54 protein-coding genes and 3 tRNA genes (1 of these 57 running past the window's edge) are annotated in these 57671 nt (G+C 38.8%); 29 read left to right on the plus strand and 28 right to left on the minus strand.

What is annotated here, in order from left to right; all coding sequences use genetic code 11:
- Nucleotides 1-84: 84 nt before the first annotated feature.
- From CXF74_RS01475 to CXF74_RS01485, 3 genes are read right to left on the minus strand one after another with little or no spacing between them, the layout of a single operon-like run.
- Complete coding sequence (locus tag CXF74_RS01475; protein WP_101080629.1) at nt 85-441, minus strand: hypothetical protein; 357 nt, start codon at nt 439-441, stop codon at nt 85-87.
- Entirely contained in the window at nt 434-1618 is a 1185-nt protein-coding gene (locus CXF74_RS01480; protein WP_101080630.1) for a site-specific integrase, read from the minus strand. Before CXF74_RS01480 ends, CXF74_RS01475 begins: the two co-directional genes overlap by 8 nt.
- Before the next feature lie 7 nt (nt 1619-1625).
- Nucleotides 1626-1838 carry a hypothetical protein gene (locus CXF74_RS01485; protein WP_101080631.1) on the minus strand — a complete coding sequence of 71 codons (213 nt, stop codon included), beginning with the start codon at nt 1836-1838 and terminating at the stop codon, nt 1626-1628.
- A gap of 147 nt (nt 1839-1985) precedes the next feature.
- Between CXF74_RS01485 and CXF74_RS01490 the strand changes: the two genes are divergently transcribed.
- Nucleotides 1986-2204, plus strand: a complete 219-nt coding sequence (locus tag CXF74_RS01490; RefSeq protein ID WP_269800754.1) for a helix-turn-helix domain-containing protein — start codon at nt 1986-1988, stop codon at nt 2202-2204.
- A gap of 145 nt (nt 2205-2349) precedes the next feature.
- Here the strand turns inward: CXF74_RS01490 and CXF74_RS01495 are convergent.
- From CXF74_RS01495 to murB, 5 genes are all read right to left on the minus strand, one after another.
- Nucleotides 2350-2424 (minus strand) — tRNA-Gly (locus tag CXF74_RS01495).
- An 80-nt stretch (nt 2425-2504) separates the two neighbouring features.
- Nucleotides 2505-2588, minus strand: a tRNA-Tyr gene (locus tag CXF74_RS01500).
- Between the two features lie 10 nt (nt 2589-2598).
- Nucleotides 2599-2674, minus strand: a tRNA-Thr gene (locus CXF74_RS01505).
- Nucleotides 2675-2808: 134 nt separating this feature from the next.
- Nucleotides 2809-3774, minus strand: a complete 966-nt coding sequence (gene birA, locus CXF74_RS01510; protein ID WP_101080633.1) for a bifunctional biotin--[acetyl-CoA-carboxylase] ligase/biotin operon repressor BirA — start codon at nt 3772-3774, stop codon at nt 2809-2811.
- A complete protein-coding gene (gene murB, locus CXF74_RS01515) occupies nt 3767-4822 on the minus strand; it encodes a UDP-N-acetylmuramate dehydrogenase (protein ID WP_198552745.1) in 1056 nt (351 codons plus the stop codon). Before murB ends, birA begins: the two co-directional genes overlap by 8 nt.
- A 99-nt stretch (nt 4823-4921) precedes the next feature.
- On the opposite strand from murB, the gene CXF74_RS01520 reads away from it, so the two are divergent.
- Nucleotides 4922-5344, plus strand: coding sequence for a GNAT family N-acetyltransferase (locus CXF74_RS01520; RefSeq protein ID WP_157822307.1), 423 nt, complete (start codon nt 4922-4924; stop codon nt 5342-5344).
- Here CXF74_RS01520 and msrB read toward each other — a convergent pair.
- The gene (gene msrB, locus CXF74_RS01525; protein ID WP_101080635.1) at nt 5324-5779 is read right to left on the minus strand and encodes a peptide-methionine (R)-S-oxide reductase MsrB; all 456 of its coding nucleotides are present in this window, start codon (nt 5777-5779) and stop codon (nt 5324-5326) included. The two genes, CXF74_RS01520 and msrB, sit on opposite strands and share 21 nt — an antisense overlap.
- Before the next feature lie 338 nt (nt 5780-6117).
- Between msrB and leuA the strand changes: the two genes are divergently transcribed.
- Together leuA and CXF74_RS01535 are read left to right on the plus strand one after the other, a co-directional pair.
- On the plus strand, nt 6118-7677 hold the full coding sequence (gene leuA, locus CXF74_RS01530) for a 2-isopropylmalate synthase (RefSeq protein WP_101080636.1): 1560 nt from the start codon (nt 6118-6120) through the stop codon (nt 7675-7677).
- A 177-nt stretch (nt 7678-7854) separates the two neighbouring features.
- Nucleotides 7855-8484, plus strand: a complete 630-nt coding sequence (locus tag CXF74_RS01535; RefSeq protein WP_101080637.1) for an MBL fold metallo-hydrolase — start codon at nt 7855-7857, stop codon at nt 8482-8484.
- A gap of 87 nt (nt 8485-8571) precedes the next feature.
- Here CXF74_RS01535 and CXF74_RS01540 read toward each other — a convergent pair whose 3' ends face one another.
- Complete coding sequence (locus CXF74_RS01540; protein WP_101080638.1) at nt 8572-9783, minus strand: DUF945 family protein; 1212 nt, start codon at nt 9781-9783, stop codon at nt 8572-8574.
- A gap of 159 nt (nt 9784-9942) precedes the next feature.
- Between CXF74_RS01540 and nhaA the strand changes: the two genes are divergently transcribed.
- Nucleotides 9943-11241 carry a Na+/H+ antiporter NhaA gene (nhaA, locus tag CXF74_RS01545; RefSeq protein WP_101080639.1) on the plus strand — a complete coding sequence of 433 codons (1299 nt, stop codon included), beginning with the start codon at nt 9943-9945 and terminating at the stop codon, nt 11239-11241.
- A 193-nt stretch (nt 11242-11434) separates the two neighbouring features.
- Here the strand turns inward: nhaA and prlC are convergent, their stop codons facing one another.
- Nucleotides 11435-13486 carry an oligopeptidase A gene (gene prlC, locus CXF74_RS01550; RefSeq protein ID WP_101080640.1) on the minus strand — a complete coding sequence of 684 codons (2052 nt, stop codon included), beginning with the start codon at nt 13484-13486 and terminating at the stop codon, nt 11435-11437.
- Between the two features lie 195 nt (nt 13487-13681).
- Here prlC and CXF74_RS01555 point away from each other — a divergent pair, with 195 nt between their 5' ends.
- Nucleotides 13682-15664 carry a sensor histidine kinase gene (locus CXF74_RS01555; RefSeq protein ID WP_101080641.1) on the plus strand — a complete coding sequence of 661 codons (1983 nt, stop codon included), beginning with the start codon at nt 13682-13684 and terminating at the stop codon, nt 15662-15664.
- Nucleotides 15665-15720: 56 nt separating this feature from the next.
- On the opposite strand, the gene yihA is transcribed toward CXF74_RS01555, so the two are convergent.
- Nucleotides 15721-16413: a ribosome biogenesis GTP-binding protein YihA/YsxC gene (gene yihA, locus CXF74_RS01560; protein ID WP_101080642.1), complete on the minus strand. Its 693-nt coding sequence runs from the start codon at nt 16411-16413 to the stop codon at nt 15721-15723.
- A 120-nt stretch (nt 16414-16533) separates the two neighbouring features.
- On the opposite strand from yihA, the gene CXF74_RS01565 reads away from it, so the two are divergent.
- The 5 genes from CXF74_RS01565 to CXF74_RS01585 all read left to right on the plus strand — a co-directional run bounded on the left by CXF74_RS01565 (nt 16534) and on the right by CXF74_RS01585 (nt 20858).
- Nucleotides 16534-17136, plus strand: coding sequence for a c-type cytochrome (locus CXF74_RS01565; RefSeq protein WP_101080643.1), 603 nt, complete (start codon nt 16534-16536; stop codon nt 17134-17136).
- A 190-nt stretch (nt 17137-17326) separates the two neighbouring features.
- Nucleotides 17327-17881 (plus strand): Der GTPase-activating protein YihI, encoded by a 555-nt coding sequence (yihI, locus tag CXF74_RS01570; RefSeq protein ID WP_101080644.1) that lies wholly within the window; start codon nt 17327-17329, stop codon nt 17879-17881.
- A gap of 12 nt (nt 17882-17893) precedes the next feature.
- A complete protein-coding gene (locus tag CXF74_RS01575; protein ID WP_101080645.1) occupies nt 17894-18373 on the plus strand; it encodes a DUF2489 domain-containing protein in 480 nt (159 codons plus the stop codon).
- 16 nt (nt 18374-18389) lie between these two features.
- On the plus strand, nt 18390-19757 hold the full coding sequence (gene hemN, locus CXF74_RS01580; RefSeq protein WP_101080646.1) for an oxygen-independent coproporphyrinogen III oxidase: 1368 nt from the start codon (nt 18390-18392) through the stop codon (nt 19755-19757).
- Nucleotides 19758-20858, plus strand: coding sequence for an anhydro-N-acetylmuramic acid kinase (locus CXF74_RS01585; protein WP_101080647.1), 1101 nt, complete (start codon nt 19758-19760; stop codon nt 20856-20858).
- On the opposite strand, the gene CXF74_RS23050 is transcribed toward CXF74_RS01585, so the two are convergent.
- A complete protein-coding gene (locus tag CXF74_RS23050; RefSeq protein ID WP_101080648.1) occupies nt 20830-21084 on the minus strand; it encodes a DUF3624 domain-containing protein in 255 nt (84 codons plus the stop codon). The genes CXF74_RS01585 and CXF74_RS23050 overlap by 29 nt on opposite strands.
- On the opposite strand from CXF74_RS23050, the gene CXF74_RS01595 reads away from it, so the two are divergent.
- The 6 genes from CXF74_RS01595 (at nt 21083) to CXF74_RS01620 (ending at nt 27018) form a co-directional block, all read left to right on the plus strand.
- Complete coding sequence (locus CXF74_RS01595) at nt 21083-21754, plus strand: DUF4124 domain-containing protein (protein ID WP_101080649.1); 672 nt, start codon at nt 21083-21085, stop codon at nt 21752-21754. The genes CXF74_RS23050 and CXF74_RS01595 overlap by 2 nt on opposite strands.
- A 132-nt stretch (nt 21755-21886) precedes the next feature.
- Entirely contained in the window at nt 21887-22816 is a 930-nt protein-coding gene (hutG, locus tag CXF74_RS01600) for a formimidoylglutamase (protein ID WP_101080650.1), read from the plus strand.
- Nucleotides 22817-23087: 271 nt separating this feature from the next.
- Nucleotides 23088-23930: a deoxyribonuclease IV gene (nfo, locus tag CXF74_RS01605; protein ID WP_101080651.1), complete on the plus strand. Its 843-nt coding sequence runs from the start codon at nt 23088-23090 to the stop codon at nt 23928-23930.
- A 71-nt stretch (nt 23931-24001) separates the two neighbouring features.
- Nucleotides 24002-26161, plus strand: coding sequence for a RelA/SpoT family protein (locus CXF74_RS01610; protein ID WP_101080652.1), 2160 nt, complete (start codon nt 24002-24004; stop codon nt 26159-26161).
- On the plus strand, nt 26162-26584 hold the full coding sequence (locus CXF74_RS01615) for an META domain-containing protein (protein WP_101080653.1): 423 nt from the start codon (nt 26162-26164) through the stop codon (nt 26582-26584).
- A 122-nt stretch (nt 26585-26706) separates the two neighbouring features.
- Entirely contained in the window at nt 26707-27018 is a 312-nt protein-coding gene (locus CXF74_RS01620) for a cupin domain-containing protein (RefSeq protein ID WP_101080654.1), read from the plus strand.
- Nucleotides 27019-27044: 26 nt separating this feature from the next.
- Here CXF74_RS01620 and CXF74_RS01625 read toward each other — a convergent pair whose 3' ends face one another.
- Nucleotides 27045-28715, minus strand: coding sequence for a DUF2813 domain-containing protein (locus CXF74_RS01625; RefSeq protein ID WP_101080655.1), 1671 nt, complete (start codon nt 28713-28715; stop codon nt 27045-27047).
- Nucleotides 28716-29278: 563 nt separating this feature from the next.
- Here CXF74_RS01625 and CXF74_RS01630 point away from each other — a divergent pair.
- Nucleotides 29279-29632: a hypothetical protein gene (locus tag CXF74_RS01630; protein WP_101080656.1), complete on the plus strand. Its 354-nt coding sequence runs from the start codon at nt 29279-29281 to the stop codon at nt 29630-29632.
- Nucleotides 29633-29696: 64 nt separating this feature from the next.
- On the plus strand, nt 29697-30713 hold the full coding sequence (locus CXF74_RS01635) for a metal-dependent hydrolase (protein WP_101080657.1): 1017 nt from the start codon (nt 29697-29699) through the stop codon (nt 30711-30713).
- Between the two features lie 15 nt (nt 30714-30728).
- Here the strand turns inward: CXF74_RS01635 and recQ are convergent, their stop codons facing one another.
- Genes recQ through plsB form a run of 6 tightly spaced genes read right to left on the minus strand, consistent with a single transcriptional unit; the run spans nt 30729 to nt 37752 of the window.
- Nucleotides 30729-32543 carry a DNA helicase RecQ gene (recQ, locus tag CXF74_RS01640; RefSeq protein WP_101080658.1) on the minus strand — a complete coding sequence of 605 codons (1815 nt, stop codon included), beginning with the start codon at nt 32541-32543 and terminating at the stop codon, nt 30729-30731.
- Between the two features lie 38 nt (nt 32544-32581).
- On the minus strand, nt 32582-33103 hold the full coding sequence (gene hemG / locus CXF74_RS01645; protein ID WP_101080659.1) for a menaquinone-dependent protoporphyrinogen IX dehydrogenase: 522 nt from the start codon (nt 33101-33103) through the stop codon (nt 32582-32584).
- On the minus strand, nt 33104-34561 hold the full coding sequence (locus CXF74_RS01650) for a TrkH family potassium uptake protein (protein ID WP_101080660.1): 1458 nt from the start codon (nt 34559-34561) through the stop codon (nt 33104-33106).
- 11 nt (nt 34562-34572) lie between these two features.
- The gene (locus tag CXF74_RS01655; RefSeq protein ID WP_101080661.1) at nt 34573-35199 is read right to left on the minus strand and encodes a YigZ family protein; all 627 of its coding nucleotides are present in this window, start codon (nt 35197-35199) and stop codon (nt 34573-34575) included.
- On the minus strand, nt 35196-35594 hold the full coding sequence (locus CXF74_RS01660) for a rhodanese-like domain-containing protein (RefSeq protein WP_101080662.1): 399 nt from the start codon (nt 35592-35594) through the stop codon (nt 35196-35198). Before CXF74_RS01660 ends, CXF74_RS01655 begins: the two co-directional genes overlap by 4 nt.
- A 34-nt stretch (nt 35595-35628) precedes the next feature.
- Nucleotides 35629-37752 (minus strand): glycerol-3-phosphate 1-O-acyltransferase PlsB, encoded by a 2124-nt coding sequence (gene plsB / locus CXF74_RS01665; RefSeq protein ID WP_101080663.1) that lies wholly within the window; start codon nt 37750-37752, stop codon nt 35629-35631.
- A 289-nt stretch (nt 37753-38041) separates the two neighbouring features.
- Between plsB and CXF74_RS01670 the strand changes: the two genes are divergently transcribed.
- From CXF74_RS01670 to CXF74_RS01690, 5 genes are read left to right on the plus strand one after another with little or no spacing between them, the layout of a single operon-like run.
- The gene (locus CXF74_RS01670) at nt 38042-38407 is read left to right on the plus strand and encodes a diacylglycerol kinase (RefSeq protein ID WP_442965907.1); all 366 of its coding nucleotides are present in this window, start codon (nt 38042-38044) and stop codon (nt 38405-38407) included.
- 22 nt (nt 38408-38429) lie between these two features.
- Nucleotides 38430-39830, plus strand: a complete 1401-nt coding sequence (gene dnaB, locus CXF74_RS01675) for a replicative DNA helicase (RefSeq protein WP_101080664.1) — start codon at nt 38430-38432, stop codon at nt 39828-39830.
- Entirely contained in the window at nt 39823-40908 is a 1086-nt protein-coding gene (gene alr / locus CXF74_RS01680; protein ID WP_101080665.1) for an alanine racemase, read from the plus strand. Before dnaB ends, alr begins: the two co-directional genes overlap by 8 nt.
- Complete coding sequence (gene menC, locus CXF74_RS01685) at nt 40898-41908, plus strand: o-succinylbenzoate synthase (RefSeq protein ID WP_101080666.1); 1011 nt, start codon at nt 40898-40900, stop codon at nt 41906-41908. The genes alr and menC overlap by 11 nt, the downstream gene beginning before the upstream one ends.
- The gene (locus CXF74_RS01690; protein ID WP_101080667.1) at nt 41893-43272 is read left to right on the plus strand and encodes an AMP-binding protein; all 1380 of its coding nucleotides are present in this window, start codon (nt 41893-41895) and stop codon (nt 43270-43272) included. Before menC ends, CXF74_RS01690 begins: the two co-directional genes overlap by 16 nt.
- On the opposite strand, the gene CXF74_RS01695 is transcribed toward CXF74_RS01690, so the two are convergent.
- On the minus strand, nt 43234-45504 hold the full coding sequence (locus CXF74_RS01695; protein WP_101080668.1) for a sensor domain-containing diguanylate cyclase: 2271 nt from the start codon (nt 45502-45504) through the stop codon (nt 43234-43236). The genes CXF74_RS01690 and CXF74_RS01695 overlap by 39 nt on opposite strands.
- A gap of 133 nt (nt 45505-45637) precedes the next feature.
- Between CXF74_RS01695 and lpxL the strand changes: the two genes are divergently transcribed.
- Nucleotides 45638-46558, plus strand: a complete 921-nt coding sequence (gene lpxL / locus CXF74_RS01700) for an LpxL/LpxP family Kdo(2)-lipid IV(A) lauroyl/palmitoleoyl acyltransferase (protein ID WP_101080669.1) — start codon at nt 45638-45640, stop codon at nt 46556-46558.
- A 182-nt stretch (nt 46559-46740) separates the two neighbouring features.
- Here lpxL and glnE read toward each other — a convergent pair whose 3' ends face one another.
- Nucleotides 46741-49578, minus strand: a complete 2838-nt coding sequence (gene glnE, locus CXF74_RS01705) for a bifunctional [glutamate--ammonia ligase]-adenylyl-L-tyrosine phosphorylase/[glutamate--ammonia-ligase] adenylyltransferase (protein WP_101080670.1) — start codon at nt 49576-49578, stop codon at nt 46741-46743.
- A 216-nt stretch (nt 49579-49794) separates the two neighbouring features.
- Here glnE and CXF74_RS01710 point away from each other — a divergent pair, with 216 nt between their 5' ends.
- The 4 genes from CXF74_RS01710 to CXF74_RS01725 all read left to right on the plus strand — a co-directional run bounded on the left by CXF74_RS01710 (nt 49795) and on the right by CXF74_RS01725 (nt 52221).
- A complete protein-coding gene (locus tag CXF74_RS01710; RefSeq protein ID WP_101080671.1) occupies nt 49795-50208 on the plus strand; it encodes a YjfI family protein in 414 nt (137 codons plus the stop codon).
- A gap of 190 nt (nt 50209-50398) precedes the next feature.
- Nucleotides 50399-51082, plus strand: coding sequence for a PspA/IM30 family protein (locus CXF74_RS01715; protein WP_101080672.1), 684 nt, complete (start codon nt 50399-50401; stop codon nt 51080-51082).
- 84 nt (nt 51083-51166) lie between these two features.
- Entirely contained in the window at nt 51167-51811 is a 645-nt protein-coding gene (locus CXF74_RS01720) for a hypothetical protein (protein WP_101080673.1), read from the plus strand.
- A 71-nt stretch (nt 51812-51882) separates the two neighbouring features.
- The gene (locus tag CXF74_RS01725; RefSeq protein WP_101080674.1) at nt 51883-52221 is read left to right on the plus strand and encodes a hypothetical protein; all 339 of its coding nucleotides are present in this window, start codon (nt 51883-51885) and stop codon (nt 52219-52221) included.
- Between the two features lie 65 nt (nt 52222-52286).
- On the opposite strand, the gene CXF74_RS01730 is transcribed toward CXF74_RS01725, so the two are convergent.
- The 6 genes from CXF74_RS01730 to CXF74_RS01755 form a co-directional block, all read right to left on the minus strand.
- Nucleotides 52287-53624 carry a hypothetical protein gene (locus CXF74_RS01730; RefSeq protein ID WP_101080675.1) on the minus strand — a complete coding sequence of 446 codons (1338 nt, stop codon included), beginning with the start codon at nt 53622-53624 and terminating at the stop codon, nt 52287-52289.
- Between the two features lie 214 nt (nt 53625-53838).
- Complete coding sequence (gene trpS, locus CXF74_RS01735; RefSeq protein ID WP_101080676.1) at nt 53839-54840, minus strand: tryptophan--tRNA ligase; 1002 nt, start codon at nt 54838-54840, stop codon at nt 53839-53841.
- A gap of 18 nt (nt 54841-54858) precedes the next feature.
- Nucleotides 54859-55521, minus strand: a complete 663-nt coding sequence (locus CXF74_RS01740; protein WP_101080677.1) for a phosphoglycolate phosphatase — start codon at nt 55519-55521, stop codon at nt 54859-54861.
- Nucleotides 55521-56189 carry a ribulose-phosphate 3-epimerase gene (rpe, locus tag CXF74_RS01745; protein ID WP_101080678.1) on the minus strand — a complete coding sequence of 223 codons (669 nt, stop codon included), beginning with the start codon at nt 56187-56189 and terminating at the stop codon, nt 55521-55523. The genes CXF74_RS01740 and rpe overlap by 1 nt, the downstream gene beginning before the upstream one ends.
- Nucleotides 56190-56257: 68 nt before the next feature.
- Entirely contained in the window at nt 56258-57085 is an 828-nt protein-coding gene (locus CXF74_RS01750) for a Dam family site-specific DNA-(adenine-N6)-methyltransferase (RefSeq protein ID WP_101080679.1), read from the minus strand.
- Nucleotides 57078-57671: the 3' portion of an AAA family ATPase gene (locus CXF74_RS01755; RefSeq protein ID WP_101080680.1), read on the minus strand. The gene runs 1116 nt beyond the window's last position; the window shows 594 of its 1710 coding nt (coding positions 1117-1710); its start codon lies off the right edge, out of view — the gene reads right to left on this strand; the stop codon is at nt 57078-57080. Before CXF74_RS01755 ends, CXF74_RS01750 begins: the two co-directional genes overlap by 8 nt.

Below are 57671 nucleotides of genomic sequence, written 5' to 3' on the forward strand. Positions count from 1 at the left end.
TAACATGTGACTACGGGTAAGGGTGGGTAAAAAAGCCAGCCGTCACTTTTTGTGGCCGCTGGCTTTTTATCACTTTTAAACAGACTATATGTAGTTAGTATCTTGCTTCAAACTATTCAAGCGCATCAACAATCGGTTTTGTAAGTTACTTATTGGACAACAAAACTCACATTGGTTTAATTCTACTAATTGCTCAAGTAACCACTGCTCAATCATCTGAATATTAGTTAAATACTCGTATCCACAAAGCAAAGCAACCGCCCTTTCCTTGTGTTGGATATTCAAATTCTGACAAATAATCTGCGCAACTTCATAGGTCGATTTTAATAGTGCCTTAGTCAGTGTTACTTTTTGTATTTGCAACTCAGATAAACGAGCTTCACGCTGTGAAATTTCATTATCAATCTGTTGCACAATAGGGTGATCTTGAACACTAAGCATTTTCTTCTCCCTGCGTTTCAATATAACGATCAAATGCACTACCATCTTGACGAGTTAAGTTAGGTACATAACGCGAATACACGCGGAAAAGCATCGTTGTAGTGCTATGCCCCATCTGTTGCGCTATCCACTCAGGAGATTCGCCAGCTGCAAGTAATAAGGTGGCAAAGGTGTGGCGTGTTTGGTATGGATTACGATACTTCAGATTCAAGCGTTGAAGCATTGGTTCCCAAATTACACGACTAATCGTTTGATAGTTAAACTGCTTACCATCAGCCTTACAAAATACAAATTCACTTTTACTTTTAGTAACTTGCATTTGCACCTTTAATGCAGAGACAACTCGGTCTGTTAGTTTAATAACTCGATTAGACCCATCGGTTTTCGCATCTGTCATTTCACCTTTCACAAGGCTTTGATCGATATAGATCTGCTTCTTATCTAAATCGACTTTATCCCAATGTAAGCCATCAATTTCACCTGTACGTAAGCCAGTGAAAAAACGAACAATGTAATAGGGCTTGAAGCCTTCTGGTGCAGTTTTGATTAAGCGCTCGACCTCATCTAACGAAAATGGGTTTACCTCTGTGCGAGGTACTTTTAGCGCTTTGATATTTTTCCAAGGTGTCGTAAACTCATAACGATCAGCGGCTTCGTTAAGCAGCATTCTTAGTGGTGTCATAATATGATTGATACGAGAAGCGGATAGTGTTTTCTTTGTTCGAGTCTGGACTTTGGCGAGAGCAGCTCGAAACGTTAAGATGTCTTGTTTTTTGATGGCGCTGATCTTCATTTTCCCGAATGCAGGGAGAATGTGAGAATCTAAAATACCTTCAATCGATTGCTTATGGCTTTTACGCCACTCAATCGCTTTTTCACGAAACCATATCTCAGAAAACTCTTTTACGGTTGGTGAATCTGCACTGCTAAAATGGTGAGATGCTGTTTGTTTGCGTTGATTTAGCTCTTCAAATTTCTGTACTTTATTGCTATTTGGAAAATATTTAGCATATTGAAAATTTCCTAACAATATCTCTGCTTCAATTGTTTTTAACAATCGCATTAAGCGCTTGCGGTTGACACTTGTATCATTTAATTGTGTTTGCTCACGACAACGCTGATTCATGTATCGAAAATCTGCTACAAGCTTTCCATTTCTTTGATTAATTGATCCCATAGTTACCTCACATCCCAATAGTTAATGAATTTGATGAAATACCATTTAGCATCTCTTCTTCAATTCTTTCCCAAAGGTACAAAATTTTTCTGCCACCAAATGGTCGGATGTAATGAACGCCTTCGAACAAGACTGAATCTTTCAACTGTTCTCGAATTGTTCTTTGATCATATTTAATTCGTTCTGATAACTCTGAAGTTGTCATATATGTAATATCCATTGTACAATCTCCTAATAGTTTAATTTGTATATTACAGACTCTAAAAGTCTGCTACAGAACAAATGTAGCACAAAAAAAGACCTTTACAACCTTTTTAAGTCTACAGGAGACTTTTAATTACTGGAGAAGACTTTGCTTAAATGCCATTTGTCAAAAATTATGGGAGAACGACGCTTGAAAATGAGCGATGTTTCTCGTGATACTGGGATTAACCCAGGCACTATTAGAAGAATATTTAATGAAACAGCGACAAGAGTAGAATTAAATGTTGTTGAAACTTTATGTGAGTATTTAAAAATTGAGGTTGGAGATCTTTACGAACTTCCAAAGAAAGATTTAGAAAGTAAGACAGAGGAAAAAGTTTGAAGGCGCTAATAGATTATTAACCCTGTTAGCATTAAAAATTAGTTTGGGCACCAGATGGTCACCGTTTGGTCACCGAGCTGTTTTTATTGGGGAGCAGAAACGAAAAAATCAACCATAAGAGGTTGATTTAATGTAGATGAAGACTTGGAGCGGGCATCGGGAATCGAACCCGAATTATCAGCTTGGAAGGCTGGAGTAATAGCCATTATACGATGCCCGCATTAAGGTCATCTTAGATAGCAAAAAACAAAGCAGTTGCTTTGTTTCGTACTGACTCACTGTGGCGAGTGAGTTAAAATATGGTGGAGGGGGGTGGATTCGAACCACCGAAGCTTTCGCGACAGATTTACAATCTGTTCCCTTTGGCCACTCGGGAACCCCTCCTAAACTTAAATGGTGCCGACTACCGGAATCGAACTGGTGACCTACTGATTACAAGTCAGTTGCTCTACCAACTGAGCTAAGTCGGCGCCGTCTAAGTGCGGTGAATAATAGAGAAGTTCGGGAAACCTTGCAAGCCTTTATTGCCCTTTATTTGCATCTTTTTGTTTGAATGCTCAAAAAGAAAACAAAGCGATTAAATTTTGTCTCATTGTTGTTTAAATCATGCCAAACGTAATGAAACTTCGCCACCGATAAAGGTTTCTATGTTGCCATCACACTCTAATAACAAAGCACCCGTTTCATCAATACCTCGACAAATACCCGCTTTATTTTTATCTGCGAGTAACACATTAACCGGTTTGTTTAAAAAACAGTCTAAATCGAACCATCTTTTTAAGTGAGGCTGTAATCCATTTTTTTCATATTCTGGTAATAATTGTTGTAGCTCAGAAATTAAAGCCGCGCTTAATCGATTTCGATCTACTTTTTCATGACTTAAACTACTCAAATCAATCCATGGCTGATCAATCAACTTAGCTTGCTCGGGTGGCATCCGCACATTGATGCCAATTCCGATAACAGTATGACAAGCTTCAGTCGCTTGTGCGTTAAGCTCAATGAGAATGCCCGCCAGTTTTTTCCCCTGACAATAAATATCGTTAGGCCATTTTAATGCAACCCCTTGAACACCTATTTTTTCTAATGCATTAACAGTCGCAATACCCACCAGCAAACTCAGACCGGATAATTTATCGATACCCGCGTCAAACCGCCAGTAATATGAAAAGTACAAATGTGAAGCAAAAGGTGAAACCCAAGTACGCCCACGACGCCCTCTTCCTGCTAACTGATATTCTGCGATACAGGTTTGGCCATTTTTAATATTGGGAATTTTATCTAATAGCCACTGATTCGTTGAATCAAGTATCTGCTCAACCTTAACTAAAGAGTTATTACTTAAACTACGAATAAGTTTTTCATCTAATAATTCAATCGGGTTAGCGCTTTGATAACCACGGCCAGGCACTTTATAAATGTCTAAACCTATCTCTTGTAATGCTTTTATGTAGTTATTAACCGAGGTACGTGAAACTCCTAATAACTCGCCTATCTTTTCACCGGAATGAAATTCACCATCGGCCAGTAGATTTAGTAGCGTATTACCTTGTTCGTTTAATTCAGACATTTTTTAATACCTCAGACAAGTTTGTCTCCCCTACTGCACCGATAAAACGCACTTCATGCTGTAACTCAACCGCAAACTGTTGCTGAACAGTATCACGGACAAAACCCGCTAACTTAACTACGTCTAACGCGGTTGCATCACCTTGGTTTATTAATACTAAGGCTTGCTGCTGATGTACTGAAGCACCGCCTATTTGGTGGCCTTTCAAACTTGCTTGGTCAATCAACCAACCAGCAGCCAATTTCACTTTGCCATCGGCTTGTGGATAATTTGGCATTTTTGGGTGCAACGCTAACAAAGTATCAGCAAGATCTTGATTGACGACTGGGTTTTTAAAGAAGCTACCTGCATTGCCTAATTTAGCGGGATCCGGTAGTTTTTCACTGCGAATTTGGCAGACTGATTGGTATATTTGTTTAGCGGTTATCTGTTCGTCTGTTTTTAAGTTATTTAACGCGCCATAGCGACTCTGAGGTTGCCATTTTTTACTTAACTTGAGAGTCACCTGCGTGATCAATGCATTTTTAAAAGCGGGTGTTTTAAAAATACTATCTCGATAGCCAAACAAACATTGTTCAGCACTTAATGTATGTAATTGACCACTGTCTAAATCGATATATTCCACTGATTCACAAGCATCTTTAAATTCAGTTCCGTAAGCGCCAATATTTTGTACGGGAGCAGCGCCAACAACACCAGGGATTAATGCTAGGTTTTCTAATCCATCAATACCTTGTTCAATACAATCGGTCACTAGCTTATGCCAATTCTCACCTGCACCCACGGTTAATAGGTAACTACTTTCTGATTCAGTAACTTCAACCCCTGATAATTCTACTTTGATTATCAAGCCTGCAAAGTTTTCACAAAAGAGAATATTGCTACCGCCGCCTAAAATAAGAATGGGTTTGTTATTTTCTATGGCCTGCTTAATATGCACTAACAGCTCTGGAAACTGTGTACGATTTTTAAGGTGGAACAATTGTTCTGTTTTTGCTTCAATTGCAAAACTATTAAATGGCTTGAGTGAGCAGTTAGTTTCTATCATTATTAGGCCTTCTGAAGATGAATATATCCATGATACCTCAAGATGCAAAGCATCTTTAGGTATCATGGATATGGAGCTTACCACAAGATTAGGGATGTCATGTTAGATTCAAATTGCCAGTTTATTGAATTAGAAAAAGTTAAAACCCCTTTGGTTAATCAGTTTTATAAACGCGTCTATAAAAAGGGCATTGCAGGAAAAAATGAGAGAGTGTTTGTCTTAAAACATGAGCAGCAGATTATTTGCAGTGCAAAACTAAAATCAATTGAAGAGGATGTAGTATTGACGGGAGTGGCGTGTGATCCTGATTATCAGCATCAAGGATATGCATCGTTATTGATTAATAAGCTATTAAAAACAACAAACCAACCTGTCTACTGTTTTCCTTATGTACATCTTGAAGCGTTTTATTTACGCTTGGGTTTTGTTTTTTTATCAATAGAACAAGCACCTGAAGCGATTCAAGTGCGTTTCAATCGTTACCAACAACATCGAGATCTGTTATTGATGGTCTACAAATGATGCTAACAGTGCTTCATAACCTTCTTCGGCCATCTCTTCAACCGAGATAAAGCGCAATGAAGCAGAGTTGATACAGTAACGTAGACCGCCCGTTTCTTGAGGTCCATCTTCAAAAACATGACCAAGATGAGAGTCGGCGTTGCTACTACGTACTTCGGTACGTGTTGCAAATAATTGGTTATCCACTTTTTCGTTAATTAACTCGCCTTCTAAAGGTTTAGTAAAGCTTGGCCAGCCACAATGTGAATCGTATTTATCCAATGAACTAAACAAAGGCTCACCAGAAATAATATCAACGTAAATACCCTGTTGTTTATTATCCCAATAGCTATTGTTAAAAGCGGGTTCAGTGGCTTCTTCTTGCGTCACTGCATATTGCAAATCAGTTAATTCATTACGTAATGTTTTTTGATCGGGTTTATTATAATCGGCCATTTTCTTTACCTATTTTTATCATGAATATAAGTTCAGTATCACATTAAAAGACCTTAAATGGCAACGCTACTAACAATACATAAATAGTTTGTTGGTTATTACCAATAAGCCCTTGACGCTTTTAGCAAAAAGCGTAATTATTAGGTTACTAACCATATTTTGAGATTAATTGATGAAAACTATATTCACTCTACTCCTGACTTCCCTGATCATGCTCAAAGCATGCGGGTTTCGAGTGTCTGAATAACGTCAGTTAATACTCTAAAAACCCGCATTTTCTGCGGGTTTTTTTATACCTGCAATTAAATTAATAAACGAATGAATAAAGAGGGATTCCTATGTCAGATCAAGTAATAATTTTCGACACTACATTACGCGACGGTGAGCAAGCACTAAGCGCAAGCCTTACAGTAAAAGAGAAACTACAGATCGCATTTGCCCTTGAGCGTTTAGGCGTAGATATAATGGAGGTAGGTTTTCCTATCTCATCACCTGGTGATTTTGAGTCAGTGCAAACCATCGCACATGAAATTAAAAACAGCCGTGTTTGTGCACTTTCTCGTGCACTCGCTAAAGATATTGATGCGGCAGCGCAAGCGTTAAAAGTGGCTGATGCATTCCGTATTCATACCTTTATCTCTACCTCTACCATTCACGTTGAAAATAAATTAAAACGTAGCTTTGATGATGTATTAGAAATGGCCGTTAAGGCGGTTAAATACGCGCGTAACTTAACCGATGATGTTGAATTTTCTTGTGAAGATGCAGGACGTACACCGATTGATAATCTTTGCCGTATGGTTGAAGAAGCAATTAAAGCCGGCGCACGTACCATTAATATCCCCGATACGGTGGGTTACACGATTCCAAGTGAATTTGGTGGCATCATTAAAACCTTATTTGAACGTGTTCCTAATATCGATCAAGCGGTTATCTCTGTGCATTGTCACGATGATTTAGGTATGTCGGTGGCTAACTCAATTACAGCGATTGAGAATGGCGCACGCCAAGTCGAATGTACAATGAATGGTATCGGTGAACGTGCAGGTAACTGTTCATTAGAAGAAGTGGCGATGATTTTAACCACTCGCCAAGCAAAAATGGGTTTTACGACCAACATTAATCCCGTTGAAATTTCTCGTACTAGTCAGTTAGTGAGCCAGCTTTGTAATATGCCCATTCAAGCAAACAAAGCCATTGTGGGCGCGAATGCGTTTTCTCACTCTTCGGGTATTCATCAAGATGGTGTTTTAAAATCTCAAAATACCTATGAGATCATGACACCAGAAAGTGTCGGCCTATTAACTAACAAATTAAACCTAACATCACGTTCAGGTCGCCATGTTATTCAGCATCGCATGCAAGAGCTAGGTTACCGCGATGGTGATTACGACATGGAAGAGTTATACGCTAGCTTCCTTGAATTGGCCGATAAAAAAGGCCAAGTATTTGATTACGATTTAGAAGCGTTATTGTTCTTTAACCAAGTCAACAGTGAACCAGAGTTCTACAAATTAGAAAACATCAGTGTGCTTTCTGGATCAGGTTTAGTGGCAACCGCAACGGTTACTATGCAAATTGGCGAGCAAGAGAAAGTCATTGAAGCGGCAACAGGTAATGGTCCAATTGACGCGGCTTACAAATGTTTATTACGTGTTTCTGGCCTTGATATCACTATGGAATCATACAAAATCAGTGGTAAGGGTGAAGGTAAAGATGCACTTGGCCAAGTAGATATTGTTGCTTCATACAAAGATCAAAAATTCCACGGCATTGGTTTATCAACGGATATTATTGAATCTTCTGCGCTAGCGCTTGTACATGTAATGAATCACATTCATCTTGCGCAAGAAGTTGAGCAGCAAAAGAAACAGCGCTTACAAACAGAACAAGTCTAAATGTAACTACTCAGGTCGTCGCTATTGAAGCTTTGTTCAGCGTTAAAAAATGCTCATTTAAACCATTAAACTGCGCTTTTTTGCCTTGAACTAAGCATAAATAACTTAGCTTAAATAACTTAACCCTGAGCATTTACTAGTAGCTAAAATAGTAAAAGAATCGAATAAGAGAAAAGTATGAAAATAATTGTTATCCCAGTAACACCTTATGAGCAAAACTGTAGTTTGGTTATTTGTGAAGAGACAAAAAAAGCAGCCATTGTTGATCCAGGCGGTAATGTAGAACGCATTTTGGCGATGGTAAAAAAGCATGATGTGACGGTGGATAAAATATTATTAACCCATGGCCACCTTGACCATGTTGGTGGGACTGAAAAGATTGCTGAAACCCTTAATGTGCCCATTATTGGCCCTGAAAAAGAAGATCTTTTTTGGCTTGAGCAGTTAGAAGCACAAAGCCAACGTTTTGGTTTTCCGCATCACACTAGTTTCAACCCGACAGCATGGCTTGAAGAAGGGGAAATAGTAGAAGTTGGAAACATTAAACTAAAAGTACTGCATATCCCAGGGCATACACCTGGTCATGTTGCCTTGCTCGATGAGCAGAGTAATCAAGTGATTGTCGGTGACATTTTATTTAGTGGCGGCATTGGACGTTCAGATTTCCCACGAGGCGATCAATATCAGTTAGTCAGTGGCATTAAGAAGAAACTATTAACCTTAGCGGCTGAAACGATTGTTTATCCCGGTCATGGTCCAACTACAACTATTGGTCGTGAAAAAGTAAGTAATCCTTTTTTGCGCTAAGCGACTCTTATAAAACCCAGTTTATTGTCAGTCGAAGATTATCTCTTGATACTTCGACTGACAGCTTCCCCACTACAAAAGTGAACGCTAGAGCGGAATGATTCGCCCATTAACGATTAATTCACCCTGTTGAAAACTCGTTTTTAAATTAAGCGTTTGTGCATTTTGTTCTAAGAACCCCGTCATTAGCCCCATTTGTAATGGCTCTGCAATGGCCGGCTCATCAAGTAAACGAATCGGTAAGACTAAGCTTGCATCACCACTCATATAATCAAATAAGATATAAGGATTAAGCACAATATCCGTTAACGATGCACCTTTATCTAAAACCAAATCCAGCGTGCCATCAACCTCTCCCCATGGGGTTTGCGAGTTTAATTGTGACAGCGTTAATTGCGCACCATGACTCACCAACTCAATTAACGCATGTTCAACTTCTTCACTGCTACCTGCTCCGGTATTAAGTAATTCAAACGCAGGCTGATACAAACCGGTCAACGCTAATTTCAAACGGTTATCAGTAAAGGTTTGTGTTTCACCCATATTAATTTGGTATGAGTCAATAATCAGCTCATTGTCTGTATCAATTGTTTTTTGTTGCTCTCCTTGTTGACTGCGCCCTTTCAAAACCACGCCTTCTAGTAATGAATGGCCACTATCTTGACCTACTTCTACAGTTTTTATCGTTAGGTGATAGTTGTAATCGCTTTGTTTTGACAAGCTTGCAATATGAGAGCTGAGTTGTAATGCGTTTACTTTAACCGCCGTGCCATAAGTGAGCGCTGTTAATCCTGCCCAGTTTAAAGTGACATCAGCACTTTTATTTTTTAGATCAACTTGATAGTCGATCATCACTGGCTCACTGTTTAATGTTTCTAAGTCACTTTTATACTCGCCAGCAACAATACGTAGTTGCCCGGTTAATTGTGCAAAAAGGTTAATTTTTTCAGTTGAGGTGATCCACTGCGTCGTGCCGAAGTAGGTTTCTACTTTTTTAGCCAGCGCTTGGTCGGTGATCTCAATATGATTATTCAACACGGCTTGATAAGGATAATGGTAAATCGTGGTGGTTATTTTTAGAGGAAGACTCGACGTTTGGTCCGCAAGAACATGTACCTCACTAATAGCTGTCGCGCTAAAGAAGCCCCGTTCATAACTTAATAGTTCAATAGAGAAATCTTCATTCTGATTTTCAGAAAGTAGCGTTTTAATCTCTTTCTCGGCCATATTAGCCACAAAAAAGGTCATCGAGAAACCACTCACAATAAACAGTAACAATGTAATAAATAATTTTTTCATTAATGATTTCCAACAAGTTTTCTTGAAATAAGACTTAAAATGTCACAGTATTGCTTCATTCTTTTATAAAAACATTGTAGATTATAACAAGCACGACACATAATCGTGCGGTTAAGTCTATTATTCAGGCTATTCAACATTTATTTTTCAGGAGCATTAATGAGTTCACACAAATGGCACTGGCTACATAATCCTATTACTGGTGGGGTTTTATTAGTTATCGCTGCGACTATTGCACTACTCTGGGCAAATATCGCACCCGACCATTATCATCATGTTTGGCACAATACATTGTGGGAAGTGTCCACAGGCCTAAGTGACAAAGTTCATCAAATTAATTTACACAAAATAGCCAATGAATTCTTAATGGCTATTTTCTTCTTCTTTATAGGATTAGAGATAAAAAGAGAGCTATTAGATGGTGAGCTTTCAAGCATGCAAAAAGCGGCATTACCTCTTTTTGCAGCCCTCGGTGGTGTTATTTTCCCTGCAGGTATTTATTACTTCTTTAACACAGGCTTAGACAGCGTTAATGGCTGGGGTATTCCAATGGCCACTGATATTGCCTTTGCATTGGGTGTACTTGCTATTGTTGGAAGTCGTGTGCCGGTCGCACTGAAAGTATTCTTGTCTGCGCTCGCCATTGGTGATGATTTAATGGCCGTTGTCGTGATTGCGATTTTCTACACCGAACAAATTTTTGTTAATGAATTAATGTACGGCATTATAGGATTACTCGTACTTGCCCTTGCTAACCGCCTTGGGGTACGTAATAACCTATTTTATTACACCGTAGGTATGTCAATTGTTTGGATCAGCTTTTTAGCATCGGGTGTTCATGCAACCGTTGCCGGTGTTGCTGTTGCCTTTACAATTCCTTCTCGCCGTGAAATATCAATGACCAGCTATCTAGACCAAGCAAAATCATTATTAAAAGGGTTGGAAAACGATCGTCACGATGAAGAAGATGTTTTAAGTAGACATGCAATTAAATCGTTGAAAAAAATAAAATCATTGAGCTATCAAGCAGCTAATCCTTTGCAGTTAAAAGAAGATGCATTACATCCTTTAGCAACCTTGATCATTGTACCCTTCTTTGCATTAGGTAACGCAGGTGTAATTATCGATGGTAGCATGTTAGATCAGTTGACTAACCCTATTGTACTGGGTATTGCAGCCGGTCTTATTGTGGGTAAACCACTGGGTATCTACCTCTTTACTAAGCTATTAATTATGCTTAATTGGGGCGCATTACCTAAAGGTGTTACTTGGACACACGTTATTGGTGCCGGTTTCTTAGCGGGTATTGGTTTTACTATGTCGCTATTTATTACCGACCTTGCTTTCAGTAATCCTGAGCATCAGATTATTGCTAAAGTAGCCGTATTCGTAGCCTCGTTAGTTTCAGGTCTCATCGGTTACATTATTTTAATGCGCGCTAAACCTGCCGTTGAATAGCTTGAATTAAGCGCATTTAAAGTCCTATTTTAAATGCGCATAGTGGAACACTTTCAAAGCCTGCTTTTATGCAGGCTTTTTTTAAATGAAAAACACACGTTTAAAGCGATCAGCTAAACATAAAAAAGCCCCATTTTATTTTCATAAAATGGGGCTTTTTCTTACCTGCAACTAGCGGCTAACCGCTATCACTTTATTTAATACCACAATGGCGTAATAACGCATTAGTATTAGGTTCACGTCCCATAAAGCTTTTAAACAGCGTCATTGGCGTATCACTACCGCCTTTCTCTAAAATGGCTTGCAAGAAAGCTTTACCTGTTTCAGCATTAAAGATTCCCTCTTCCTCAAATCGAGAAAAAGCATCCGCAGACAAGACTTCTGCCCACTTGTAGCTGTAATAACCGGCAGCATAACCACCTGCAAAAATATGGCTAAAACTATGCTGGAAACGATTAAAACTCGGTGGCGTAATCACTGCTACTTTGTTGCGAATTTCGTTGAGCACAGTTTCAACTTGACCCGTTTTACCTGCGTTATATTGATGATGTACAACAAAATCAAATAGTGAAAACTCTAACTGACGTACCATCATTAATGCACTGTTATAGTTTTTAGCATCCAACATTTTCTCTAATAACTCAGCAGGTAATGTTTCGCCCGTTTCCACATGACCAGAGATTAATGCCAGCGCTTCAGGTTCCCAACACCAGTTTTCTAAGAATTGGCTTGGTAATTCAACAGCATCCCACGGCACACCATTAATACCAGAAACAGGAGATGACTCAATTTTAGTTAACATGTGGTGAATACCGTGGCCAAATTCATGGAACAAGGTAACCACTTCGTTATGCGTAAACAATGCGGCTTCATCACCAACCGGTTTGTTGAAGTTACATGTTAAGTACGCAACCGGTAGTTGAAGCGAACCATCTACTTGGCGACGGCGTACACGACAGTCGTTCATCCATGCACCACCACGTTTAAATTCACGCGCATAAAGATCAAGATAAAAACTACCTAAGTGTGAGTTGTTATTATCGTAGATATGGAAAAAACGTACATCTTTATGCCAAGTATTAAAGTCAAACTGCTCTTTAATCACTAAACCGAATAAACGTTTAACAACAGCAAACAACCCTTCTACTACTTTATTTTCTGGAAAATAAGGGCGTAACGTCTCATCTGAAATGGTGTAACGTTGTTGTTTTAATAATTCTGAGTAATAGCTTAAATCCCATGATTGCAAGCTATCTAAACCATCCATCTCTTGCGCAAAGGTTAATACTTGATCACGCTCATCAACGGCTTGTTGTTGTGATTGCTCGGCTAAATCGGTTAAGAAATTAATAACTTGGTCCGGCGTTTCGGCCATTTTGGTTGCCAGGCTATATTCAGCGTAATTATTAAAGTCGAGTAACTGCGACACTTCATGACGTAGCGCTAATAACTGCTCAATGATTTCTGAGTTATCAAATTCGCCTGCATTAGGCCCTTGATCAGAAGCACGCGTACTAAAGGCGGTGTAAACTTCTTTACGTAATTCACGATTTTTAGCGTAGGTAATAACAGGAAAGTAGCTCGGAAAGTCTAACGTTAACAAATACCCTTGTTGCTCTTTTTCATTGGCAGCTTGTTTTGCAGCTGCAATCGCACTTTCAGGTAAACCCGCTAGTTCATTCACATCGGAGATTAACTTACTCCATGCTAATGTTGCATCCATGACATGGTTACTAAATTGTGATTGTAACGAAGCGAGTTGTTGTTTGATTTCACCGTAACGTCGTTTTTTATCGTCACTTAATGCAATACCCGCCAGTTTAAAATCGCGTAGCGCATTGATAATTACTTTTTGTTGCTCAGCTTTTAAGGTATTAAATTCTGCGCTTTCTTTAATGCTTAAATACGCTTCATACAAACCTTGATGCTGACCAATAAAGGTACTGTACTCAGCAAAAATAGGTAAACAAGTATCATGTGCCTCACGTAACGCATCATTGCTTACCACTGAATTCATATGCGAAACCGGTGACCACAATTTACCTAAATGATCATCCGCTTCATCTAATACATTAACAAAATTATCCCAACCAAACGTGGGTAATTCCGTTAATAACGTTTCCACTAAAGCTCTATTACTTTCAATCGTTTCAGTCACAATAGGGACAATTTGATCAACCTTAATTTCACTGAAAAGAGGTAAATCATTGGTTTTATTTAACGCAGAGTTTTCAAATTTATTCATAATAAAGCTCTTCTTAAATGGGCAGAATACTAATAAAAAACCTAGCTTACGCTATCATTGAATGATGTGTAAAAATATCTCTGTAAATAGTCGGCTTTCGCTAACATTTTTTAGTGTGTAAAGTAGGGTCAAGCATTGAGTTGTGGCAGAATTGGCCCTCTTATTTTTTAGATTTAGTTCTCTCAGGTTTCGCAAATGAAAGTAAAAAACACCTTTTCTCTATTTAAGCCATTAAAAATTAAAAATAGCCTTTCAACACGGCTACTTTCTTATATTTTATTATGCAGTACCGCATTAGCGTTAGTGATCACGCTGATTCAATTAATGTGGGATTTTCAGCAAGATGTAGGAAAGATTGAAGCCAGTATTAATCAAATTGAATCCAGTTTTTTACAGCCGATGGCTGCAAGTTTATGGAACCTTGATGAGGAACAAATTCAGATTCAAATAGAGGGCATCATGAACCTCTCTGACATGCAATATGTACTTATTCATGAAGTATTAGGCAACTCTGAAGTGCCATTAGTCGAGCAAGGCACACTCAAAGAAAAGTTTGATATCAGTAAAAAGTTTGACCTAACTTACCAGGGAGAAATAGTAGGTACGCTCTTTGTTGCTGCTTCTTTAGAAAAAGTCTACGACCGCTTAATTGAAAAATCACTGCTTATCTTAATCAGCCAAACTATTAAAACCATGGTTGTTTCCATCTGTATCCTGTTTATTATCTATTATATGGTGATTCGCCATATCAATAAAATCGCTCTCTATACGCGTAATATTAAACTCAGCCGACATAATAAAGACCTCGTTCTTGAAGGCCGAAGCCATCATATCTCTAGCGCAAGTGACGAATTAGATGAACTGGTTTATCTACTCAACAAAATGCAAAAACGTATTGTGGCTGAGCTCACCGATAAAGAGATAGCGATTGAAGAATTACAACAAGAGCGTGATTTCTCTGCCACTATTATCAACTCTTCAAGCACCGTTATCTGTTGCTTAGATAAAGACTTCAAAATCTCAACTATCAATCCTGCAGCCGTTATCTTAACTGGCTATAGCCAAGAAGAACTGCATAAGAAAAATTGGTTAGATATTTTTGTATTAGCCGACCGACGCGAAGAGTTACTGGATAAACTGGCACAAAACAAATCGATTCAAAGTATTGAAATTGAAATGCATGATCAGATGGGCGAAATCAATACCCTACTTTGGACCTTCTCGGCTTTTTACGATGGCATGAAGATTAAATACTTGATCGGTTTTGGTCATGACATTACCCCACAAAAACAAGTTGAATTAGAAATCACTCAACTTAATGATCAACTGGAAGAGAAGGTAAATACACGTACTGCAGCCCTGACCGACAGTAATCAGCAAATAACACAAACACTCGAGCAATTAAAACGCACACAACAAACATTGGTAGAGTCAGAGAAAATGGCATCACTTGGTGGCTTAGTGGCGGGTGTTGCACATGAGATTAATACACCAATCGGTATTAGTGTTACGGCGGCTTCCTTTTTGCAGGAAGAGATTAATCATTTAAGTACAAAATTAACCAGCAACACACTGTCTAGAAGTTATGTGGAAGAGCTGATTGAGCGCATGGGTGAATCTGGTCGATTGTTAAATAGTAATTTAAAACGTGCTGCAGATTTAATCAGTAGCTTTAAACAAGTTGCCGTTGATCAATCAAGCGAAGCTTGTTATTCGTTTAAACTTGAAGAAAATGTGCATCAAGTAGTGACCTCGCTAAAACATAAACTGAAACAATCACGCTGTAATGTATTTATTGATTGTCCGGAAAATCTTTCTATTTATAGTTTCCCTGGCAGTTTTGTACAAATCTATTCAAACTTGATTCTTAACTCACTGATTCATGGTTTTGATGATTGGGATGGCAAGCGTGAAATTTACATCAATATTCAATTACATGAAAATATATTAAACATTGATTATCGAGATACCGGCAAAGGTATACCGGACGATATCGCTGAACGTATCTTTGACCCTTTTGTGACTTCAAAACGTGGCTCTGGTGGCAGTGGCTTAGGCACGCATATTGTTTACAATATTGTCAATCAGCTATTCAAAGGGGATATTCAGTATGTGTTAGGGGAAACAGGCGCACACTTTAAAATGGCTATCCCTTATAAAGAGACAATGGACTCATAAAAAAAAACGAGAGCCAAGGCTCTCGTTTTTTTTACTTACAGATGAGTAATTACTAATTATTCATCTTCAGTTTCTATTTCTATTTCTATCTCAGTTTCAGCTTCAATCGCTTCTTCTAAAGTAGCTTGGTCTTCAAGTGCATACCAATCTGCTATTTTCTTCTCTAATACATCAACACCAAAACCTTTTAATGAAGAGAACAGTTCAACCTGTACTTCACCTTCAAAGTTTTTAGCTTCTTCACGCATTTTTAGCAATGTTGCTTTTCGTGCGCCAGATTTTAATTTATCAGCTTTCGTTAATAGTGCTAGTACTGGGATATCTGCATCTATTGCCCAGTAAATAAGCTGTTGATCAAGCTCTTTAAAGGGATGACGGATATCCATTAATACTACGAGCCCTTTCAACGACTCTCGATTTTGTAGGTACTCACCTAATGACTTCTGCCATTTAAGTTTCATTTCTAATGGTACTTTAGCGAAACCGTAACCAGGTAAATCGATTAAACGTTTACCTTCTTCAATTTCGAACACATTGATAAGCTGAGTACGACCAGGTGTTTTACTGGTTCTCGCTAAGCCTTTTTGACGTGTTAAACGATTTAATGCACTTGATTTACCTGCATTAGAACGTCCAGCAAAAGCAACCTCTATACCGGATTCTGGTGGCAGATGTTTATCTAAATGACGAATATCTGGTGCACTTATTAAAAAATGCGCTTTTTGAAAATGTATTTTTGGAAATTCCAAGATATGCCTCGCTTTGGCCTTGTAGCAAAATTGTTACTTTTATTAAACTTGTGTAAACTACGGTTATTATTTTTGCGTGTATCATAACACGCTTGGACATACTTTAAAAAATGGATAGTTATGAATAAATTATTAGTGACACTAATTGCTCTTATTGGCTTCTCTAACATAGCAATGGCACAGGGAAATATTGAAGCGGGTGAAGCAAAATCAGCAACTTGTGTTGCATGCCACGGCGCTGATGGTAATAGTCCGTCAAACCTTTATCCAAAACTAGCTGGACAACATAAAAGCTATTTAGAAAAACAACTAAAACAGTTTAAAAATGGCGAACGTAACGACCCGATTATGATGGGTATGACTGCTGCACTTTCAGAGCAAGATATGAAAGATTTAGCCGCTTATTACGCGTCTCAAGCGCCGACACCAGAAACAGTTTCTCCAGAAGTTGCGGCTGCTGGTAAAAACTTCTACATGGGTGGCGATATCGAACGTGGTATTCCAGGCTGTACAGCTTGTCATGGTCCACGTGGTAATGGCTTAGAGTTAGCAAAATTTCCAAAAATTTCAAACCAACATCCCGCTTACATCAAAGCACAGCTTGAGAAGTTTCGTAGTAAAGCACGTGACAACGATCCAAATGGCATGATGGTTGATGTGGCAGCAAAATTAACAGATGCAGATATTGAGTTATTATCAAACTATATCTCTGCGCTACATTAGAAAAATTGTAGGTAATACCGATAACGCTTCAACTAAAAAATCAATAACCTATTGAAATAATATCGGTGCAATAAAAAAGGTACTTCATTCTTTTGAGTGAGGTACCTTTTTTTATGCGTTAAAATTTAAAATCTGCTATTCTTCGCCCGTATTGATCACCAAGCGATCACCAATAATTTAAGGTATAAAAATGTCTCGTACTAAAAAAAGTCGTACTGCAGGAAATTCAGAGCCGAGTTTCACTGGCAAGCGCAAAGAAACATCGTCAACAGCTCAAGAAGCGCGTGATCGTAAACGTAAAGCAAAGCTAAAAGGCAATAAAGCAGGCGCACGTAATATCGTTGAGTCTAAGCAAACACAGCAACAAAATGCTAAAAAAGCAGCTAATGACAAACGTACTGGTAGTAAAAAGGCCATCTCGTTAACAGGTAAAAAAGAAGTAATAGATGATCAACCTAAAAAGATACTTCAGCCTAAAGCTAAAATGGTTAAAGATGTAGTTCATAACAAACTTTCTCCTGAAAAAGAATTAAACGCGATTGAAAATGATGAGCGCTTAAATGATTTATTAGAACTGCTTGATAGTGAAGAAGATGTTTCACCAGAAGATAACTCATGGGTTAATAAGCAGATGGCACGTCACCAAGAGTTAATGAAGCAACTGGGTTGGTTGGATGATGATGGTGAAGAAGATCTGATTCAGCAATTTGAATCAGCAAGTTCAGCATTAGATGAATTTAAATAGAAAGAGAACGAAATGGATTTTCAATTAATATTGGCGGTTTTTGCCTGCATTATTATTATTGCGCTCGCATTTTATGCGGGCATATTAATAAATCGTATTAAACGACAAAAAGTGCAATTAGCTAAAGTAAATGCTGAAAGAGAACAACAGGCATCTACAAATAAAAAAGCACGTAATGATAATATTTGTGAAAGCATTCGTTTTATCGCGCGTTCAACGGCACAAAAACAATGTAATGTTTCCGAGGCTTCGATTCGTCTGAGTGTGTTACTGGAAACATTATTAGTGGCACCAAAAATAGATATTGATAAAGATTATCCTGCTATCTCGGCTTTATTCGATAAAGTAAAAGACTTTGCGACACATGATGAACGCAAAAAAATGGATAAAAAGGCCTTAAAGCAACAGGATAAACAACGCCTAACTTTTGAAAATGAATTTGAAGAGCGCATTATTAAAGAAGCACAATCTTTAGAAAATTTTTCAATATAAAATAGAGAGAATTAAGATGCAAAAACTCGTTTGGGATCAAGCCCTAATTGAGAAGTATAATTATAGTGGTCCACGTTATACTTCTTATCCAACCGCATTAGAGTTTGACCAGAGTTTTGATTATTCTGCATTAATTCAATCCACAGAGGTCTATCCTGAGAAACCTCTGTCTCTTTATATCCACATCCCTTTCTGCCATAAGCTTTGCTATTTCTGTGGCTGTAATAAAACCATTACTCGCCATCCAGAAAAAGCCGATAAGTACCTTGATTACCTTGAAAAAGAGATAATCATTCAAGCAGTGCATTTTAAAGATCGTCAAGTCAGCCAATTACATTGGGGTGGCGGTACACCTACGTTTTTATTGCCTCCTCAAATTACACGTTTAATGAATATTTTACGTGAGCAATTTTCCTTTAAAGAAGATGCTGAATTAAGTATTGAAGTTGATCCTCGTGAAATAGAATTAAGCACCATTGACCACCTTGCTAACGAAGGTTTTAATCGTTTAAGTTTAGGTGTTCAAGACTTTAACAAAGATGTTCAAAAAGCAGTGAATCGTGAACAAGACGAAGCCTTTATTGAGCAACTGTTAACCCGTGCTCGTGAGCAAGGTTTCCGCTCAACTAATTTAGATATGATCTACGGTTTACCTTTGCAAACCAAAGAGAGCTTTGCACATACCTTAAATAAGGTATTGGAATTAGATCCTGCTCGCCTTTCTATTTTTAACTATGCACATATGCCGTCTATTTTTGCAGCCCAACGCAAAATCAATGAAGATGATATGCCAGCGCCCGCTGAAAAATTAGCCATGCTGCAATATACCATCGAATTTTTAACCCAATCAGGTTATCAATTTATCGGCATGGATCATTTTGCGAAACCCGATGATGAGCTCGCTATCGCACAGCAACAGGGTATTTTACACCGTAACTTCCAAGGTTATACCACGCAGGAAGACGCAGATTTACTGGGAATGGGTGTTTCAGCCATTAGCCAAATTGGGCATTGTTACTCACAAAACCAGAAAAAATTAGCGACCTATTATACTCAGATAGAAGAGATGGGACACGCACAATGGCGTGGTGTAGGCCTGAATGCCGATGACTTAATTCGTCGCGAAGTCATTAAGAAACTGATTTGTAATTTCAAATTAGATATTAAAGAGATTGAAACACGTTTTGATCTTAACTTTGAAAGCTACTTTGCAGAAGACATTAAACTACTGCAATGTTTTATTGATGACAAGCTACTTTGCATCGATGAAAATGAAATCAACGTTTTACCTAAAGGACGCTTATTGATTCGTAACATCTGTATGTGTTTTGATGTTTACCTGCGCAGCAAAGCACGTCAACAACAGTTCTCACGAGTTATATAGATGTTGGGCAATTATTACATCGGCATCATGTCAGGGACTAGCCTTGATGCTATTGATGTCGTGATTGCACAACGTACCGAGCAAGGTTTACAGCAGGTCGCCGGTTTTGCACCGGAGTTACCCGCTTTACTACGAACACAATTACTACGTATTTGCACCGAGAAACATGTAGACCTGCAAACTCTCGGTGAAGTTGACCATCTTTTTGCACTCACCTGCGCCGATGCTGTTAATCAGTTACTGCAAAAATCCAAACTCAATGCTTCAAAAATCAGTGCCATCGGCAGTCATGGGCAAACCATTTTCCATAGCCCACTCACTGAATTTGCATTTACCCAACAGATTGGTGATGCCAATATTATCGCGGCTAAAACAGGCATTCGCTGCATCAGTGATTTTAGACGTATGGACATGGCTTATGGCGGACAAGGTGCGCCTTTAGTCCCGGCTTTCCATCAAGCACTGTTTTCTAAAGAAAATGAACAACGTATTATTTTAAACATTGGTGGCATTGCGAATATCAGCGTATTAGGCGCAGATAATAGTGTCTTAGGTTACGATACCGGTCCTGGCAATATGTTGATGGATGCATGGATAGATAAATGTTTAGGCCAGTCATTTGATAAAGATGCCCATTTCGCTCAACAGGGCGACGTTCATTGCTCCCTTCTGAGTGAATTATTAAGTGATAACTACTTCGCCCTGTTGCCTCCTAAAAGCACAGGTAGAGAGAAATTTAATCTCCACTGGTTAGAGAAAAAATTAATTTCAATAAACATCAGTGATGTAGATGTACAGCGAACCTTATTAGAATTCAGTGCCATCACTATTGCCGATCAAATTAAAAGCCATAGTGTTAAAGCAGATGTCTTTGTTTGTGGCGGTGGTGCGTTAAATCCATTGCTCATGGTACGTTTATCCGCACTCATGAAAGCTCATCAAATACAAGATACTAACGCCTTAGGTATTGACCCAATGTTTGTTGAAGCGATTGCTTTTGCATGGCTTGCTGAACAACGTCTATTAGAAAAGGCAATCCCCCTTAAAGCCGTCACCGGTGCCAAAAAAGACGCTATTCTGGGTTGTGTTTATTTGCCTTAGTCAGGCAATAATAAATAAAAGCAATCGTATGAAGTAGCATTAATAATGCGCTGCAAAATAGCGTAAATAACACGGCAATTGTTTCCACTGATTTTGGTTGTGCCTGAACCATAAAATAGGAAAATATTACACTGACCAGCAACAATCCAAAATTTAGCCACATACAACGTTTACACCTCCCGAGCTTTTGTTTCCAAATATTATTATCGCAATCAGTACAAGCCATGTTATTCCTCTCATTTTTGATAGGTGATCGCCCTATTAACTGTAATTATCTTGCCATTGAAAAATATAATTATTATCCTGCTAAACACTTTATCTTAACATTATTCAGACGAGCAACGAACATGCGCCTTTTCCTTTCGATATTTATCATGTTTTTTACCACTCAACTTTCAGCTGAGATTTACTCCTGGAAAGATGAAAATGGAGTCACTCATTTTTCAGAAACAAAACCCAATAAACCCGTCAATAACATCAAAACCCTCAGCGTAAAAAAAGATCCCGAATCGGAAGTGGTGTCGGAAAAAGCAGCAGAAAGAGCACAACCAAAAAGTGAATTTGCAGACGATAAACTTTCAGAAGCTTTTTTAGCGGGCCTTTGGGTTGGTTACAGTAAGAGTACAAAGAAAAAACAGCAATGGACCTTTAAGGATGATGGTTTCTTTTCTATCAAACAAATACTCAATGAAAAAACTGATTTGATGTACACAGGCCAGTGGGAATTGGATTACGAAGATATTATGCTTTCTATCGCTTTTAAAGCAGAAACCAATAATGGCGAGAAGAACTCAGGGTTTGTTTCTATCCAAAATAGCGCTGAAGTTTACGAGTTCGAAAAAAATCGCATCCTGGTTAATTTTAATGAAGAAGAATTTTGGTTAGAAAGAAATTAATCGTTATTTCATAGTATGTTAGCAAACAAATTTGCATTGCTTGCCATAGCTCACAACCTAGTAAGAAGAGAATTACACGGCCACTATTGTTAACTACTCTATTTAATATTGATGTGGTTTTAAGGAAGAGTAATGACAGATAACATTTGGACAGGACTGACAGAACAAGGCAACAACCCGCTTGATTTGCGCTGGCACAATAAAGTAAAAAAATATAAAGAAACAAGCCCACCAGGGATTTGTTTATTTGGCTTTCCTAGTGATCTTGGTATTCGTAATGCAAAAGGCCGCAGTGGTGCCACTAAAGGCCCTGAATTTATTCGCAAAAGCTTGGCTAATGTTGCTTGGCATCTTAATGATAAACAAACGGTTTATGATGCAGGCAACTTAAACTGTGAATGGTTTGATCTACACAAAGCGCAAAAAGACTTAGGTAATGCCCTCGCCCATATTATGCGTAAAAAGCACACCGTCATGGTACTCGGAGGCGGTCATGAAGTCGCTTATGGTAGCTTTATTGCCCTTAGTGAAACACAACCTAAAAACAGCCGTCTCGGGATAATCAACTTCTCCTCTTTTTTAGGTATGAACCAACTCGATAAAATTACTTCGCTTAACCCTTTTTCACAAGTTGCAGAATATTGTGAGAAAAACGATCGCGAATTTAATTACCTCTGCTTAGGTGTCAACAAACAATATAATACGCAAGCTGTTTTTAACCATGCACAGCAGCATCAAGCACAGTATATTTTCGATACAAAAATGAGTTGGCTGCATATCGAACAGCTTGAAGCTAAAATAAAAAGCTTTATGCATGATATTGATGCACTTTATATCAGCTTCGATTTAAGTGTATTACCCGCTTATGTCGCACCCGGCGTTAGTTTTCCAAATGCTTATGGTGTACAACTCGATATTATCGAACACCTTATTTATGTCATTAAACAGAACATTGGTAACAAGTTAAAAATAGCAGACATAGCGGAATACAGCCCAACCTACGATCAAGATAAACACACGGCGCAAATTGCCAGTCGCTTGATTAATTTAATTATTCAATAAATCCGTTTGCTATACTTGGTTATACCAATTCCATTAATTTAATGGTCTAATATTACGTAGGAAAAAGAAGCGAGTTCAAGGCGAAAGTTGCTGTGCTAACGAGCGATTAACTACGTTAATCCTCTACCGCACATTAAATGAAACTAACCATTTAATGATTAATGGTTGTTCCCTTTACAAAACTTACAACGCGGAAATCGCTTATTTTAACCAGCAAGATTGATCGGTTATTTAGTGGAACTGGTATTACACTAGACTAAGGAGTTGGCTCATGAAATATATCGGTGCGCACGTAAGTGCTTCAGGCGGGGTATTTAACGCCCCTAAAAATGCGCATGTTTTGGGTGCAACTGCCTTTGCACTGTTCACAAAAAATCAACGTCGTTGGGAAGCAAAACCACTTGATGCCGATACCATCAGGCGTTTTAAAGCGGCTTGCTTGCGCTACAATTTCAAGCCTGAACATATACTGCCTCACGATTCCTATTTAATTAATCTTGGCCACCCAGAAGCTGAGCCATTACAAAAGTCTCGAGATGCTTTTTTAGATGAGTTACATCGTTGCCAGCAACTGGGTTTAACCCTGCTAAATTTCCATCCAGGAAGCCATCTTAAAAAGATTTCTGAGCAAGATTGTTTATTACGTGTTGCTGAATCAATTAATTGGGCGCTAGAAAAAAGCGAGAACGTAAAAGCGGTTATCGAAAATACTGCTGGCCAAGGTACTAATTTAGGTTATCGTTTTGAGCATCTGGCCACCATTATTGAACATGTCGATGATAAAAATCGTGTTGGTGTTTGCCTTGATACTTGCCATACCTTTGTTGCGGGTTATGACTTAAGTTCAAAAGATGCTTGTGAAAATACCTTTCAAGCCTTTTCCGATATCGTTGGTTTTGAATATTTAAGTGCCATGCATATTAACGACAGTAAAGTACCACTTGCCAGTCGCGTTGATCGCCATGCGCCACTTGGTGCTGGAGAAATAGGTTGGGATTGTTTTCAATACATCATGCAAGATGCTCGATTTGATGAAATACCACTGGTATTAGAGACAACAAATTCCGATATTTGGGTGGATGAAATCAAACAATTAAAGGAATGGGCAAAATAAAAGTAGTTTCTCCTATGCAAGTAACACAACTCGTTTTAATATAATTAAAAGTAATTTATACAGGGTAAACCATGTCAATTTTTCAAGCACTTAGCGATTCCATTCAATCCTACCTAAGCCCAGAACAGTGTGAGTTTATAAAACGCGCTTATGAGTACGCTTATGTGGCACATGATGGTGTTAAGCGTGCAAGTGGAGAACCCTATATTACTCATCCTGTTGCCGTTGCTGAAATTTTAGCGTCAATGAAACTAGACCATGAAGCATTGGCGGCGGCGCTACTGCATGATGTACTAGAAGATACAGAAACCACTCATCAACAGCTAGCAGAAGCCTTTAATAGCAGTGTTGCCGATTTAGTGGAAGGGGTGACTAAACTCGATAAAGTAAACTTTGAAAACCGCGAGCAAGCGCAAGCTGAAAATATTCGAAAAATGCTTATTGCGATGTCCAAAGACTTCCGAGTCATGCTAATTAAGCTCGCCGATCGCGTTCATAATATGCGAACACTCGGTTCATTACGCCTTGATAAACGCCAACGTATTGCCCAAGAAACCTTTGAAATATTTACCCCCATCGCAGATAGACTCGGTTTACATCATCTTAAAAATGAACTTGAGCAACTTGCCTTTAAAGCACAAAATTCAGCACGTTATTACGTATTAAAAGAAGCGATCACCAAAGCCCGTGGCAATCGCAAAAATTTTATTATGGGTATTTGTGATGAAATTTCCGCTAAATTAGATGCCATTGGCATTGAAGCAAAAGTATTAGGCCGTGAAAAGCACCTCTATAGTTTGTACCGAAAAATGCGTAAAAAAGGCTGCCAATTCCATGATGTAATGGATGTTTATGCTTTCCGTATTGTTGTTCAAGATCTTGATACTTGTTATCGTGTTTTAGGACAAATGCACCACCTGTATCAGCCTAAATTAGAATACTTTAAAGACTACATCGCCATTCCAAAGTCTAATAGCTACCAATCATTACACACCACCTTGATCACGCATCACGGTGTTAACATTGAAATACAAATCCGTACTGAAGATATGGATGCCGTTGCGAAACAAGGTATTGCTGCACACTGGAGTTACAAAGAAGGTGGCGGTAATTCGAATATCACTGCACAGTTACAAACACGCAACTGGTTCCAAGGTTTAACTGAGCAAGAAGATAATACGACTAACTCGTTACTCATGCTCGAAAGCATCAAACAAGAGCTCGGTAATAACGAAATCCACGTGCTGACACCGCAGGGAAAAATCATTGTATTACCCGCACATGCAACCGCAGTCGATTTTGCTTATGCGTTACACACTAATATTGGTCATCGCTGTACCGGCGTTAAAATAGATAAAGAGTTTGCGCTACTCAGTGAAAAACTAGAAAGTGGTCAAGCCATTGAAATCATTACAGGCAAAGAAGACAAACCCTGTGCTGATTGGTTAAACTTTGTAGCGACGCATAAAGCACGCCAAAGTATCCGCCAACATCTCAAACAACTACCTAAAGAGCAATCGATTCCCGAAGGTCGACGCCTTTTAAAAATGGCGCTCAATCAAACGAATTTAACCGATATTTCACAACAAAATATCGACAAAGTGCTCGCAGATTATCATCTAACAGACTTTAATGGTTTATTACATGAAATCGGCACAGGTAAGTTATTAAGTATTATTATTGCCCGCAGTTTACGTGGTAAAGCAGGTGAATTAACCGAATCTACACTGAAACAGCAACATCGCCAAAGTGCCATTAAAGGCACTGAAGATATGATGATCTCCTATGCAAACTGTTGTAAACCATTGCCGGGTGATCCGATTGTCGCGCACACAAGTTCAGGTAAAGGTTTAGTGGTTCATTCTACGGCTTGTCATAACGTCAGTGGTTTTGAAACTGAGCTTGATAAATACATTCCCGTAGAATGGGACATGGACTTTATGAACCAATATGAATATTCAACTGATCTGAATATCAGCATGGTGAACCATAAAGCAGGTCTTGCTGAACTGTTTAATATTATTGCAAAAAGTAATGCCAACGTTGAAGATTTACAAACAACAGAACTGCCAGACCATGTCTACTCTATCAGTCTGACATTGACCGTTATCAACCGTATTCATTTATCGCGCGTTATGAAAAAAATAAAGAAACTAAAAAGCGTATTAAGTGTCAAACGCAGCAGTAAAAAACGCTATATCGAACGTCGCACTAATAATGAGGAGCATTAAATGAAATTAGCACCACTAGTTGTATTATCACTGAGCACACTGCTATTTGCTTGTAGCAATGAATCAAACGTAAATACCGAGACCACAATGCAAGTTGTTGAACTGCAAGATCTGCAAAAAGAATGGCAATTAGTCAGTATCGATAATAGCGATATTACAGTGCCTAGTAGCCTTAGTGTCGATGACCAAACTAAAGCCAACGGTAACCTTGCCTGCAATAATTTCTTTGGTAATTTAGAGCTACAAGAAAATAAACTACGCATTGATAAAATGGGTAGCACTAGAAAAATGTGTGAACCTGAAGTGAACAGTGTTGAGATGACAGTGAGTAGTACGCTTTCTACTTGGTCTGATGTAAAAATCATTGATCAAACGCTTACTCTGACAGGTGAAAAACATACTCTTGTTTACAGCATTAAATAACTTGAGTTAGTGACAAAAATGGAACAGACAATATCTCTGTTCCATTAATATTCCCCCCGTTTTACAAGTCCCTCTCCCCCTTATATATCCATGCCTAAGAATACTCAGGATAAATAAATATTATGAAAATAATTAGAAGTAAAAAATTCAAGCCAGATCAAGCTTGGGCAGCGCTAGATATTGCAAGTATGAATGGCATTACCACACGATTACATTGGACAGATAAGCCTTATAAATGGCATATAAATGAAGGTGAAGAAGTCTTTGTTGTATTGGATGGCCAAGTAGAAATGCGTTTTAAAGACAAGGGTACCGAGAAATCTACGCTGTTAGAAACAGGCGATATTTTTTATGCTTCTATCGGTACGGAACATGTTGCACATCCGCAGGGAGAAGCGCGGGTATTAGTGATCGAGTCTGAAGGCAGTATTTAATAACGTTAATTAAATAGATAAGATAATTAACCAGATTGTGTTCTTGCAAGCCCTACCAAACGCGCGAATAAGCGTTTTAACAGCGGTGGAATAGAATCAGCACCGCGTAGCTCTACTGCACTCGCAATCGCAAGCCCTAAGCCTGGTTTAGAATATTTATGTACCGCTTTATCAATCACCTTATTAATCGATAAACGCGCGAGATCTTGCTCTGTATAGTTGGCAGCTGTTAAATACACATCTGAAAAACCATTATCAAAAAATAGATGCTCAATATCTAGAGCGGGTAAGACAGTTAAACGATTTGCAAGTGGATCGCCTTCTAATAACATCTCTCCGACACGACTTGCATACTTTTGTCCGGCCGCATCTCCATCGGTTAATACATGCCATTCTATATTCAAATCTTGCGCTAACTTAATCAAAGGTGACAACCCACACTGTGCAAATTCAATGACCTGGACCCCTTCGATCACTAAATGATAATCACAATAACGTGCAAGCTCTGTTAATAGCCACGTTTCTGTTTCGCCTTCCACTAATAACCATGAACGTGCAAATAGGCTTTGTGGCCGTGTCATACGTACATGAAAAGTAATACGACGTAAGTCATTACTTGAATAGTTATCTCTATTTAAACAATAACTTTTAATTAAATCTGGGTGACGTACCAAACGCTGAACACGGCTAAGGGGAAAAAATGACAGTAACTGACTGGAATTAGTACTGACCAGTTTTTGCATCGGTAAAAGTGAAAAGAAACGCCAAGTAATGGCTAAATTAACCGGATGTAAATTATTTTCAGGCTCTTCAAGTAACAATATAGGTGTCGCCCCTCGACGCAATAAATGCTCTCCACGTACGGTTAAAAACTCACCTAAAATTAGTAATAACATCGCCCTATCGCTTTTATTTCCTTTTTTTAATAAATCGTGAAAATGGCTTAACGCCTCAAATGAGAACGGTTTCTGGGTATGAATATCATGTTCAAAATCAACACGATGGTGATCAAAACCCGCATAGCGTTTAAAGAGATAGTGATCAAACAAATACGTGAGCGCCTCATATCCTCGTTTCATTTGATATTCAGGCAATTGCTGCGAAGAACCATTCAAGCGTTTAAATATACGCATTATTCTTGCTTCAAACTTCTCCCGCGTACTATGCACTTCTAGTGGGTTATCACTCTCAATCACCAACGGAACGTCACTGCCCATCCTAAGTACTGGGACAAAAGAGATGAATTCACTGACTAGATCAGCTAATTCATTTTTAGCTAACTGCTTCTCTTCACCTTTATTATCTAAAAAATAACGCCGTGTTTGAATATTACCCGACGGCGTTAATTCACCATCTACTTGGTAATAAATATAACCTAATGCGTCACCTTTATTGGCCCAGACTTTTTTGATGGTGTGATATTGACGCAAACTTGCCTGACCCTGCCATTGCTCTTTGAAGGTAAAAACAAGGTGAATGAGTTTATTGCTAGTGATTTCTGGGTTTGGCGGTTGGTGGAAGTCTTCACTACAAAATTTATAGTTTTTACGGGTTCCCGATAAAAATAATGATAATGCATCAAATAGGCTTGATTTACCCCAGCTATTTTCCCCCAAAAAGGCACTTAACTCTTCAACATTAAGTGATAAACGATTAATCCCCCTAAAACCCACAACCTCAACATGATCTAGTAGCATGGCTTTCCCTCCTATTACCCGTCATCAATCAAAGTGATTTATTCAGTCGCTAGCTCGGATACCAAGGCAAGGCGCAACATAAAGACAATGGTTATCCCTTATCGAGAGTTGCAACGCTGAATTGCCATGGTTACATAAATAAGCGAGCTAACGACCCTTGGGCAAGTGGTGAGACAAAAACTTTTGTTATCAGTCAGTTTTGATTGAACTAGTTATACCTTCGCCGCCCGCCTAAAATCTGTGTATTTCACCGCTTGCTGAATTTTGCACATTGAATGATAACGGGTATGTATTAAAAGTATCAGAAGATATTGAGAAGACAAGTGAACAGATCTGATAATGAAACAATGCTTCACTTCAAAAATAAATTATTTTCAATATAAACATCAAAAATTTATAGAAATTAAGTGATATTTTGTTCTGCAATAAGCGCTGAAAATAAACCATAAAAAAAAAGGCGTTTTAAAAAAGCCAAATACAACAGTTGTAACCAAAAATAATGGGCCAAAAGGCGTGATTTAATATTGAACTACGCTTCACTACAATAATAAGGAACTTTATGTATGTGTAATATCCATGCAATTGAGATCATTCCCAGCCAAGCAGCCATTGATTCCATTGCGATTTACCGAACGGAATTCGACAACGAGTCTTTTGATTATAATGAGTTACTAGGAAAACTTAAAAATGTTATTCATGAGTTAGGTTTTATGAAAAAGCATGATAATGCTGAATGGATGCAACAACGCGGTAACGATTACTTAACCAATCCCAAGCTATTCTGTAACGCTCCACTGACTTATCTTTGTGCTTTTCTAGGTGAACTATTTAATACCTACGAACTTGGAGAACTACAAGACAAGCTAACCCCACAAATATTAGAGTGTGCATTAACTCGCTTAGAACAATTCAAATAACAAGTTTAAACCTCGATCTTTCTCTTCCCATCATTGATAATAAATATTCAATAATGAGGAAGATATGGATTCGATCACACAAATAGCACTAGGCGCAACGGTATCAGCAGCGGTTGGGCTAAAACCCTTTGGCCGTAATGTCTTATTAGCAGGCGCATTTTTTGGCACACTGCCCGATTTAGATGTTTTTATTGATTATGGCAACGCCATTGATAATTACACCTCACATCGTGGTTTTAGCCATTCTCTGTTTGTCTTAACACTGCTTTCTTTGGCGCTCTACTCTATCGCCATTAAGTTAAAACCTCATTTTAAAGCGCATAAATTAGCACTCTTTTTAACTATTTTTTTGCCCCTGATTACCCATCCATTATTAGATACTTTCACCACCTACGGCACGCAACTATTATGGCCATTAACCTCTCCTCCAATCGCTTGGCATAGTATTTTTATTATTGATCCTCTTTACACATTGCCGTTATTAATAAGCATGCTGTATTTGTGGTTTAGCAATAATAAAGCGCGAGCATTAACACTCAACAAGATTGCATTGTTGGCAAGCTGTTGTTATTTGGGGTGGGGGCAAGTTGCACAAGCCAACATTACGGCACGCGCCCAGCAAGATGAGTTAGTGAAAAATAACAACTTACTGGTTATGCCAACACCGTTTAATAGCATTTATTGGCGTGTATTAAGTTATCAAGGAGAACACTATTACGAAGCATTTACTTATGTCGGTGATCAGACTCCACTTCAATGGAATAATTACACAAGTAATCGTGATTTAATCAAAGGCTCACAACCTGAGTTTGTGCCTCGCTTAGAATGGTTTAGCCATGGTTGGTTGCGTTTTGATGATGTGCAGGGGCAATTACAGGTTACCGATCTGCGTTTAGGTATCGCTAATTTTCACCCCTTTAGCTTTGCGATTGCTGAAAAAGAGAGTGATAGTGAAAGTGAGAGCACACAGTGGAAAACCATTGAACCGATACAGTTAGCGGTCGATGAAAACAAGCAACAACAATTGCTGGAAAAAATAAAGTTTCAAGCCAATTTATATTGGCTTGAATTGACTCAATAAATGGCAACTCTATGGTTATAAAGACTCAGAATATTCACTGATAATTTCCATGAATTCAGCGCCATATTTTTCTAATTTAATATGGCCAACACCATTCACATTCAAAAATTCACGATCCGTTAATGGCATTAACTCACTCATTTCTGCAAGCGATATATCACTGAAGATAATGTAAGGAGGCATCTCTTCTCTGTCTGCAATCTGCTTACGTAATTGGCGCAACCGTGCAAATAGTTTGTTATCTGCGACACTCGCCAACACGCCTTTTTTCTGTTTCGATTTACTCACCATTTTCAGACGAGGCACCGCTAAATAGAGAGGCTCTTGTGCTTTTAGAACAGGTCGGGCTGCTTCTGTTAATTGCAGTGCTGAACCACGGGTTAAATTCTGCATCAATAAACCACAGTGGATAAGTTGTCTTAACAGGCTTAGCCAATATTCACTCGACTGATCTTTACCTAATGCATAAGTAGACAGTTTGTCGTGCCCGAGGCTTTTGATTCGCGCTGTTTGTGCACCACGTAGTACCTCAACAATATGATGCATACCAAAATGTTGCCCAGTGCGATAAACGCATGAGAGGATCTTTTGTGCATCCAGTGTTGCGTCGTAGCTTTTTGGCGGGTCTAAGCAAACATCACAGTTACCACAGGCATTTTGGCTATATTCACCAAAATAATTAAGTAATACCTGACGGCGACAGGTTTGTGCCTCCGCAAAAGCAACCATAGTATTGAGTTTATGTAGCTCAATACGTAACTGTTCTTCATTAGTATTTTTTTCTAATAAACCACGTACACGTGCGGGATCAGCGGGATCATAAAAAAGCATCGCTTGTGCCGGTAGGCCATCTCGTCCTGCTCGCCCTGTTTCTTGATAATAAGACTCGATGTTTTTAGGAATTTCGTAATGCACCACAAAACGTACATTCGGTTTATCAATGCCCATACCAAATGCTACCGTTGCAATAACAATATCCACTTTATCTTTAATAAATTGATCTTGTACTGATTGGCGTTCTTCAAGGGGTAAACCGGCGTGATAACAGCGCGCATTGAGCCCTTGCGCTTGTAATTTTTGAGTTAGTTCTTCAGTGCGACGACGGCTTGTACAATAGATAATACCGCTTTCATCTTTATGCTCATCTAAGTAGTTAAATAACTGGCTTAATGGACGGTACTTTTCAATCAGAAGATATTCGATATTAGGGCGATCAAAACTATGAATCGCCACCAGCGGATCATTAAACTGTAAACGCGCTAAGATATCTTCTTGTGTGGCATGGTCAGCGGTGGCGGTTAATGCCACTAAAGGCACATGAGGGAAACGCTGTTTTAATTGCCCTAATAATGCATATTCAGGGCGGAAATCATGGCCCCATTGAGAAATACAGTGCGCTTCATCAATGGCAAATAAGTTAACCGGTAAGTTGGCTAATCGTTGCACAAAATCAGGACGTAATAGTCGCTCAGGCGCGATATAAACCAGCTTTAACTGCCCGGTATGCATATCATTAATGATCTGATTTTGTTCTTGATAAGAGATACTAGAATTAAGATAAGCGGCTGCGACACCACAGCTTCTCAGGGTATCGACTTGGTCTTTCATCAATGAGATAAGTGGCGAAATAACAAAACAGATACCATCACGTGCTAACGCAGGAATCTGAAAACAAAGGCTTTTACCGCCACCTGTTGGCATAACAACAAGCGCATCTTTACCTTCACACAGATGATTTATCACCTGTTCTTGCCCTTCTCTAAAGGTTTTATAACCAAATACATCCAACAGAATTTGCTGGGTATTGAAGCTGGGTTGTTGTTCAGGCATTGCTACGTCACTCACAAACTAAAAACAGCATTGTAGCGCTATAATGCAGAAAAATCTTTACTAAACACTGCAACTTTTGACCAATCAGTTAACTCTATATCTTGGCTTTTATCTGTACTGCCACCGGTCATTTTCATAATCAGTTGAATCAACAAGGTTTGCCACCAATTATAACGAGAATAAAGTAAGGCACCTGCAAACACACCTTTTAAACGAGGCTGCCATTGTGATAGCTGATCAAACTTAGCCATGTAAGCATTATTATCAGGACTCGCTTTTTCAGGTTTTCTCGCGGTTAAACACACTAAAAAGAAAGCATTTGGCAAGGTATCTAGCTGTGCTTGGTGCTTATTAACATAATTGAGTAAGTTTTTACGGAAGTTACCGTAACGAATAGAAGCCCCCACTAGCACTTTACTATATTGGCTAAAATCAATCTCAGGTTGCAGATCAATATCAAACATCTCTAACTCACCTTCAACCAATTCACTAATATGATTGATTATTTTTAATGTTTGTCCATCTACCGATGAATATAGAACAAGGGTCTTTGCGGTCATTTAATTTTTCCAAAAAACAGGGGTAAATAATACAAGTAAGGTAAATATCTCTAAACGACCAAATAACATCGCCACAATCATCACCCATTTAGACGCGCTGCTCACTTCATTAAAGTGCAAAGCAACTTCACCTAATCCGGGCCCTAAGTTATTCAACATCGCAACAGTAGCAGAAAATGAGCTTAGCTCATCCATGCCGGTCATTAACAGTGCCAACATACAGACAATAAAAACTAGCGCATAGGTTGAAAAGAATCCCCATACCGCTTCAATAACACGATCTGGCAAGGCTTTATTACCCAGCTTAATTTTATACACAGCTTTAGGGTGTACCAGACGTTTTAACTCACGCATGCCTTGTAAGTTAAGTAATAAAACACGTATTACTTTCAAGCCACCGCCAGTAGACCCTGCACAACCACCAATAAAACTAGAAAGCACTAATAAAACCGGTAAAAACAGTGGCCACTCCGCAAAAGAAGTGGTGGTAAAACCCGCCGTTGTTGAAATAGAAACTGACTGGAACAAGGCTTGTGAAAACGTATGTTCAATGGATTCATAAACATTATGATTGATTAACATGGTGAAACAAATGGCCGTCACAAACAGCTGAATGAAGATAAAAGCCCGTACTTCTGGGTCTTCTTTATAAATATTAAAGGAGAATTTTTTAGCTGAAAACGCACTAAAATGTAATGCGTAATTGACCCCAGAAATAATCAGAAACAGTACCGTGATAAAGTTAATAATATCACTGTCAAAATGGCCCATGCTGTCGTTGTAGGTTGAGAAACCACCAATCGAAACGGTTGAGAAGCTATGTCCAAGTGCATCAAAAAGGCTCATACCCGCAAGCCAAAATGCCATCATACAGGCCACGGTTAAACACAGGTAGACATACCAAAGTGCTTTTGCTGTTTCAGCAATACGCGGGGTCATTTTAGAATCTTTAATCGGCCCGGGGGTTTCCGCTCGGTATAGCTGCATGCCACCAATGCCTAACATAGGCAGTACGGCAACAGCTAATACGATAATCCCCATACCACCAAACCATTGCAGCATCTGACGATAAAAAAGGAAAGCTTTAGGCAACACTTCCAGGTCTTCAATCACGGTGGCACCCGTGGTGGTTAACCCTGAAAATGATTCAAAAAAAGCAGAAGCCACATTCATGTTAAGACTGGAGCTGATTAGGAAAGGAATTGCACCCACACTACCCAGTGTTGCCCAAAACAACACAACAATTAAAAAACCTTCACGCACTTTGAGGTCTTTTTTAGACTGTCGGTTAGGCATCCAGAGCATAAAACCAATAAATAATGTCACCACAAAAGCGGCGAAAAAATCTTGTCCGCCACCATCGGCATAAAAAGAAGCGATAGCAACAGGGGGTAACATCGTCAGGCTAAATAACCCAATCAACATACCCACAATACGAATAATGGAACGAAAAGCCACGTTAACTCACTTTAACTTTTTTCTGGGATAATTTTATTAACACGCACTTTTCCTTGTGTTAACGATTCAAGCTGTTTGATAAAAAGGTCAACTTGTTGCAGATCGATCTCAATGATTGCATCTACCGATTGTAGGTAATTAATTTGCACAATACGTCCAACACTATTAACTAACAAACCTTCTAGCTGCGCCATTTGCGCATAATCACAATCGACTTGGTATTGCTGATAAAAACGTTTTTCAACGGTTTCAACCTGTGGCAATAATTGCTGAATACCATTGCTATAAGCACGTACTAAACCACCCGTGCCTAACTTAATACCACCAGAATAACGTACCACTACCGCCATGATTTCACCAATATGGCAGCCCTGCAATAAAGCCATCATCGGTTTTCCTGCGGTGCCTTTGGGCTCACCGTCATCGCTACAGCCCATCAACACACTGTCTTTAGGGCCTGCGGCCACATAAGCCCAGCAATGATGTCGTGCATCTTTATGTAATGTTTTAATCTCTTGTAAATAGGTCAGTGCGGCCTGTTTACTGTCAACATGTGCAAGATAAGTGATAAAACGACTTTTTTTAATCTCTTCACTAAAAGAAAGCGTTTTAGTGATCACCGGATAAAGTTCACTCACGAAACAATACTCACCTTATAGTCTGCAGCTTGCCATGCTAAAAATCCACCTTCAACGGAATAAACGTCTTTAAAACCCATCTGCTTAAGTGACAAAGCAGAAAAAATACTGCGCGCGCCAGATCGACATAACAGGTAAATAGGCTGTTCTGCTAATTCATCGAGGTTTGAGAATCGTTGTTGTATGCTGCTATGACTGTCTATTTTCATTTCTAAAATACCGCGTGGTATTAATGCAGCATTCGCAATTGAGCCTTGTTTAGTTTCAGACACTTCACGAATATCAATGACAATCGCCTGTGGGTTAAATTGCAGTTCTTCATGCAGTTGCAACACAGAAATTTCTGCAACTTGGTCACGTAATTGCGCGACTAATGTCCGACCGTTAATTGCCATTTTGTCTTCCCAAACCCTGAATAATGAGGCTATTTTAAATCTCAGCCATTTTTTTATCAAATGGGTTGTCAATATGACCTTTTAGAAGCCTCAATTGTACCTCATCAAGCACGGTATATTTACCCTCTTGTGCAGATAATACTTTTAGTTGCACAAGTTTATTAATGGTTGATGTTGCCAGGTCACTGTCCATTTTATGGTTATTTAAAAAGTATTTTTGTTGTAAAAATGGGTAATGTTCGGCGCTCAAGCGAGTAATATTTTCATTCTTGAGTTCGTTATTTTCTGTGAGTAATAGACTAATCGTATGACAAACTAAGCTTGGTAAGACAAAAAGATGCACAATATTATTACGATAATAGTTCAGTACTAATGCTTGATTGTCTGAGCAACTCACGAGCTTATCAACAACTTGAAACTTATTCTGTTCAAGACCTTGTTGTAATACTTTCTCAGGCGTATTTTTTTCATAGGTCACTAAACTTTGTTCATCAGCTAACGCAAGCCACTGTTGATGCCAACTTAACTGCTGTAAAAAAAGCGTTTTATCGACCTGTTGTGTTGGATTAGCTAATAAAATAGCACCACATAATGGTAATGCATTCACCGCTGTCGCTTCATTAATATTCACCATCACTTTTTGAGCAATCGTGGCCACTTGATCTTTAAGCTGTGCATCAGAAACAGAGCCATTGCGCCAATCAGGTAACGTTTGATCAAAATGCTGCTTTACATTGATAGGCTCGCCAAAATTCACAAAAGCACGTCCAAAATTACCCAGTTTTTTAACAATACCTAATACCTGCCAGATACTTTCAGACTCTTTCTTTTGACCTGCCTGCTCTTTAACGTAAGTATTTACTTCCATAATATGGTCGTAACCAATATAGATAGGCACGATAATCACATTACGCTCTGGTTGTTTGAGGTATGTTTTTAACGAAGTGGCTAATAATCCCGTTTTAGGTTGTAACAATAATCCCGAGCGACTTCTGCCTCCCTCGGTAAAAAATTCAATGGGATAACCCTGTTTAAATAACATCGCAAAATAGGCATTAAACACTTCGGCATAAAGCGGGCAATCTTTAAAAGTACGACGTAGAAAGAAAGCACCAGAACGCCTAAAAATAGGTCCTGCAGGAAAGAAGTTTAGATTTACCCCAGCGGCAACATGTGGCGGAACAAGGCCTTGTTCAAACAATAAATAAGAAAGTAATAGATAATCCATATGGCTACGATGACAAGGCATATAGATGATTTCGGCGCCACTTTGGCAGGCTTGTCGTACGGCTTGCGCATGATGCACTTCAATACCGCGATAAATGTAGTTCCAAATGCCTTTTAAAAGAAAACGAAAAACACGTAAAAAAGTATAAGAAAAATCGGCACTTATTTCCTTGAGATAACCACGACATTGCATTTCAACTTCAGACTCTGAGAGTTGCCCACTTTGCGCGGTTTCTCTTATTATCTTTTGTAATGCAGGTTGGCTGAGCACCGACTCGATCATCTCTTTACGATTTGGCAGCTTAGGACCGATACTACTGCGTTTTTGAAAATCAAAATAACGCATCGCTACTTTTGCTAATTTATAAGCAAGTTGCTGTTGTTCATCGCGTTGGCTCAATTGTTTGATCGAAATTGGCTGGTTAAAACGCACCAGATGATCTTTGCCATGCTTTAATACAATTAACGATTTATGAAATATGCCTACTCGTCCTTGCTCACGTAAGTCACACCATGATTTTTTACCTTCACGCCCGGGGTTTCTTCCCCAATAGAAGGTAACAGGGATCAATTGAATATCGAGATTTTCATGGGTTTTGTGTAGATCTAAAAGCTGTTGGTATTGCTCAAGGTAAGGCGCGTCTTGTAATTGCGGTGCTTTAGAGGCAAAGAATGACCAATTATGAATAAATATTAACGCGCTCACGCTTTGACCATGAACATTGATAGGCAGATAAGGATCCGGCAAGCCCGCTTGTTTACAGCTTGCCTGTAACCCAAGAAGATCACTTGCATTATTCTGCTCAACGACATAAATAATAGGCCGTTCACAGTCAATTTTTAGCTCATTAACGGCTTGAAGAGGTACGTGATTACTCGTCACCCAAATACGATTTATAAAACGAGAAAAAAGAGAACCTTTAGCTAGCACGAAACAACCTTAAAAATGATAATCAAAGGCGCTATATTAGCACAAAAGTGATTTGCAAATATCAGCAGCACTAAAAAACCCGTCACAGCAGGATGGCAATATCAAAAAATGATAATTACAGCAAGTTTGTTGCATTTATCTCGCTAGGTATATGTGAGCATTAAAAGAAGAGGTGATTCAAACGTAAATCAGCAAGAATGAATAAACAATCAAAAGGATTAATTATTACAAGTGATCTTAACTAGACCTTTTGTTAAAGTAAGCCTCTTAATCACTTGTAACAGGTCTCATGATGATGCAAAAAAACACCGGCTTAAAACGTATTATTCTTGCGTTAGGATATTCCCTACAGGGGCTAAAAAGTGCATTTAAGCATGAAGCAGCTTTTCGCCAAGAGTTATTGCTAGCAGTTATCTTCATTCCCCTTGCTTGTTACCTTGATGTTTCCCAAATTGAGCGTATTTTGTTAATCACGCCACTTATTTTAGTCATCATCATTGAAATAATTAACTCTGCCATTGAAGCGGTCGTTGATAGAATTAGCACAGAAAAACATGAACTCGCAGGCAGAGCAAAAGATATGGGCTCAGCCGCTGTTTTAATCGCGCTACTATTAACTGCATATATTTGGATAGAAATCCTTTTTTTAGCATAACCCCAACCCGTTAGGATTAAACATGGCAGACAAAGGCCCATACTCTGCAAAGAGTAAAACTAAAACGATTTCCCCAATTAAGTCAGTGCCTCATTCATTTGAAGCAGAACAAGCGGTCATCGGTGGTTTATTACTTAATAATGATGCTTGGAATGATGTTGCAGAACGCGTTGTAGAGCGAGATTTTTATCATCGCGCACATCGTACGATTTTTGGCACTATTGAAAGCCTCAGTGGCGAAGATATTCCCGTCGATTTAGTGACACTTTCAGAGCAACTTGAAAATAATCAAGAGCTTGAAGGTGTTGGTGGTATCGCGTATTTAGCTGAGCTATTACAAAATACGCCTAGTGCAGCTAACATCAATAACTACTCTGATATTGTTCGTGAGCGTGCCATTGTACGTGAGCTTATTGGTGTTGCTAATGAGATTGCTGAAGCCGGTTATGAAACAGAAGGTCGTGATAGCGCCGAGCTACTTGATTTTGCCGAGACTAAAGTATTCCAAATAGCAGAAGCACGAAGTAATAAAAGTGAAGGCCCACAACCACTTAAAGATATTTTAAAAGAGACAGTGGCACGTATTGACGACCTTTGTAAAAATCCACGCGATGGTATTACAGGGTTATCATCGGGTTATAACGATCTTGACCAAATGACCACAGGTTTCCAACCAGGCGATTTAATCATTGTTGCGGCACGTCCATCGATGGGTAAAACAACTTTTGCCATGAACTTGGCCGAGCATGCGGCTTTAAACTCTGACAAACCAACCATTATCTTCTCGTTAGAGATGCCCGCGGATCAAATCATGAACCGTATGTTGGCGTCACTAGGTCGTATTGACCAAGGTAAAATCCGTACCGGTGCCTTGGACGAGAACGATTGGGCTTCTTTATCTTCAACCATGTCTATCCTGCTTAACCAAGGTAATATGTTTATTGATGATAGCTCAGGTCTAACACCGACAGAGTTACGTTCGCGCGCCCGCCGTATCGCACGTGACCATGGCGGGGTTAGTATGATCATGATCGATTACCTGCAATTAATGCGTGTTCCTTCATTAAGTGAAAACAGAACATTAGAAATCTCAGAAATTTCACGATCTCTAAAAGCACTTGCAAAAGAATTACGTTGCCCTGTTATTGCCCTTTCTCAGCTTAACCGTGGTCTGGAACAACGTGCTGATAAACGCCCAATTAACTCCGATTTACGTGAGTCAGGTGCGATAGAGCAGGATGCCGATTTAATCATGTTTATTTACCGAGATGAGGTTTATAACGAAGATAGTAACGATAAAGGCATTGCTGAAATTATTATTGGTAAACAACGTAACGGTCCGATTGGTAAAATACGCTTAACTTTCCAAGGTCGTTATTCTCGTTTTGATGAATATACAGGCGCAGCTTACCAAGATGAATAACACTAGCGTTACACGGGCAGTTATTAATTTAAGTGCTCTGCAACACAACCAGCAAGTATTGAAAGCATATGCTCCTAATAGCCAGTTTTTAGCGGTCGTTAAGGCAAATGCTTATGGTCATGGCATGGTTGAAATTGCACGCAACCTTTCGGGAATTTATGCCCTGGGTGTGGCACGTTTAAATGAAGCGTTAGTATTACGTCATGCAGGCATTACAACACCGATCGTTCTATTTGAAGGTTTTTTTCATGCTGATGACCTGGAAACCTTAGTCACGCATAATCTACAAACTGTAATTCATTCAGAACAACAGCTTAATGCCATTATAGAGTGTAAATTGGATCGCCCGTTACAGGTATGGTTAAAACTCGATACTGGTATGCACCGTTTAGGCTTTCAGGCAGAAGAATTTGAGCAGGCTTATCATCGCCTAGCAAGCTCAGCTAATGTATTACAGCCAATCAATCTAATAACGCATTTTAATTGTGCTGATGAATTAGATAATAATATTACAGCCACGCAAATTAATACTTTCAAATCGCACATTAAATCAAACAGTGGTTTGAATTCATTAGCAAATTCAGCAGCCACACTCGCTTGGCCAGAAACACATGCCGATGTTATTCGTCCTGGTATTGCGTTATATGGCGTGTCCCCCTTTGCAAATAAATTGGCAGAAGACTTTAACTTACAACCGGTAATGACACTCAAATCACAATTGATTGCCGTACGTGCTCATCAAGCGGGTGAAAGTGTTGGTTACGGCGCAACATGGACAGCAAAAAGTGATACAACACTTGGCGTAGTCGCAGTGGGTTACGGAGATGGTTATCCACGTATGGCACCGGAAGGCACGCCTGTTTTAGTGAATGGTCGCCTTGTACCGATAGTCGGTCGTGTTTCGATGGATATGTTAACTGTCGATTTAGGCAACAACCCAACAGATAAAGTCGGTGATGACGTCACTTTGTGGGGTGAAGGTTTACCAGCAACAGATGTGGCTAATCATATTGGCACTATCGCTTATGAATTAGTGACTAAGCTTACCTCGCGTGTTGCTTTGCAATATGTGCCATAAACAGCCCCTAGTTAACATTTCTCAGGCAAAATTATTTGCCTATAAAATCCCCTTTAAAAGAACAATGCAATTTCAAGCCTTTCAATTAGATCATCGCGAAGGGCTGATATTACAATTAATCGATAATGAGGGGGGTAAATACCTATCTGAAATTGCGCCACTGCCAGGTTTTAGTAAAGAAACGTTTACTGACGTTAAAACTGAAATGATTAATATGCTTGCAACAAAATGGTGTCAATTAGCAAAATATAATAGTCATTATAAAAGCATACAGTTCGCCTTAGACAGCCTCTTTATAAACTGCGGTAAAAAGGTAAAAACACAGCAGGCTGAAGTGGATAATATCCCCCTTTTACAAGGTGATAAGATTTCCATCGAGGCGCAATATAAAAATCTAGGCCAGGTAAATCTTATAAAGTTGAAAGTAGCCAGAGAATGCGTTGACTCTGATATTGCTGTTTTTAACATGCTCTGCCAATTAAACCCTTTATTAAAAATTCGTTGTGATGCCAATCAAGCGTGGAGTAAACAGCAAGCAGCTTCCTTTTTTAGCGCGATTAATACACAACAACTTGATTACATTGAAGAGCCAACCTGCAACCATCAAACTAACCTAGCCCTTGCTGAACAATATAATGTGTACTTAGGATTAGATGAAACGCTGCAAAACAGTGATTTTTGTTATCAACACCATCACAGCATCAAAGCCTTTATTATTAAACCCACCTTAATAGGTCATCTCAAAAAAATAGACCAATTAGTCTCTATTGCTCAAAAATATGGCCTAATGCTAAGTTTTAGTTCCTCTTTTGAATCTGTTATTGGTTTACAGGCATTAAAAAATTTAGCGAGCTACTATATAGCTCAGCCAAAGAGCCAAGCACTTGTTATCTCTTTAGGTATTGATACCTTAAAATATTTTGATAGTACGATGCTAATCGATGCTCAAAAAATGGAGCAGGACTGCCAACAATTGGAGCTTTTATGGACCAGCCATTAAACCTAGCGCCACTTCATTTTTGCCCTGTTGCCTGGCAAGCACAGCTAAACCCGCATCTCATCGCTATACAGCTTGATGATCAGCAGATTAGCTTTACTGAGTTACACCAACGCGTTGATGATCTAGGCCAACAGTTAGTTAAATTATCAATGAAGAAAGGTGATCGATTAGCCTGCATTGCCCCTAACCGTTTGTCTTTAATCTTATTGCAGTTCGCCTGTTTACGGCATGGTTTTATTTTCTGCCCTATTAATGAAAAATTTAACCAAGCAGAAATCCAACAGCGTTTAACCTTATTAAATACGGCCTTTATTTGGCAAGAAAATACAGCTAATAGCCTCGACTTAAATTTTAAAAAGACAATACAACAAAGTGCCACTGCGCACCCTATTCAACTTGATGCGAGCGCTGTGATTAGCATTATTTTCACTTCGGGTAGCAGTGGTTTCCCTAAAGCGGTGATGCACAATTTCAGTAACCATTATTACAGCGCATTAGGTTCACAATCCGTTATTCCTCTTAGCTGTGGCGATAACAACTTGCTCAGCCTGCCTTTATTTCATATCAGTGGTTATGCGACTGTGATGCGCACATTACTTGCAGGCGCAACCTTGCAATTATTAAATACAAAAATAAGTACAGAGCAATTATTGAAAGCGAAAATAACACACCTTTCACTAGTCAGTAGTCAATTAATCACGTTATTGGAAGATGTAAATTTCCACGCTAACTCACTGGTCATTAAACATTTGTTATTAGGCGGCAGTGCATTTCAAAGTGCGCTTTTAGAGCAGGTTAAAACACGCGGTTTTGCCTACCATCTGAGTTATGGATCTACTGAAATGGCCTCGCAGATTGCAACCTCTACCAATGACGAAATATTAACGTTATTGCCATACCGTAAAATGAAAATAGTTGATAAAGAGATTTTATTAGCGGGTGAAACACGATTTGTAGGTTATTTTTCTAACCCAAAAATTGCAGAGAACAGTTACTTTTCAAGCTCTGATCTGGGTGAATTAAGTGGTAACGTAATAAAAATAAGCGGGCGTAAAGATCGTCAGTTTATCTCTGGAGGCGAAAATATTCAGCCCGAAGAAATAGAGAAAATACTATTAACCTTTTCAGGTTTATCACAGGCTTATGTTTTACCGATCAACGATTCCCTCTATGGTCAACGCCCTATCGCATTTATTAAATGGGATAATGGCGATCAAGGCACACAACTGAAAGCGTTTATGGAAGATAAACTGATCGCGTTTAAACGCCCCCTGCATTACCTCACTTTTCCTGAGCAACAGGGTATGAAACCCAATAAAAAATTATTAACTGATATTGCGCTTAAGCTGCTGCTCGTAAACTAGCTTTTCACATTGATCTAATAACAGCGCTAAATCTTTATGTGTTTTACTTGAATATTGCACAATACCAGTATCAATTAAGAGTTTTAACTTGTTTTTCGGTTGTAAATTATATTTCTGAATATTTAATTCTAAGCGAACAAAGTGGCCACTATCCGCCAAGGTATAGTCACTGTCATTGAGCAAAACGACAAATTCATCGCCACCAATACGCGAAATTAAATCGGTATCACGGAAAGTATCATTAAGGATATTTGCAAAATCTCTTAACAACGCATCACCCGCCTGTTCACCATACTGATGATTTAATTTACGCATGCCATGAATATCAAAATGTATGGCAAAAAATGGCTTCTTAGTACGTTGCGCTAATCTAAAGTAATTTTCACCACTACTCATCAAGCCACGTAAATTCAGTAATCCTGTTAACTCGTCTGCCACAATAAGCTCATGTGCTTTGTCCTGTAAGCTCTTGGTTCTACTAATGTCGGTACTAATTTCAATAATGCCACTTAATACCCCGTGATCGTCAAATATAGGCTTAAAATCGATAGAAAGTGTTTTGGTATGTCCATGGTGATTATATTTTATCGTTTCAACATGCGTGGCAATACTCTCCTCTTTTGCCTTTTTAAGTGGGCAAACTTCAGGGCTACATTGCATACAAGTAAACAGCTTTTCACATGCAGCATCAAGTAACTGCGATGTTTTATAACCACTGAGTTTTTCAAACTCTTTATTCACTAACTTAACTTGTTTATCACGATTAAAGATTCTTAATCCAACCGGCAGGCTATTCATCAATTGTGTTTGTAGCGCTAATGCTTCTTCTAATTTCTGTTGTGTCGCCACTTCTCTTGTTTCATTAACAATAAAACCTAATACGCCTGCGACCTGCTGATTCTCTTTTTTAACCACAAACAAAGAGGTATTGAGATTTATAACCCCTACTTCATCAATCACACTCTCTTTAATATACTTTCTGCCACCACAATCTAACAACTCCGTCGCTGATGTTTGCAAAGCTTCAGGCTCATTATCAAATGCCTTGTCCTGATCAGCAAAAAACAGGTCTGGTGCAAGTGCAAAGTGTTTAAAAAAGGCAGTATTAGCCCCTTTATAACGGTTTTTATCGTCTTTACAAAAAACAGGGAAAGGTAATGCGTCAATCATGCTTTTATAGAAACTTAAATTATTTCTATTGTTTTCATTTTGTCGATAAAGATAATAACAGAGTAAAAAAAACAGAGAGATAACCAGCAATAACAATATATTACGGTTTTTCTTACCGATAGTGACACTGGGTTTAGGTGCGTAAGTGAATAGGTGCCCGACCACGTCACCATTGATATTACTTAAGGGTAAAAAGTTAATAAAACCCTCCTGCCCTTTGAACTTCTCTAACATGGAGAAGGCATCTACTTTTAATAATGCCTCTTTGTGAGCCTCAGTAAACGTCGCTTTTAAACGTAAAAATTCCTGTTTTGTCACCTGAAGGTGACGTTTCTTATTCTTCTCTTCTCGTTTTAATACGTAATAAGCATCTGATAAAGCAGCTTCTTCGTAGAGTTTCCACTTATTGCGGATATCTAATAACTGTCTTTTAGAAAACATAAACTGGCTAACCGCACCATATTTCGCAAAGAGAAATTTTTGTACATTGATTAAGGGTAATCCCACTTCTGCAACGGCAATTAACGCATGATGATCATCAAAAATAGGAAAGAAAAAACGATACAGGTAAACACCATCCTGCAATGATAATCCTGAATAGGAGACATGGTCTTTAATGACCTTTTGTAATCCTACGTTGTAAACTAATTCCTTATCAAAACTCTGGTAAGGAGAATCTAAACGCAGTAATGGATGCCCATCAACAAGGTATATCTGCTGTTTAGGGAAATGCTGACGACTACTCTGGAATTTAAAATGTAATGACTGATACAAACGTTCTTTGATTAAACCCAACGATTGATCATCTGGCGCTTCACTTGCTTCTTGTAATAAAGAGGTGATTCTTGAATGGTTAAACTGTAATTCAAATAATAGAATAGCTGCTTTTTTGTTCTGTTCCATTACCGTGTTATAAGAATTTTTAATCTCTTTTTCAATCTCTTTGATCTGTGCTTTATTACCTTGATTATCAACAATAAAATAAATTAAAGCCGTGAATAGCATGATACTAAGCAGTGCTAAAAAAAATTCAAAATAGTGGCTACGTTTAGTATGCAACATCTATAATTCCATCAAAAATAAAATAAAGAAATACCTATTTTAATGAAAATTAAAAATTAATCCGAGACAAAATAGGCATTTATGGGAATATTCGGTAGAATTATTTTATTACCTTTAACTTAAGTGGTCATATATGGATACATACAAACTCAACGTTGCTTTCTGCCATCCTAAATATTGGCTAGCTTGGTTAGGTATTGCGGCGCTTTTTATTAGCTCATTCCTCCCCTACAGTGCACTTCTTTTTTTAGGGCGATTATTAGGCCGAAGCGCGACCTTTTTTGCCCAAGAACGTGGCAACATCGCACGTCGTAATATTGCTCTTTGTTTCCCTGCACTTTCAGAAAAAGAGATAGATAACAAAGTTAAATTAAATTTTGAAAACAGCGGTATTGCGTTATTAGAAATGGGCATGGCGTGGTTTTGGCCAAGTTGGCGTGTGCGTGGTTTATTAAAAGTGCGTGGCGCAGAGCATGTTGATAAAGCGATTATTAATGGCCAAGGCATTATCTTTTTAGGGGCGCATTTCCTTACCTTAGAGATGGGTGCACGTGCTTTAGGGTTAAGCCAACCTTGTAATGCTGTATACCGAAAACACAGTAACGCCGTACTTGATTACTGGTTTTATTGGGGAAGAATGCGCGAACATAAAGCCATGTTAGACAGAAAAGATTTTAAGGGCATGTTACGTGTTTTAAAAAATTCAGATGCGCTTTGGTATGCACCCGATCATGATTACGGAAAACATAAAAGCAGCGTATTTGCGCCTTTCTTTGACGTTGAAAATGCCAATACCGTTGCAGGTACAAGTACCCTTGCACGAGTAAAAAACAGCTGTGTTATTCCTGTTTTCTTAAAACGTTTACCCGGCACAGAAGGTTATGAATTAATCTTTTATCCGGCACTGGAAAACTTTCCAAGCAAAGATATTGAAGCGGATACCACACTCACCAACCAACAGATTGAAAAAATGGTTTTAGAATGTGATGACCAATATATGTGGATGCATAAACGTTTTAAAACACGCCCTGAGGGTGAAGCATCTTTTTACTAGCGTAGGTTCATCTATACCCATGCTACCTCAAGATGCTTTGTCAGGCACAAGCTCGGTAATCAGGTCAAGGCGCCACATGAGGTAATGGTCATTCCCTTTCCGATTGTTGTAACACAGAGCTGCCGTGGTTGAATAATAAGCGAGCTTGAGTCCCGTAGGGCAAGGCAACTTGCAGCAATTTACTAATCTAAAAACTGTTCCCATATCTTTATCACTGCTTGGCACTCTGCTTCAATACTCTTTTTATCAACAATACGGGTTTGTTTATTAAGGGTTAATCGATGAGCTGCATCACGAATCACGTAATATGCCTTATTTAATGATTTTTCCTGTGTTTCCGTTAATAATTGCAACTCTTTACAAGTTTCAAAAATACGTAAATTATCAGACCATTTACATAATGATTTATCGCATTCTGCCGCATAAGCCAGCACTAAGTATTGCGCAATAAACTCAATATCAACCATGCCACCCGGCGATTGTTTAAGGTCAAACAGCCCTGTTTCTGCGCGATTAAGATGATCACGCATTTTTTTACGCATATCAGAGACACTTTTTGCGAGCACTTTTTTATCACGAGGCAACGACAAAACAGACTCTCTGAGTGTATTAAACTGCGCTAACAGAATATCATCTGAAAATACCGCACGTGAACGAACCAATGCTTGATGTTCCCAAGTCCATGCGTCATTACGCAAGTACTTTTCATAACCTATCATGCCTGCGACGATAGGCCCTGAATCGCCAGAGGGGCGTAAGCGCATATCTATTTCATACAATATCCCCGAGTTAGTGCGTGCACTAAATAGGTGGATAATACGTTGCCCTAAGCGGAAATAGAAAAGTTGGTTATCAATAGCTCGGCGGCCATTGGTTTGCCCTGAAATCTCACTATCATGCAAAAACACGACGTCTAAATCGGAACCGTAACCAAGCTCAAAGCCCCCCATTTTTCCATAACCAATAACGGCAAACCCTTTACGATCGGTATCAATCACATTACTTGGCATGCCAAATTTCTCGACCATTTGAGCCCATGCAATGTGTATCACATAACCCATTAATGCTTCACTTAAGTAGGTTAAGTGATCACTCACTTTAGGCAACTCAATCGCACCGGCAATATCCGCAGCCGCAATACGTAAAAATTGCATCTGTTTAAATTGGCGTAACGCTTCCATTTGCTGCTCCATATCCTCTTCTGGGACACGTAACATAAATTGGCGTAAATCGGTTTTATAGTTAAGTAACTCTGTGGGATTGTACAAATGTTGCGGATCAAGTAATTCATCCAATAAGATAGGATGGCGACCTAACTGAGAGCTAATACGCGGACTTGCATGGCATAATTTTAATAATTGCTTGAGCGCGCCCTCGTTTTCATTAAGCAGCTCTAAATAAGCAGTACGGCGCATGATTTGTAATAAAAGCTCTGTTATACGCTTCATTAATTCTGCAGGACTTTCGTAAGCACAAATCTTCTCTACTATTTTAGGTAGTAACTTGGCCATTGTCTCCTGCCCACGAGTCCCCATTGGACGTTTATTAATATCGTCTTTAAAACTAAGTAGTATTGCGCTTAACTGTGTCGCAAGGGTTTCTGTAATGCCTTTTTCAATTAATAGGTCGATAGTCTCTTGCGTGGTTAAGTCCAAGGCCCATAATTCACAAAGATCTTGGTCAGAATGTTTTTCATCCTCATTGTCTCCCACTACCCAGTTGAATTCATCATGCACATTTTTCATCACCCCATTTAGCTTCTGATAAAAACTATCCCAATCATTAAATTGCATAACCTGAATAAGACGACATTTATCTAGCTCATTGGTGGGTAATGTTTGTGTTTGCTGATCGCCAATTTGTTGTAGGATATTTTCCACACGACGTAAAAAATGATAAGACTCAAGCAAACAGTTTATGCGCTCAGCAGGTAACGCATCAATCTCCCCAATCACCTTTAAGGTTTCTTGCAAGCCTTTACACTGCAGTGTAGGCGTTCGCCCCCCATGAATTAATTGAAATGCTTGTGCAACAAATTCAATTTCACGAATACCACCGGTGCCAAGTTTAATATTATCTTTTAGCCCTTTACGGCGTACTTCAGCACTGATCATCGCTTTCATTTTTCGTAATGATTCAATGGCACTAAAATCGATATAACGGCGATAAACAAAAGGACGTAACATAGCCTCAAGCTCTTTTTTATATTCACCCTCTTCACCTATCACACGCGCTTTGACCATTGCATAGCGTTCCCATTCACGCCCGTGACTTTGATAATAATCTTCAATAGACGCAAAACTGGTGACTAAAGGCCCAGAGTCTCCAAAAGGACGTAAACGCATATCAACACGATAAACAAAACCATCTGCAGTAATCTGATGCAGTGCAGCAATAAGGCGTTGCCCAAGCTTAATAAAGAAGGTCTGATTAGCAATCACACGGCGACCCCCTTTGGTTTCACCATGTTCAGGATAGGTGAAGATGAGATCAATATCTGAAGAGAAGTTGAGCTCTCGTCCGCCCAATTTCCCCATCGCAAAGATATACAAGCTCTGTTTAACACCCTCGGCATTAAAAGGTGTGCCCTGCTCAGAGCATTGTTTTTCATATAACCAGTTCATACCTTGTAAAATAAGTTGGTCGGCTAAAAATGAGATATGCAAAAAACTCTCTTCTAACGAGGCTTGGCCAAGTAATTCTCGCCAAGCAATAATAACCATGTGTTTACGGCGAAATTGGCGTAATACCTTATGCAGTTGGGGTTCATCATTGGTGGCATTTAGATTATTTTCTAGCTCTTCTTGAAGCGACACGGTTCGGTGCGCTGAAACCAGTAAACCACTGTTATATAACTCTGCTAATAGCTCAGGCTGCTTGATTAACGAGTCAGCAATAAAATCACTCAGTCCAAGCACTGTGTTTAATTCTGTTAGTTGAGTTTCATTACAAAAAGTCAGGTCGACTCTTTCATTAAGATTTTCAAGATGATGAGAAGCGCAATCGGAGAGTAAAGACATAACAGCAACCTATTTTTATCAATAAAGCAGTTAACTTAGCAGTTGTGTGAAAGATGATCAGTAATAAATGCTTTTAAGCATTGAAAAATAACGTCATCTCCGCAATATTACCTTTACAGATAAAAAAATAAAAAACCAAACCGCTTGACATATAATGACTGGCGGACTAAATTAGTTTTCAACGAGACATTAAATGTCTTTACTCTAAGGAGCATTATGAATATTCATACAATAGCGACTCATTTAAACCAGTTGCAAGATGCAACAGAAACAGGGTTTAGTTTTGACTGTACACCGATTGATGGTGATATCGATGTATTACAAGTTGAAATGGTTGGTCGTGAAGAGATCCCTATTTTTCTCTCTATCAGTGATAACCAAATTTTATGTATCGCTTATTTATGGGGTGAAGATGAAGTAAAGGCAGACTTAAAAGCCAATATGATAGAAGCGATGTTAGAACTGAACATCCCAATGCCACTTTCTTCTTTTGCAAAAGTTGAAGATAAATACGTGGTTTTTGGTGCACTATCCATCAACTCAACACTTGATGATATTGAATTAGAAGTGGTCACGCTAAGTGATAACAGCTTAGAAGTAATCAGCGCAATGGAAACTTATTTAAAGTAAAACCAATTAGTTAACTTAGTTAATAAATGATGTGTTTTATACAAAATAAACAGTAAGTGCTCAGAACTAAGCCATTTATGATTAGTTCAAGGCGAAAGCGCAGTTTAATGGCTTAAATGAGCATTTTTTAACGACGAAATAGGCCTAAATGGCGACGGCCTGAGTAGTTACAAATAAGTAAGGAAATATTATGAGCATATTTAAAAAAATCATTACAGCAATACGTGGTGGCGCTAGTGAAGCCGGTGAAGCAATCGTTGATGCAAATTCAACACGTATTTTTGAACAAGAGATCCGCGATAGCGAAAAGCATATTACGATTGCTAAACGTGACCTAACTGAAGTCATGGCAAAACAGATGCAAACCGCACGTGAACTTGCACAGCTACAAACAAGCATTAAAGAACATGAAGGTTATGCGTTGCAAGCGCTTGAGCAAGGTAACGAAGCATTAGCGATTGAAGTTGCTGAGAAAATTGGCGAATTGGAAATCAATGCAGCTGACCAGCAGCAAGCCAATGAAAGCTTCCTAAAGAGCTCAGATCGCTTAAAAGTACTTATTAAAAAGAGTGAGCGTCAACTAACTGATTATAAACGTCAGTTAAGCATGGTAAAAACAACTGATAGTGTGCAAAAAGCAACATCAGCGATTACCAGTAACTTTACGGCAAGTAACTCGAAACTATTAAATGCAAAAGATTCATTAGATCGCATTAAAAAGAAACAAGCTAATTTTGATGATAAGTTAAAAGCAGCTGAGCAACTAGATGCAGAAAATGACGATAGTTCGCTAAAAGCGAAGTTACAAGATGCAGGTATTGGCGCACAACAATCAAGTGCACAATCAATCTTAGATCGCTTAAAAAACAAATAATTAATCTCAAGATAGCAACACGAGTACCTTTTCGGGGCTCGTGTTTTTTGCGTTTTGATTTGACTAAAAAGTAGAAGGTAATCGATGAGTTTTTTTAAATCTCTGTTTGCTAAAAAACAAGCGCTACCAACACGCTCGCTGGATCATGCTTCGCAATTACAACTGCGTGACCTTTTCACTTTTAGTGATAGCTTTGCATTACCACAAGCCATGCGAAAAATGCAGCTACAAGTGAACGAAATCAACACACTTGAATTTAAACATGAACATTATGCTCAAGTAATAGGGCAAGGTGCTGGCTCACAGCTGGTTTATCTCAGCTTCCCTAGCAACCCACAACAATTAGTTAAATTAAGCCTTTTATTAACACGTGATGATGTTGAAACATTATTTGATATGGATGACTTCTCAGAAATATTTGAAGCCCCAGGCAAGGCACGATTAAAGCCATTAACAAATACCCACAACTATGCCGATATGATTGCAGATGAATATATTCAGCAAGACTTTATGACAACGGGTTATTTACATCGACAGGACTATAGAGGCGCGACACCGCCACAATACAATGAAGATAAACATGGTCAAGAGTTTGAGTTTTATTCACTGCAAGGTGGCCAAGAAAAACGCTTCATAGACATATTTATATTTGAAAATGGCGACACAGATGTGTACCTTTCATTTCTACGACCAGCGAATGAAATTGCTGAATTGTGGATAAAAGAGTAAATAAAAGAATCGATAGAAGAATAAATAGCAGTATAAAGGGCGAATCATGATGAAACCAAAGGAGAGCAAACATGCCACACGGTAAATTACCTGAAAAATGGCAACAATCTGCCAAAGTTGTAAAAGCGGTACAGATTGCCTTTGATATGGATAGTAAGCTGCAATATAGCATCCGCCGCAGCGCACTTGATAAAGGTGTTAGCCCTTCTGAGCAGATTCGTCATCTATTAGAATTACCCACCCACAAAAAGCCAAAACGTCCACGTTTAACTGTGAGTTTAAGTGGTGAAGATTATCAGTTTTTAAGCCTGCGTTACGATATTCCCGCAGATGAACAGCTAGAAATTAAAAAGCAGGTAATCGAAGAATTAACACAGTTTGCTTTGCAAAGTGAATTTCATAAAAGTTAGTTTTTAGCTTTATGACAGACAATAAAAAAGGAACCGAGGCTCCTTTTTTGTTATCTGGCAGCTAGCTATGGTGCAACTACTGGTGCTGCATCGTCAACTACAGGAATAGAACAGAAAGACTCTATTCCTTTAGGTGTAATCATAGTAAATGTTGCATTACCTTTAACAACGTCATTTAGTTCAGCTTCACGTTTTAAGGTTACTGATAAATCAAAAGAGTTTGCTACCTTTCCTATCACCGTCCAACTCTTTTTAGTTCCTTCTAACTCACCATTTCCAACTTCCATCGAAATAGTTGTATCACTTGGAGGGATATTGTTATTTTCATCTGATACAGACACTACAAATTTAACAGAGTCGCTACCAGTAGCAGTTGTCAGATCAACTTCAGTAATTGGTGCCCCTGCTTCATCAGTAAAATCACAAGATAAATCACTACCTGAAATTACAATTTGAGCGGAGGTTGAAAGCTCAATTATATTTCGTACACAATAACCCGCAGTATCAGCCTCTTTAGAGCACAACATACCAGTATATTTTCCATCACCATTAATATCGGTAAAAGCTTCACCTTGGGTATACAGACCATCTCTATTACTGTCAGTAAAGCTTTCTTCGCCATCTGTATAGGCTGTTATCAATGCGCGATAACCCACTACATGTGGCTTGGTAGATTTCCATTCCATAGTACATTCACTGCCTACTGTAGTGCAGAAATCACGGTTTCGATCGGGATCGGTTATTCTTCCGGAATTAGTTGAGAAATATACCGTTGTACCATCTGGCACAGCTGACAAATTTACTCCCCCGCTTAAATATACCGTAATAATATTAGAGGTAATAGACTCTAATGCTTCAGGAGAATGATTTTCCTTTGCTAATGTAAAACCAGCTTGCACAGGATAACCTGTAGAAATGCTTAATTTATTAGAAGATTTATAGATTTCAGAATCACTTACAAGCATTACTTTCACAATAACAGAACCTGCTGCATAACCTGATTTAATCAATGTACTAACTAAACCATTTTCATCAGAGGTTGCAGTATCAATAGCTAATACTGTACCCGTTGGAGGGTTAATTAATTCAAAGTTTACCACCTCACCTTCGATACCTTCACGATTAGCATCTGCAATCTTAAAAGACACCGTAGCAACTTCATCTGTACCAACAGCCCCCACTCCCTTTATTGTTATCCAGTCCGATGAAACACCCTCATAAGAAAAATAAGATGCTTTACCAGTCTCCTCATCAATAATAGGAACATCAACCTCAGGATCTACAACAGGCACATCGGTATCTGGAACACTAGGTTCAGTTTCTTTATCACCATCTAGGCTCCCCCCACAGGCTGTGAGTAATAATGCTAATAGCGTTATTGTAGAAATAGATAAAAATCGCATGCAAATTCCTTTTTAAAATAAATAGTTAACAGATCAATTCTTAACATTATAAAGGAAAGATTTTTAAGAAAACTATTTATTATCATTTTTTGCTATGTTGCTCGCCAAGGTCAACGCTCTTGACTTTAATTACAATACATTAGCAACATAATAAACAATTTAAAGTAACAAAAAAGGCCAGCGAAGCTGACCTTTAAAATATGAAAGGAGTATCTTACTTAGGTAAAAATCCAACTCGATCATAAACAGTCGCTAACGTGGAAGCGGCACGTTCACGTGCTTTCTCTGAGCCCGCTCTGGCCATAGCTTGTAATGCCGATTCATCAGCACGTAACTCTTTAAAACGCGCTTGCATTGGCTCTAATAGATTCACAACCGCATCCGCAGTATCCGCTTTTAAGTGGCCATACATTTTATCTTCGTATTGTGGAATCAAACTTTCGATACTAGTACCCGTTGAGCATGAAAGCAGTGTTAATAAGTTAGAGACACCTGGCTTTTCAGTGGTATCAAAATAGATACGTGCTTGTTCATCGGAATCTGTTGCTGCACTTTTAATCTTTTTAGCAATCTTCTTCGGGTCTTCTAACAAACCGATAAAGTTTTTCTCGTTATCGTCTGATTTAGACATCTTCTTAGTCGGATCTTGCAGACTCATGATACGTGCACCATGCTCTGGAATAGCAGGTTCTGGTACCACAAAAGTATTACCATAAGCATTATTGAAACGAGTCGCAATATCACGTGCTAATTCTAAATGCTGTTTTTGATCGCTACCTACCGGCACATGTTTTGGCCCGTAAAGTAAAATATCGGCAGCCATCAATACTGGGTAGCTATATAGGCCCGCATTGATATTAGTCACGTTCTTTTGTGATTTGTCTTTAAACTGAGTCATACGATTCAGTTCACCCATCTGCGTATGACAGTTTAATACCCAAGAAAGCTCGGCATGCTCTGGTACTTGTGATTGAAGAAAAATAGTGCTTTTTTGTGGATCAAGACCAACTGCTTGATACATTGCTAAACCATCATAAATTGCACTACGCAGTGCTTTTGGGTCTTGGCGTACGGTAATAGCGTGTAGGTCTACCAACATAAATAGGCAGTCGCTGGTTTCTTGCATTGTCACCCATTGACGCAGTGCGCCCATGTAGTTACCGATAGTTAATGAGCCCGATGGCTGACAGCCACTTAATACAATAGGTTTAGTCATTTTACATTCCTTGCACGCTTACAATAGCGTTAATAATTCATTGAATTGATCGATTATATAATCTGGATTTAATAGCGAAACAGGCTCACCGTAGTTGTAACCGTAGGTTAATGCGATGCTTAACAAGCCAGCATTTTGTCCTGCTAAAATATCATTTTTTGAATCACCGACCATCACTGCTTGCTCTTTATCGAAAGAGAAGTGCTTAAGTGCAAAGTTAACTTGCATGGGATCAGGTTTATTTTTAGTTAGCGTATCGCCACCGATAACTAAATCAAAATAGTCATTAATTTTAAAGTGATTCAGTAATGCGGGTAAAAACTGCTCTGCTTTGTTAGTGATCAGCGCTGTTTTATAACCATGCGCTTTTAGCGAACATAGTGTTTGTGCAACATTTTCGTATAAACACGAAGCGCTGTTGAGGTAGTGTTGGTAGTGTTTTTCAAAGCAACTTAACGCAACCTGTTGTGACACAAGGTTATTACCGACATGTAATAACGCGCGCTCAACAAGCTTCGGTAGACCATTGCCTACCCACGTTTTAATCTGTTCATCTTGGCAATGTGGCAACTGGAATTCATCTAACATTGCATTTAATGCTAAACGTAGATCAGGCACGCTATCAACTAACGTACCATCCAAATCAAAACAGATTAATTTAATGTTTTCTATTTTAGCCATTAAACGCTTGCTAACTCACTACGCATTTTATCGATAACTGTTTTGTAATTAGGTTCATTAAAGATGGCAGAACCAGCAACAAACATATCTGCGCCTGCTTCAGCAATCTCTTTAATGTTATCCACTTTAACGCCACCATCAACTTGCAGACGAATGTCACGGCCACTGGCATCAATTAATTTTCTAACTTGGCGTATTTTTTCTAATGTATGCGGAATAAAAGATTGGCCACCGAAACCAGGGTTAACTGACATCAGTAAAACAACGTCTAGTCTATCCATTACATGTGTGAGTTCTTCAAGTGAACTTGCAGGGTTTAATACTAAACCCGCTTTACAGCCGTGATCTTTAATTAGCTGTAATGAACGATCAACATGTTTTGAAGCATCAGGATGGAAAGTAATAATTGAAGCGCCTGCTTTAGCAAAATCAACAATCATAGTATCAACAGGTTCAACCATTAGGTGTACATCAATCGGGGCTGTAATACCAAAATCACGTAGTGCTTTACACACCATTGGACCGATCGTTAAGTTCGGTACGTAGTGGTTGTCCATTACATCGAAATGTACAACATCAGCGCCATCATCTAGCACTTTTTGTACATCATCACCTAAACGGGCGAAATCGGCAGAAAGAATTGAAGGGGCAATTAAATAATCGGTCATGTTTTTTACCTATAGCTGATTGTAGAGCAGAATGTGTTCACTATTCTACCGAAGCAAATCACTACAGACTATTTTTTATTAGTCTCAATCGCACTAAATAAGGCAAATATCTCACCTACAGGCTCACGATTTTTTGCATTACTACTAATTGTGCGCGAGACCTGTATTTTATCGCAAATAGCATCGCGATAGAGTTCCTGCGTTAATGTCGTGTCATGGTTACTTAGTAACACGGCACATTTTGATTCACGCGCAAGGCGCGCTAAATTAGCCTGGTCGTCCAAACTAAAGCCCTCTTTTGCGTAACCCGTAAAAGAAGCGCTTTTGCTTAAGGGCACATAAGGCGGATCACAGTACAAGACGTCATCATCACGAAGATACTGAAATAGCTTTTGATAAGGTTTGCAAACAAAGGTCGCTTTTTTCGCTTTTTCAGCAAAAAAAAGAATCTCTTTCTCTGGAAAATAAGGTTTTTTATAACGCCCAAAAGGCACGTTAAAACCACCACTTTGATTATAACGACATAAGCCATTATATCCGTGGCGATTCATGTATAAGAACAGTAGAGAGCGTTTATAAGCATCCGTACACTGATTAAACTCATCACGCATTTTATAATAGGTTTGTTCATCATTATATTCAGGCTGAAAGTAGTGCTTTGCATCCTCAATAAACTGCTTAGGTTTACGTTTAATGATGTTGTACATCGCGATTAAATCAGCATTAATATCGTTAAGTAGATATTCATCAAAATCACTGTTCAGAAATACAGAACAGGCACCCACAAAGGGTTCAACAAGGCGATTACCTGCAGGTAATCGTTGATTAATTTTCTCAGTTAGCGAGAACTTTCCGCCCGCCCACTTTAAGAAGGCACGGTGTTTTTGATTACTCATTTAACTGTAGATCCTGATGTACCGAAGCATACTTTTTAATCCAGCTATCAAACTGACTAAGTGTACTGGGTAAGTTTTTAGCTGCTCGACTTGCTGCTTGGCGACTTTCGAATTGACCATAAATAACCACATACCACGCTCTTTGATTACGTATTGTTTTGTAAAGATAAACGTTTTGGCGCGGTAATTGGTGTTGTTTAATAAAGGCTTGCAGTGCTTTCTCGGTGCTCATACCAGAAAGTTGCAAGGTATACCTATTGGGGTCAACGGCTAATAGATTAGTTGCCGGTGTAAAGAAATCTCGACTCTCTACTGCAATCGACTGTAACGGCTTGAGCACTTCGTCTTTTGGCATTTCTTGCAATTCAACCACGTCTTGCACAATCACAACGTCAGGCGCCTTGTTCTCTTCACTATTAACAAGCTCAGCGACCGGTTGCTCAGTAATCAGGATAAGTGGCTTAACCATTTCAATTACAGGTTTTATAGGGGTACTGGGCAGTTTTATGGAGGTATTAGGTAATTTAATCGCCGAAGATTGAGAAAGTTCCTCCACCTCTTCAAAGGTGTTTTCAGTCTTGTTATT

The sequence above is a fragment of the Psychromonas sp. Urea-02u-13 genome (assembly GCF_002835995.1).
GTDB lineage: Bacteria > Pseudomonadota > Gammaproteobacteria > Enterobacterales > Psychromonadaceae > Psychromonas.

Excerpts from the sequence above, each read along its gene's own strand:
- CXF74_RS01710 (WP_101080671.1), top strand. The coding sequence starts at position 49,795 with ATGAATATTCATACAATAGCGACTCATTTAAACCAGTTGCAAGATGCA.
- CXF74_RS01535 (WP_101080637.1), top strand. The coding sequence starts at position 7,855 with ATGAAAATAATTGTTATCCCAGTAACACCTTATGAGCAAAACTGTAGT.
- glnE (WP_101080670.1), bottom strand. The coding sequence starts at position 49,578 with ATGTCTTTACTCTCCGATTGCGCTTCTCATCATCTTGAAAATCTTAAT.
- nhaA (WP_101080639.1), top strand. The coding sequence starts at position 9,943 with ATGAGTTCACACAAATGGCACTGGCTACATAATCCTATTACTGGTGGG.
- lpxL (WP_101080669.1), top strand. The coding sequence starts at position 45,638 with ATGGATACATACAAACTCAACGTTGCTTTCTGCCATCCTAAATATTGG.
- CXF74_RS01565 (WP_101080643.1), top strand. The coding sequence starts at position 16,534 with ATGAATAAATTATTAGTGACACTAATTGCTCTTATTGGCTTCTCTAAC.
- CXF74_RS01610 (WP_101080652.1), top strand. The coding sequence starts at position 24,002 with ATGTCAATTTTTCAAGCACTTAGCGATTCCATTCAATCCTACCTAAGC.
- CXF74_RS01520 (WP_157822307.1), top strand. The coding sequence starts at position 4,922 with ATGTTAGATTCAAATTGCCAGTTTATTGAATTAGAAAAAGTTAAAACC.
- CXF74_RS01625 (WP_101080655.1), bottom strand. The coding sequence starts at position 28,715 with ATGCTACTAGATCATGTTGAGGTTGTGGGTTTTAGGGGGATTAATCGT.
- CXF74_RS01575 (WP_101080645.1), top strand. The coding sequence starts at position 17,894 with ATGGATTTTCAATTAATATTGGCGGTTTTTGCCTGCATTATTATTATT.
- CXF74_RS01635 (WP_101080657.1), top strand. The coding sequence starts at position 29,697 with ATGGATTCGATCACACAAATAGCACTAGGCGCAACGGTATCAGCAGCG.
- hemN (WP_101080646.1), top strand. The coding sequence starts at position 18,390 with ATGCAAAAACTCGTTTGGGATCAAGCCCTAATTGAGAAGTATAATTAT.
- murB (WP_198552745.1), bottom strand. The coding sequence starts at position 4,822 with ATGATAGAAACTAACTGCTCACTCAAGCCATTTAATAGTTTTGCAATT.
- dnaB (WP_101080664.1), top strand. The coding sequence starts at position 38,430 with ATGGCAGACAAAGGCCCATACTCTGCAAAGAGTAAAACTAAAACGATT.
- CXF74_RS01720 (WP_101080673.1), top strand. The coding sequence starts at position 51,167 with ATGAGTTTTTTTAAATCTCTGTTTGCTAAAAAACAAGCGCTACCAACA.
- CXF74_RS01540 (WP_101080638.1), bottom strand. The coding sequence starts at position 9,783 with ATGAAAAAATTATTTATTACATTGTTACTGTTTATTGTGAGTGGTTTC.
- CXF74_RS01595 (WP_101080649.1), top strand. The coding sequence starts at position 21,083 with ATGTTATTCCTCTCATTTTTGATAGGTGATCGCCCTATTAACTGTAAT.
- hutG (WP_101080650.1), top strand. The coding sequence starts at position 21,887 with ATGACAGATAACATTTGGACAGGACTGACAGAACAAGGCAACAACCCG.
- CXF74_RS01695 (WP_101080668.1), bottom strand. The coding sequence starts at position 45,504 with ATGTTGCATACTAAACGTAGCCACTATTTTGAATTTTTTTTAGCACTG.
- prlC (WP_101080640.1), bottom strand. The coding sequence starts at position 13,486 with ATGAATAAATTTGAAAACTCTGCGTTAAATAAAACCAATGATTTACCT.
- CXF74_RS01730 (WP_101080675.1), bottom strand. The coding sequence starts at position 53,624 with ATGCGATTTTTATCTATTTCTACAATAACGCTATTAGCATTATTACTC.
- CXF74_RS01725 (WP_101080674.1), top strand. The coding sequence starts at position 51,883 with ATGCCACACGGTAAATTACCTGAAAAATGGCAACAATCTGCCAAAGTT.
- trpS (WP_101080676.1), bottom strand. The coding sequence starts at position 54,840 with ATGACTAAACCTATTGTATTAAGTGGCTGTCAGCCATCGGGCTCATTA.
- CXF74_RS23050 (WP_101080648.1), bottom strand. The coding sequence starts at position 21,084 with ATGGCTTGTACTGATTGCGATAATAATATTTGGAAACAAAAGCTCGGG.
- CXF74_RS01475 (WP_101080629.1), bottom strand. The coding sequence starts at position 441 with ATGCTTAGTGTTCAAGATCACCCTATTGTGCAACAGATTGATAATGAA.
- CXF74_RS01620 (WP_101080654.1), top strand. The coding sequence starts at position 26,707 with ATGAAAATAATTAGAAGTAAAAAATTCAAGCCAGATCAAGCTTGGGCA.
- CXF74_RS01660 (WP_101080662.1), bottom strand. The coding sequence starts at position 35,594 with ATGGCAATTAACGGTCGGACATTAGTCGCGCAATTACGTGACCAAGTT.
- CXF74_RS01750 (WP_101080679.1), bottom strand. The coding sequence starts at position 57,085 with ATGAGTAATCAAAAACACCGTGCCTTCTTAAAGTGGGCGGGCGGAAAG.
- leuA (WP_101080636.1), top strand. The coding sequence starts at position 6,118 with ATGTCAGATCAAGTAATAATTTTCGACACTACATTACGCGACGGTGAG.
- CXF74_RS01690 (WP_101080667.1), top strand. The coding sequence starts at position 41,893 with ATGGACCAGCCATTAAACCTAGCGCCACTTCATTTTTGCCCTGTTGCC.
- CXF74_RS01480 (WP_101080630.1), bottom strand. The coding sequence starts at position 1,618 with ATGGGATCAATTAATCAAAGAAATGGAAAGCTTGTAGCAGATTTTCGA.
- CXF74_RS01485 (WP_101080631.1), bottom strand. The coding sequence starts at position 1,838 with ATGGATATTACATATATGACAACTTCAGAGTTATCAGAACGAATTAAA.
- CXF74_RS01630 (WP_101080656.1), top strand. The coding sequence starts at position 29,279 with ATGTGTAATATCCATGCAATTGAGATCATTCCCAGCCAAGCAGCCATT.
- CXF74_RS01670 (WP_442965907.1), top strand. The coding sequence starts at position 38,042 with ATGATGATGCAAAAAAACACCGGCTTAAAACGTATTATTCTTGCGTTA.
- msrB (WP_101080635.1), bottom strand. The coding sequence starts at position 5,779 with ATGGCCGATTATAATAAACCCGATCAAAAAACATTACGTAATGAATTA.
- CXF74_RS01555 (WP_101080641.1), top strand. The coding sequence starts at position 13,682 with ATGAAAGTAAAAAACACCTTTTCTCTATTTAAGCCATTAAAAATTAAA.
- rpe (WP_101080678.1), bottom strand. The coding sequence starts at position 56,189 with ATGACCGATTATTTAATTGCCCCTTCAATTCTTTCTGCCGATTTCGCC.
- hemG (WP_101080659.1), bottom strand. The coding sequence starts at position 33,103 with ATGACCGCAAAGACCCTTGTTCTATATTCATCGGTAGATGGACAAACA.
- birA (WP_101080633.1), bottom strand. The coding sequence starts at position 3,774 with ATGTCTGAATTAAACGAACAAGGTAATACGCTACTAAATCTACTGGCC.
- CXF74_RS01715 (WP_101080672.1), top strand. The coding sequence starts at position 50,399 with ATGAGCATATTTAAAAAAATCATTACAGCAATACGTGGTGGCGCTAGT.
- yihI (WP_101080644.1), top strand. The coding sequence starts at position 17,327 with ATGTCTCGTACTAAAAAAAGTCGTACTGCAGGAAATTCAGAGCCGAGT.
- nfo (WP_101080651.1), top strand. The coding sequence starts at position 23,088 with ATGAAATATATCGGTGCGCACGTAAGTGCTTCAGGCGGGGTATTTAAC.
- alr (WP_101080665.1), top strand. The coding sequence starts at position 39,823 with ATGAATAACACTAGCGTTACACGGGCAGTTATTAATTTAAGTGCTCTG.
- CXF74_RS01740 (WP_101080677.1), bottom strand. The coding sequence starts at position 55,521 with ATGGCTAAAATAGAAAACATTAAATTAATCTGTTTTGATTTGGATGGT.
- recQ (WP_101080658.1), bottom strand. The coding sequence starts at position 32,543 with ATGCCTGAACAACAACCCAGCTTCAATACCCAGCAAATTCTGTTGGAT.
- CXF74_RS01615 (WP_101080653.1), top strand. The coding sequence starts at position 26,162 with ATGAAATTAGCACCACTAGTTGTATTATCACTGAGCACACTGCTATTT.
- CXF74_RS01585 (WP_101080647.1), top strand. The coding sequence starts at position 19,758 with ATGTTGGGCAATTATTACATCGGCATCATGTCAGGGACTAGCCTTGAT.
- menC (WP_101080666.1), top strand. The coding sequence starts at position 40,898 with ATGTGCCATAAACAGCCCCTAGTTAACATTTCTCAGGCAAAATTATTT.